Here is a 57,671-nt window from a genome sequence, read left to right as displayed (position 1 = left end):
AGGGAGGTGCCATGACGCGACACGGCGACACCGCCGGCGGCACCACCGGTGGACCCGCGCACGAGGCCGGGCGCTGGCACCTGCGCGGGGTGCGGCCGCTCGGCGGCGATCCGGTGGACCTGCTGCTCGACGGCGGGATCATCGCCGAGGCCGGCCGCGACCTGTCCGTCGTGGGCGCGACCGTCCTGGACGCCGACGGCCTGGTCGCCCTGCCCGGGCTGGTGGACCTGCACACCCACCTGCGCGAACCGGGCCGGGAGGACGCCGAGACCGTCGCCTCGGGCACCCGGGCGGCGGCGCTGGGCGGTTTCACCACCGTGTTCGCGATGGCCAACACCGAGCCCGTCGCGGACACCGCCGGGGTCGTCGAGCAGGTCTGGCGGCTCGGGCGGGACGCCGGGTACTGCGACGTGCGCCCGGTGGGCGCGGTGACCGAGGGGCTGCGCGGCGTCCGGCTCGCCGAGCTCGGCGCGATGGCGTCCTCGGCGGCGGCCGTGCGGGTGTTCTCCGACGACGGCAACTGCGTGTCCGACGCGGTGCTCATGCGCCGGGCGCTGGAGTACGTCAAGGCGTTCGACGGGGTGATCGCCCAGCATGCCCAGGAGCCCCGGCTGACCGAGGACGCGCAGATGAACGAGGGGGTGGTCTCGGCGCGGCTCGGCCTGCCCGGCTGGCCGGCCGCCGCCGAGGAGGCGATCATCGCGCGGGACGTGCTGCTCGCCGGCCACGTGGGCTCCCGGCTGCACGTCTGCCACGTCTCCACCGCCGGCTCGGTGGAGCTGCTGCGGTGGGCGAAGTCCAAGGGCTGGCGGGTCACCGCCGAGGTCACCCCGCACCACCTGCTGCTCACCGACGACCTGGCCACCTCCTTCGACCCGGTCTACAAGGTCAATCCGCCGCTGCGGACCGCCGCGGACGTGGAGGCGCTGCGCGCCGGGCTCGCCGACGGCACGATCGACTGCGTCGCCACCGACCACGCCCCGCACGCCCCGCAGGACAAGGAGACCGAGTGGATGGCCGCCCGCCCGGGCATGGTCGGCCTGGAGACCGCGCTGTCGATCGCCATCATGACCATGCTGGAGACGGGGCTGCTGGACTGGGCCGGCCTCGCCGACCGGATGGCGATCGCCCCGGGGCGGATCGGTGGCCTGCCCGGCGGCTCCGGTGCCCCGGCCGGTGGGCGGCCGTCCCGGGCGCCCGCCCACGACGTGCACCCGGCCGGTGCCGGTGCGCTGTCGCTGTCGGCGGGAGCCGTGGCGAACCTGATCCTCGTCGATCCGGTGGCCCGTTGGACGGTCGACGCCGGCGCGCTGGCCAGCCGCAGCCGCAACACTCCCTACGCCGGCCGCAAGCTGCCTGGACGGGTCCAGGCCACGTTCTTGCGGGGGCGTCCAACCGTGCTCGACGGGAAGATCGCATGACCGACCATCTCACCTTCGCCGCCGCGTTCGTGGCGCTGCCCGGCGGCCTTCCCCTGGCGGAACCCGACCGCGGCCCGGACCGGCTGGGCCTGCACCTGCTGTTCGCCTTCGGGTGCATCCTGCTGTTCATCGCCGCGGTGGACGCCATGCGCCGCAGCTGGCGCCACCGCGCCCGCCGCCAGGAGGAGGACCTGCCCGACCTGCCGGCGGTCCCCGAGACCATCGGTGAGGTGGTGGCCGCGCCGATCAAGGGCCTGTACCTGGGCACGGTGGACGCCGGCCACTGGCTCGACCGGGTCACCGCCCGCGGGCTGGGGGGCCGGGCCGACGCGTACGTCTCCGTCTACGACCGTGGCATCCGGGTGGACCGGGCCGGTAACGAGCCGTTCTGGATCCCGCGGGAGGCCGTGCGCGGCGCCCGTCTCGAACGGGCACACGCCGGCAAGGTCGCCGGCGTCGGACGCATCATCGTAATCGCCTGGTCGCTGGGCGCGCACGAGCTGGAGACGGGCCTGCGCGGGGACGACCGGGCCCGCCAGCCCAAGGTGGTCCGCGCCGTGCACAGCCTGATCGGCCCGGGGCCGGCGCCCACCGACGGCGAGATCACCAGGCCTCATCCGGTCGGCCGGGCGGTCTCCCGGCTGCGCCCGCGGGCGCTGGGCGCCGCGGCCTCGGGGCAGGCGGCGGGGCAACGGCCCACGGGCGCCCAGCCCACGGGCGCGACCGGGCCGGCCGGCGGGAGCGGGCCACCCGGCGGTGGCACGCCACCAGGCCACGGACCGGGCGCACCGGGCACGGCGGGCGACCCGGTGGTGACGGGCGCGGCGACGCTGCCGGGCCTGCCCCGGCCACAGGGCGCTTCGCCCACCCGGCCACAGGACGGGCCGCCCATAACGGTGGTCACCCGCCCGCCGTCATCCACCGCGGCGCACGCCCCGCTGCCGCAGCCGACCCCGCCCGCGCCCGGGCAGGCCGCGCCGGGCTATCCACCGGCCGGCGGGCCCGCTCCGGCGGGTGACACCGGTGGCCCAGGCGGCCCCGGCGGGCAGCGGCGCCCGGCTGGTGAGGCCGGGCACACCGCGCGGGCCGGCGGCCAGGGTGGCGGCCTGCGCGGTTATGTCGATCCACTGACGTCTCCGCTGGGGGAGGTCGTCCGCAAGATGAAGGACACCTGGGTGAGTGCCCCGGCGGGCCCGCGGGGCGGCGGCCCGCCGGAACAGGCCGGGGACGTATCGCAACGGATTGGGGACGCGGTGAGCGTAGGCGGGGACGGGTCCGGCGGTCGAACGTCGACGGCAGGTGGCCTGCCCGGCCACCTGCGCGGGCCGGCGCGCTCCACCGCGTCGCACGCCAGCCGCCCGGACGTCCGGCTGATGCTGGAGGACGGGCGCCACTTCGTCGGCGAGGCGTTCGGTGTGCGGGGGGAGACCTTCGGCGAGGTCGTCTTCGCCACCGGTATGACCGGCTACCAGGAGACCCTCACCGACCCGTCCTACCACCGGCAGATCGTGGTCATGACCGCGCCGCACATCGGCAACACCGGGGTCAACGACGACGACAACGAGTCGGAGCGGATTCACGTCGCCGGCTTCGTGGTGCGCGACCCGAGCCGGATCGCCTCGAGCTGGCGGGCGCGGCGCACCCTCGACGACGAACTGGCGGACGCCGGGGTGGTGGGCGTCAGCGGCATCGACACCCGGGCCCTCACCCGCCACCTGCGGGAGCGCGGGGCGATGCGGTGCGGCATCGGCCCCGCCACCGAGGACCCCGGTGAGCTGCTCCAACGGGTGCGGATGAGCCCGAGCATGGTCGGCGCCGACCTGGCGCCGCAGGTGAGCACCCGCGCGCCCTACGTCGTGCGGGCCGCCACCGACGTCCCCTACTTCCGGGTGGCCGCGCTCGACCTGGGCATGAAGCGGGCGACCCCGAACGCGCTGAGCGCCCTCGGCTGCGAGGTGCACGTCCTGCCGGCGCGCAGCGGGGCCGACGAGCTGCTGGAGCTGACGCCGGACGGGGTGTTCCTGTCCAACGGCCCGGGCGATCCGGCGGCGGCGGACTACGCGGTCCAGGCGGTGCGCCGGGTGCTCGACGCGGGGGTCCCGGTCTTCGGGATCTGCTTCGGCAACCAGGTGCTGGCCAGGGCGCTCGGCTTCGAGACGTACAAGCTGACCTACGGCCACCGCGGGGTCAACCAGCCGGTGGCCGAGACCGCGACCGGCCGGATCATGGTGACCAGCCACAACCACGGCTTCGCGGTCCAGGCGCCGCTCGACGGTGTCACGCAGACCCCGTACGGGCGGGTCGAGGTCAGTCACGTGGCGTTGAACGACAACGTGGTCGAGGGGCTGGCCTGCCTGGACGTGCCCGCGTTCAGCGTCCAGTTCCACCCCGAGGCGGCGCCGGGCCCGCACGACGCGCACGGCCTGTTCGAGCGCTTCCGCGACCTCATGGCCGCCCGCCGGTGACGCCCGACGGTCCTGGCTGTCCGCCGGCAGGCCCTGGCGGACACGGCCACCTACTGGTGGTGCCCAGCGGGCACGGCCGCCCGCCGGTGACGCCCAGCGGACACGGCGCTGTGGGGCACTGCGACGGGCCGGGTATGGGACGCTGCGAGCCGGCCCACAGGCCGGCCACCCGGGGGCGAGCCACCCCGGGGCCGGCGGGCCACCAGCCGGGTGCCCGCGGGGCGGGCCGGGGGGCGAGTAGGCGGGGACGCGGACGGGAGGGCGTGCGCTGATGCCGCGGCGGGAGGATCTGACCAGCGTCCTGGTCATCGGGTCGGGGCCGATCGTCATCGGCCAGGCGTGTGAGTTCGACTATTCCGGGACACAGGCGTGCCGGGTGCTGCGTTCCGAGGGGCTGCGGGTGGTGCTGGTCAACAGCAACCCGGCCACGATCATGACCGATCCGGACCTCGCGGACGCCACCTACGTCGAGCCGATCACCCCGGAGACGGTCGCCAAGATCATTGAACGGGAGCGCCCGGACGCGCTGCTGGCGACCATGGGCGGGCAGACCGCGCTGAACACCGCCATGGACCTGCACGCCGCGGGCGTCCTCGACCGCTACGGCGTCCGCCTGATCGGCGCGAACATCGACGCGATCCGCGCGGGCGAGGACCGGCAGGCGTTCAAGGACATCGTGGCCGCCATCGGCGGCGAGACCGCCCGCAGTTCCATCTGCACGACCCCGCAGGAGTGCCTGGCCGCCGCCGAGGAGTTCTCCTACCCGGTGGTGGTGCGCCCGAGCTTCACCCTCGGCGGCGCCGGCAGCGGTTTCGCCCACGACGCCGACGAACTGCGCCGGATGGCCGCGGACGGCATCGCAGCCAGCCCCTCGTCGGAGGTCCTGGTCGAGGAGTCCGTGCTCGGCTGGAAGGAGTTCGAGCTCGAGCTGATGCGCGACCGGGCCGACAACGTGGTCGTGGTCTGCTCGATCGAGAACGTCGACCCGATGGGGGTGCACACCGGCGACTCTGTGACGGTCGCCCCGGCGATGACGCTGACCGACCGCGAGTACCAGCAGATGCGCAACACGGCCATCGCGGTCATGCGCGCGGTGGGCGTCGACGCGGGTGGGTGCAACATCCAGTTCGCCGTGGACCCGGCGACCGGGCGGCTCGTCGTGATCGAGATGAACCCCCGGGTGTCCCGGTCGTCGGCGCTGGCCTCGAAGGCCACCGGGTTCCCGATCGCGAAGATCTCCGCGAAGCTCGCGCTCGGTTACACCCTGGACGAGATCCCCAACGACATCACCCGCACCACCCCGGCGGCCTTCGAGCCGACGCTGGACTACGTCGTGGTCAAGGTGCCCCGGTTCGCCTTCGAGAAGTTCCCCGGGGCGGACCCGGCGCTGACCACCACGATGAAGTCCGTCGGTGAGGCGATGGGGGTCGGGCGCAGCTTCGCCGAGGCGCTGCAGAAGGCGCTGCGTTCGCTGGAGCAGCCGTCGGCGGTGTTCGGCTTCACCGGCGACCCGGGGGACGCCGAGGAGCTGCTGGAGCRGGCCCGCGTCCCGCACGACGGCCGGCTGCGCACGGTGCAGCGGGCGCTGCGGGCCGGGGCGGGCCGGCTGCGGGTGACCGAGGTGACCGGCATCGACCCCTGGTTCGTGGAGCAGATCGACCACCTCAACCGGGTCGCCGCCACCGTCACCGGTGACCTGGTGGACCTCGCCCCGGCCGACCTGCTGCGGGCCAAGCGCCTGGGCTTCTCCGACGCCCAGCTCGCCGACCTGCTCGCCACCACCGAGGACGCCGTGCGCGCGGCCCGCCACCGCGCCGGCATCCGGCCCGTCTACAAGACCATCGACACCTGCGCGGCCGAGTTCGCCTCGGCCACGCCGTACCACTACTCGTCCTACGACAGCGAGACCGAGGTCGCCCCCAGCGACCGGCCCCGGGTGATCGTGCTGGGCAGCGGGCCCAACCGGATCGGGCAGGGCATCGAGTTCGACTACGCCTGCTGCCACGCGGTGATGGCGCTCTCGGACGCCGGCTACGAGACGATCATGATCAACTGTAATCCGGAGACGGTCTCCACCGACTACGACACCGCCGACCGGCTCTACGTCGAACCGCTCACCGTCGAGGACGTCCTGGAGGTCGTCCACGCCGAGCAGCAGGCCGGGGAACTGGTCGGCGTGATCGTCCAGCTCGGTGGCCAGACCCCGCTGGGCATTGCCGCGCCGCTGGCCGCCGCCGGCGTCCCGATCGTCGGGACGGAGCCGCGCGCGATCCACCTGGCCGAGGACCGCGGCCTGTTCGGGCAGGTGCTCGCCCGGGCCGGGCTGCCCTCGCCGCCGCACGGGGTGGCGACCTTCTTCGACGAGGCCCGATCGGTGGCGGAGCGGATCGGCTACCCGGTGCTGGTACGGCCGTCCTACGTCCTCGGCGGGCGCGGGATGGAGATCGTCTACGACGAGGCGATGCTGCGCGGCTACATCGAACGGGYGACCGAGATCAGCCCGCAGCACCCCGTCCTGGTCGACCGGTTCCTCGACGACGCCGTCGAGATCGACGTGGACGCGCTCTACGACGGCACCGAGCTGTACCTCGGCGGTGTGATGGAGCACATCGAGGAGGCCGGGGTCCACTCCGGTGACTCCGCCTGCGCGCTGCCGCCGATCACCCTGGGACGCGGCGAGCTGGAGCGCATCCGCGAGTCCACCCGGCTGATCGCCGAGGGCGTGGGCGTGCGCGGCCTGCTCAACGTCCAGTACGCGCTGCAGGCCGATGTGCTGTACGTGCTGGAGGCCAACCCGCGGGCGTCACGGACCGTGCCGTTCGTGTCCAAGGCGACCGCGGTGCCGCTGGCGAAGGCCGCCGCCCGGGTGATGGTCGGCACGACCGTGGCGCAGCTGCGCGCGGAGGGGCTGCTGCCCGCCCACGGCGACGCCGCGATCCTGCCGCTGGACTCCCACATCGCGGTGAAGGAGGCGGTACTGCCCTTCGGCCGGTTCCGGGACGTCGGCGGCCGTGGGGTGGACACCGTGCTCGGCCCGGAGATGAAGTCCACCGGCGAGGTGATGGGCATCGACGCCGGTTTCGGCGCCGCCTACGCCAAGTCCCAGGCCGCAGCCTCCCTGTCGCTGCCGGTCTACGGCCGGGTGTTCGTCTCCGTGGCCAACCGGGACAAGCGGGCGATGATATTCCCGGTCAAACGGCTCGCCGACCTCGGTTTCGTCGTCTACGCCACCGAGGGGACCGCGCAGGTGCTGGGCCGCAACGGGGTGAAGGCGGTCGTCCTGGGCAAGCACTCCGTGCCCGACCCGAACCTGGTCGACTGCGTCGAGATGATCATATCTGGCCAGATCAACCTGGTGATCAACACTCCGTGGGGGGTCGGGCCGCGGCTGGACGGATACGAGATCCGGGCGGCGTGCGTGGCCACCGGCGTGCCCTGTGTCACCACGATCCAGGGCGCCGCCGCCTGCGTACAGGCCATCGAGGCGCTGGTGCGCGGCGACATGGGCGTGCGGCCGCTGCAGAGCTTCCACGCCGGGCTGCAGGCCGCCTGGGAGCAGCCGTACGGCCCCGACGCCAACCAGCCCGTTGACGATCAACGTACCGGCGGGCCCGGTACCGGCGGGCCCGCCGGTACCGCGCGGGCCTCGGTCGGCGACACCCACCGGCAGACGGTGATCGGATGATGGTGGCCGGATGACCGCGTTCCCCCGGACCCGGCTGGGCAGCTGGACGTCACGCCCACCCCTGGCGGTCGCGCTGGACGTGCCCGACGGGCCGGCCGCGCTGCGCCTGGCCGCGGCGGTGGCCCCGCACGTGGCCGTCCTGAAGGTGGGCCTGGGGCTGTTCCACCGGGAGGGGCCCGGCGTCGTGACAGCCCTGCGGGACGTGATCACGGACGGGCCGCGCGGGACGGACGGCCTGTCCGGCGCGGCCACGGACGGGCCGCGAGCCGGCGGGCCCGCAGGTGCTGCCTCGACCGCCTCGACCGTCGCCGCCACCCCCGTTGTCGAGGCCTCCGCCACCGACGGGCGGGTCGGGCTGTTCCTCGACCTCAAGCTGCACGACATCCCCAACACGGTGGCCGCGGGGATGCGCTCCGTGGCCCGGCTGGCGCCCCGGTACGTGACGGTGCACGCCGCCGGGGGCGCGGCGATGGTGCGTGCCGCGGTCGACGCCGCGCCCGACGTCGAGGTCGCCGCGGTGACCGTCCTGACCTCCCTGGGCGGCGCGGAGCTGGCCGCTGTGGGGTTCGCCGGGACACCGTTGGACGTCGTGCGCAGGCTCGCGGCACTGGCGGTGGCCGCGGGTGCCCGCGCGGTGGTGTGCAGCCCCTGGGAGGTTGCCGCGGTCCGTTCGGAAATCGGAAGTGATGTGACTCTTATCACACCCGGTATCCGTGCGGCAGGGTCGCGGCCCGATGATCAGGCGCGTGCCGCAACACCCGCCGAAGCTGTCGACGCAGGTTCCGATCTTCTTGTGGTCGGCCGTCCGATCATCGCCGCCGACGATCCGGGGACGGCCGCGGCCCGGTTCGTGGCCGGATGGCGACCCGGCCACGGTGCCGCTGACCTGGTGTGACATCACACAGGCCCCACTCCGGCCATCTCGAGGGGATCTGCCCGGTACGGTGGTCCGCGAGCGACCGAAAGCAAAGGGCGCGTGTGGCGGCAACCCGATTCAGACCAACGTATGGACCCCGTCCTGTGGACAATAGTCCGCAGATGTGCCCGTACCGCCGGCTGGACCGAGACGCCCGTTATTCGCTAACTTGCGCGGCGCCGCGATCACCCCAAAGAAGGAGGCGTACCCGTGCCCCTGCCGCCCCTCACGCCCGAGCAGAGGGCTGCTGCCCTCGAGAAAGCTGCGTTGGCGCGTAAGCAGCGTGCGGAACTCAAGGAACGGCTCAAGAAGGCGGAAGTGTCCCTCGCGTCCGTCCTGGAGAGAGCCGACACCGACGAGGTCATCGGAAAGATGAAGGTGGCCGCTGTTCTGGAATCCCTGCCCGGCGTCGGCCGCGTCCGCGCCACAAGGATCATGGAGAGGCTCGCGATCAGCGACAGCCGTCGCCTGCGCGGCCTGGGCGCCAAACAGCGTGCCGCACTGGTACAGGAGTTCGCGAGTTCCTGAGCAACACCGGTGGCCGGCAGGCAAATGACACATATCTCTGGGCGCAGTGGGGTTGGTACGGCGTCCCGGCAATGGTGACAACCACACCGCGCCGGGCCGCCGTACCGACGTTTCTTTGCCGGCGCGTCTCTGCCGGTGCGCCACCGGGCGTGCGCGCATGCGGGCCCCGCACGGCCAGGCCGGCGGGGGGAGAGGGGGGCGGACGGCCGCGGGCCGCACGCGGGCCTGCTCGCCCAGGTCACCCCCGTTACCCGGTGACCGCCACGGTGGGTCGTAACACCGGGCGGTACACCGTCCGACCACAGTCGGGACCACACTCCGACCCGATCATGTTTTTTTGAGTGTGCGGCCGCAACACACTACGGTGTATGGATGCGGCTCACCGTTCTGTCCGGTCCGTCAGGCGTCGGGAAAGGGACCGTCGTCGCCGAGGTGCGTCGACGCCACCCCGAGGTCTGGGTTTCGGTCAGTTGCACGACACGCGCGCCGCGCCCGGGGGAGACCAACGGGGTGGAGTATCACTTCGTTGATGTCGAGGAGTTCACCCTGATGGTCAAGAAGGGTGAGCTTCTTGAGCATGCGATGTTCGCCGGTCATGCCTATGGAACCCCCCGCGCGCCGCTGGAGGCCCGTCTCGCCGAAGGGGTGCCGTGCCTGCTGGAAATCGAACTTCAGGGCGCCCGGCAGGTACGTGCGGGTATTCCCGACGCCCGGTTCGTCTTCCTCGCCCCGCCGTCCTGGCAGGAGCTGGTCCGTCGGCTCACAGGACGCGGCACGGAGTCGCCGGAGGTGATCGAACGCCGCCTCGACCGGGCCCGCACCGAGCTTGCCGCCGAATCCGAGTTCGACGCGGTGGTGGTCAACGACGACGTGACCCGGGCGGCGGCTCGGCTGGTGGCTCTGATGGACACCGACTAGGGCTAGCGCCTCGGCCGGGCCGGCGGCGGGCCGTCCGGCCGCCTGCCCTCCCCGCGCTGCCTGCTCTACTGTTATGTAGGCCGTACCGTTGCGGTCCGAGGGTGCGGCTGAGGGCGTGGACGCCCACCGGCCCGCGGCCCCGGGTCGCGGGGCCCGGCGGGGCCGCCGCGGTCCCGGGCATCCGCCCCTGACCCTGTTCTCCAGGACCACATCCTGACCATGCTGTCGGTTCGCCAGCGGGCTGACAGCCCCGTGTTTGCGGAAGGACACCGTGTCCGGCACTGTCGCCCAGCCCGAAGGCATCACCAACCCGCCGATCGACGAGCTCCTGGAAGCCACCGACTCCAAGTACAGTCTGGTGATCTACGCGGCCAAGCGGGCCCGGCAGATCAACGCCTACTACTCGCAGCTCGGCGAGGGCCTGCTGGAGTACGTCGGCCCGCTGGTCGACACCGCCAGTGCCCAGGAGAAGCCGCTGTCCATCGCGCTGCGCGAGATCAACGCGGGTCTGCTGACGCACGAGACCGTCGGCGAGCCCCTGCCGCCGGCCTCCTGAACGCCTCCTCGGCAGCCACATGTCGGCCCCGTGTCACACCCGCACCGGTGCCACACGCCACCGGTGCAGGTCCAGGTGTCGCCGGGACGCCCGGTGCCAGCGTCAGCACACCCGGTACACCGGATGTGGGACGCCCGGCGCCCCGGGGCACCCGGTGCCATCGGGGACACCTGTTCCACCGGGACATGACCGTTGATGTCCGCTGACACCGCCGGCAGCGACAACGGCACCGGAAGCGGCACGGTGAGCGGCACCGGTGCCGCCGTCCCCGCAGCCGTGCGGCGTCCCCGTGTCGTGCTGGGCGTCTCCGGTGGGATCGCCGCCTACAAGGCGGTCGAGGTGCTGCGCCAGCTCACCGAGACCGGCCACGACGTCCGGGTCGTGCCCACCGCGGCGGCGTTGCGGTTCGTCGGCGAGCCGACCTGGGCGGCGCTGTCCGGGCATCCGGTGGCCACCGACGTCTGGACCGACGCGGCCGAGGTGGCACACGTCCGGCTCGGCCGGCAGGCCGACCTGGTGCTCGTCATCCCCGCCACGGCGGACCTGCTCGCCCGCGCCGCCACCGGACGCTCCGACGACCTGCTCACCGCCACCCTGCTCACCGCCCGGTGCCCGGTGATGTTCGCCCCGGCCATGCACACCGAGATGTGGGAGCACCCGGCCACCGTGGCCAACGTGGCCACGCTACGCTCCCGTGGCTGCCTGGTCGTCGACCCGGCCGTGGGCCGGCTGACCGGCGCGGACTCCGGTGCCGGCCGGCTGCCGGAACCGGTGGAGCTCGCCGCGCTGGCCCGTTCCGTGCTGGCACGCTCGGCGCTGGCCCGTTCCGCGTCAGCCCGCTCCGTGCCGGCTGGCAGCACGCCGGCCGGCAGCACGTCGGCCGGCCCGGAGCGGGCAGGCACGGTGCCGGACCTCGCCGGCCGGCGGGTCGTCGTCAGCGCCGGCGGCACCCGGGAGCATCTCGACCCCGTCCGCTTCCTGGGCAACTCCTCCAGCGGACGGCAGGGCTACGCCCTGGCCAGGGCCGCGCTCGCCCGGGGCGCGCAGACCGTCGTGGTGGCGGCCAACGTGGCGCTGCCGGACGTCGCCGGAGCGCGCACCATCCCGGTGGTGTCGACCGCGCAGCTGCGCGAGGCCGTGCACGCCCAGGCGATCCAGGCGGATGTTGTGATCATGGCTGCCGCGGTCGCGGACTTCCGGCCCGTGGCGCGGGCGTCCTACAAGATCAAAAAGGGTGACGGTGTCCCCGAGCCGGTGGCGCTGGCACACAACCCCGACGTGCTGGCCGAGCTCGTCGCCGCCCGCCGCCCGGGCCAGCTGCTCGTCGGCTTCGCCGCCGAGACCGGCGGGCCGGGCGTGGACATCGTGACCCTCGGCCGGGAGAAGCTCGCCCGCAAGAAAGCCGACCTGCTGGTCGTCAACCAGGTCGGCGACGGGCTCGGGTTCGAGGTCGACCACAACGCCGCCGTGGTTCTCGGCGCGGACGGCACGCAGACCGCCATCGAACGGACCAGCAAGGACCTGCTCGCGCACCAGGTGCTCGACCTGGTCGTGACACGACTCGCTGTAGCGGATGGCTCCGTTGTCGGCCTGCCCGCCGGTACCCGCCGGTAGACTTCGCCCGAATCAGACTGGATCTCCCAGGGGGTCATGACGTGGCGACGCGCCTGTTCACTTCCGAGTCCGTTACCGAGGGGCATCCGGACAAGATCGCTGATCAGATCAGTGACTCCATCCTCGACGCGATGATCAAGGATGACCCGCGCAGCCGGGTCGCGGTCGAAACGCTGATCACCACCGGCCAGGTCCACGTCGCCGGTGAGGTCACCACGGACACCTATGTGGACATCGCCGCCGTCGTCCGCGAACGCGTGCTGGAGATCGGCTACGACTCGTCCAAGAAGGGCTTCGACGGCGCGTCCTGCGGGGTGAGCGTGTCGATCGGGTCGCAGTCGCCCGACATCGCCCAGGGGGTCGACACCGCCCACGAGGCCCGGGTGGGCGGCGCCGGCGAGGACGAGCTCGACCGCCAGGGCGCCGGCGACCAGGGCCTGATGTTCGGCTACGCCTGCGACGAGACCCCCGAACTGATGCCGCTGCCGATCGCGCTCGCCCACCGGCTCGCCCGCCGCCTGTCCGCCGTCCGCAAGGAGGGCCGCATCGGCTACCTGCGCCCCGACGGCAAGACCCAGGTCACCATCGAGTACGCCGACGGCCGGCCGGTGCGGCTGGACACCGTCGTCGTCTCCACCCAGCACGCGGCCGACATCGACCTCGACACCCTGCTCGCGCCCGACATCGCCGAGTTCGTCGTCACCCCGGAGCTGGCCACCCTCGACATCGCCACCGACGGGCACCGGCTGCTGGTCAACCCGACCGGCCGGTTCGAGGTGGGCGGCCCCATGGGAGACGCCGGCCTCACCGGACGGAAGATCATCGTTGACACCTACGGGGGGATGGCCCGCCACGGCGGCGGTGCCTTCTCCGGCAAGGACCCGTCCAAGGTCGACCGGTCGGCCGCGTACGCGATGCGCTGGGTCGCCAAGAACGTCGTCGCCGCCGGGCTCGCCCGCAGGTGCGAGGTACAGGTCGCCTACGCCATCGGCAAGGCGCACCCCGTCGGCCTGTTCGTCGAGACCTTCGGTACCGGTGTGGTGCCCGACGAGCGGATCCAGGACGCCGTGACCACCGTCTTCGACCTCCGGCCGGCCGCGATCATCCGGGACCTGGACCTGCTGCGGCCGATCTACACCCAGACCGCCGCCTACGGCCACTTCGGACGCCCGGAACTCGACTTCACCTGGGAGTCCACCTCCCGCGCCCAGTCCCTGGCCGCCGCCATCCGCTGACCCCAAATTTCCGCTTGGCGAAAATTTGGGGGCCCCTGCCTCTATGGTTGGGGCTTTCGTGGGGCTGGCGGTCGCCCATGCGACCGCCAGCGGGGCGGATGGTGTGGGTGTGTCCGCTTGGCGAAAATTCGGGGGCCCCTGTCTCTGGGCTTCGTGGGGGGCGGGTCGCCGCGTCTGTAAGCGGGTGTCCCCGTGGGGGATGGACGATCTGTCGTAGGGGACTGGTACCAAACAGGTATGCCCGAACAACTTGGGGTCTTCGTCGGGCTGGACGCCGCAGCCGGCCCGACGGCCGGCACGGCCCCACCGGCGGGCGGGGCGGCCGCCGCGGGGGTGGATGTCGGAGTGCCTGCGCCCGCTCGGGGCGCCCGCTCGCCTCGCCCGGCGTCCTCGAGAGTGGGTACTGGCAGGAAGACCGTCGCCGCTGTGGGGGCGCCGGTCGCCGCGAGCGAGCTGCCGGTCGCCCGGGTTGCGGTGGACGTCGGGCACGCCCATCTGGACCGGCCGTTCGACTACCTGGTACCGCGGCAGTGGGCGCAGGAGGCAGTCCCCGGCGCTCGGGTCCGGGTCCGGTTCGCCGGCCGGCTGCTGGACGGTTTCATCCTCGAGCGCTGTGAGCGTTCCGAGCACACCGGCCGGCTCGCCTTCCTGGCCAGGGTCACCTCCGCGGAGCCGGTCCTCGCCCCCGAGATCGCCGAGCTGGCCCGGGCGGTGGCCGACCGTTACGCGGGCACGGTCGCCGACGTGCTCCGGCTCGCCATCCCACCCCGGCACGCCCGAGTGGAGAAGGAGACCAGGGCACAGAAGGAGCCTCCCGTCAGCTCGACGTCCCCCGCCGGCCCGCCGACGCCGGCTGACCCGCCGGCACGGCCGACGGCGGCCGGGCCGGCGGTGGATGGGGCTACAGCAGCTGGGACGGCGGTGGCTGGGAGCACGGCGGTGGCTGGGAGCACGGCGGTGGCGGCGCGGGCGGGGCTGCCCGGTGCCTGGGCGGACTACCCTGACGGGGAGCGGATGCTGGCGGCCCTGCGGGCCGGCGGCAGCCCCCGGGTCGTGTGGTGGGCGCTTCCCGGGCCGTCATCCTGGCCGGCGATGGTCGCCGCGGCCGTGGCCGCCACGGTGGCGTCCGCCCGCGGGGCGGTGGTCGTCGTGCCCGACCACCGTGACGTCGACCGGGTCGCCGCCGCGCTGATGGACGTGCTCGACCCGGACGATTTCGTCACGCTGCGTGCCGATCTCGGCCCGGCTGAACGCTACCGGCGCTTCCTCGCAGCCCGCCGCGGGCAGGCCCGGGTCGTCGTGGGGACCAGGGCGGCCGTGTTCGCCCCGGTCGTGAACCTCGGGCTGATCGCCGTCTGGGATGACGGGGACGACCTGCACGCCGAGCCGCGCGCCCCCTACCCACACGTGCGGGACGTCGCCGTGCTGCGCGCCCGCCAGCAGCGGGCGGCGCTGATCGTCGGTGGCTGGTCGCCGTCGACCGACGCCGAGGCGATGGTCCGTGTCGGCTGGGCCTCGGCCATGGCCGCGCCGCGCCCGGTGGTCCGGGCCGCCGCGCCCCGGGTCGAGGCGACGGGCTCGCAGGTCGAACAGGACCGGGATCCGGCGGCGCGGGCGGCGCGGCTGCCGTCGTTGGCCTGGCGCGCGGCCCGGGACGCGCTGGCCGCGGGCGCGCCGGTCCTCGTGCAGGTGCCGCGGCGTGGGTACCAGCCGTCGCTGGCCTGCGCGGGCTGCCGACGGCCGGCTCGCTGTCGGCACTGCCGGGGGCCGCTGGGACGCCACGGCGGCTCCGGGCCGCCGTCCTGCGGCTGGTGCGCGCGGGTGGCGGTCGGCGCGCGGCCCGACGTCCACCACCCGCCGTCCGGGGCCGCCTCCGGTGCCGGCGGACGGCCCGCCAGACCTTCCGCGTCCGTCCCGCCCAGATCCTCGGCGGCCGTCCCGCCCAGGCCCCCGGCGCCCGTCCCGGCCGGATCGTCGGCGGCTGTCCTGGGCGGATCTTCGGTGGCTGTCCCGGCCGAGGCCGGGTGGCGGTGCCCGTACTGCCGGGATGTCCGCCTCCGGGCGAGCGTCGTCGGGGACCGTCGCACCGCCGAGGAGCTGGGACGCGCCTTCCCCGGGGCCGTCGTGCGCACCTCCGGCCGGGATGGCGTGCTGGCGACCGTCGCGGCGGCGCCCGCGCTGGTGGTGGCCACCCCGGGGGCCGAGCCGGTGGCCGACGGCGGGTACGGCGCGGTCCTGCTGCTCGACACGTGGGCGTTGCTGGGCCGCCCGGATCTGCGCGCGGCTGAGGAGACGCTGCGCCGGTGGTGCGCGGCGGCGGCGCTTGCCAGGCGCGCGGCGGACGGCGGCCGGGTCGTCGTCGCCGCCGACGCCGGGCTCGCGGTGGTCCAGGCGCTGACCCGCTGGGATCCGGCCTGGTTCGTCCGGCGGGAGGCGGACGAGCGGGCCGCCCTCGGCTTCCCGCCGGCCACCCGCGTCGTCGCTGTCGAGGGCAGCGCCGGCGCGGTTGCCGACCTGGTCGCGGCGGCGCGGCTGCCCGCCGGCGCCGACGTGCTTGGCCCGGTCCCGTTGGAGGAGGCGGACCGCCCGGCCGGCGCCGGGACGGCGGGCCGGCCCGCTCCCGCTGGTGAGACAGGTCGATCCGTCCCCGCCGGGCGGGCGGCCCGGCCTGCTCCCGCCGGGGACGCGGACGCGCCGGAGCTTGCCGGGCAGCGATGGGAACGTGTCCTGGTGCGGGTTCCCAGAGCGCAGGGGCAGCAGCTCGCGGCCGCGCTCAAGGCAGCCCGCGGCGTGCTCGACGCCCGCCGTTCCCCACCGGTGCGGGTCATCCCCGATCCGATCACTTTGCTGTGATGGTGCTGTGATGATTATGTCTCGCGTAAGTTACGTAATGTAATAAATCCGTTCCTGATGGACGTGTATTTTGATGGATACACGTTGCGGGCGCGGGATGATGCGGGCTCGGGGACGACGACGCGGGCGCAGGACGCACGCGGGCGAGGGAAGAGGGGCGGCAGTGACGGTCCGAGAGATCCGACTGTTGGGGGACCCGGTGCTGCGGACGGTGGCCGAACCGGTCACCACCTTCGACAAGGAGCTCCGCCGCCTGGTCGCCGACCTCGTCGAGAGCATGCACGAGGCGGGCGGGGTCGGGCTGGCCGCGCCGCAGCTCGGGGTGTCGCTGCGGGTGTTCACCTACCACGTGGACGGTGAGGTGGGGCACCTGGTCAATCCCGTCCTCGGGCCGTTCAGCGAGGAGCTGATGGACGGTGAGGAGGGCTGCCTCTCCCTGCCCGGCCTCTCCTTCGAGCTGAAGCGGCCGGAGCGGGTGATCGCGGTCGGCCAGAACGTCCACGGCGATCCTGTCACGATCGAGGGCAGCGGCCTGCTGTCACRCTGCGTCCAGCATGAGACCGACCATCTCGACGGGGTGTTGTTCATCGACCGGCTGGACCCGGAGACGAAGAAGGCGGCCATGAAGGCCATCCGCGAGGCGGAGTGGGCCGGGCAGGCTCCGCCGGCGGTGAAGGTGTCCCCGCATCCGCTGTTCGGCCGCGCCCGCTGACCTGCTTTCCCGGACGACGTTCCCGGCACCGGCGCTCCTGTCGGCGCCCCGGTGAGCGGTTGGTCCGGACACCGGGCCCGGCCGGCGACTGTTCCGCGGAACACGACCCGCTGGACCGCGCACGCGCGGGACGCGGCTAGCGTTGGACCGTGCGCACTTTCCTGTCCCTGTCCCCGTCCGTGGATTCCGCGGAATCCACGGGTTCCGTAGGTTCCGTGGGAGCGACCTGGTCGGGTGGCCGCTGATGCGGGTGGTGTTCGCCGGTACCCCGGCGGTGGCGCTGCCGAGCCTGCGGGCGCTGCTCGACTCGTCCCGCCACGACGTCGTCGCGGTCGTGACCCGTCCCGACCGGCCGGCCGGGCGCGGCCGGAAGGTCGCGCACTCGCCGGTGCGGACGCTCGCCGAGGAGCGGGGCGTGGAGGTGCTGACCCCACAGAAGCCCCGTGACCCCGACTTCCTCGCCCGGCTCACCGAGATCGCCCCGGACTGCTGCCCGGTGGTGGCCTACGGCGCGCTGCTGCCCCGGGCCGCCCTGGACATCCCCCGGCACGGCTGGGTCAACCTGCACTTCTCCCTGCTGCCCGCCTGGCGCGGCGCCGCGCCGGTGCAGCGCGCCCTGCTGGCCGGTGACGACGTGACGGGCGCGTCGGTCTTCCAGATCGAGGAGGCCCTCGACAGCGGCCCGGTGTACGGGACGCTGACCGAGCCCGTCGGCCCCCACGACACCGCCGGTGACCTGCTGGCCCGGCTGGCCGATGCCGGCTCCCAGCTGCTCGTCGCGGTCCTGGACGGGATCGCCGACGGATCGCTGCGGGCCCGGCCGCAGCCCGCCGAGGGGGTGTCGATCGCGCCGAAGCTCGACGTCGCCGACGTGCGGATCGACTGGTCCGCGCCGGCCTACCGAGTCGATCGGCTGGTCCGGGCGGCCGCTCCGGCGCCTGGCGCCTGGACGACGTTCCGCGGCCACCGGATCAAGATCGGCCCGGTGCGTCCCGTCACCGTCACGGAGACGACGGCCGTGGCGGCAGCCGTGGCGGCGGGCAAGGGCGATGGCGGGACAGGCGCCGCCGGTGGGGACAGTGCCGCACCCCTCGGCGTCGAAGATCTTGCTTCTGGGCAGATCGCCGTCGGCGGTCACGGCCGGATCGCGGTGGGGACCGGCGGCGGGGTCGTGCTGCTCGACGAGGTCCGTCCCGAGGGCCGTCCCACGATGGCCGCCGACGCGTGGGCGCGGGGAGCCCGCATCGCCGCCGGCGAGAGGTTCACATGAGTCCGGCCCCCGCCGGGGGCACGCGGGCACGGCAGCGGGCCCGGCCGCCGGCGTCCCGGGCCGATCCCGCCCGGCTGCTCGCCTGGGAGGTCCTGCGGGCCGTCGACGAGCGTGGCGCCTACGCGAACCTGCTGCTGCCGGCGCTGCTGGCCGGCCGCCAGCTGTCCGCCCGCGACCGGGGTTTCGCCACCGAGCTGACCTACGGCACCCTGCGCGCCCTGGGTGTCCTGGACGGGCTGCTCGCCACGGTCGCCAACCGCCCGCTGGACGAGGTGGACCCGCCGGTGCGGGACGCGTTGCGGCTGGGCGCCTACCAGCTGCTGCACACCCGGGTGCCGGCGCGGGCCGCGGTCGACTCGACCGTCGACCTGGTCCGCCGGACCAGCGGTGAACGGCCGGTGCGGTTCGCCAACGCGGTGCTGCGCCGCCTCGCCGCCCGGGTGGAGGCCACCGACGGCGATCTCGCGGTGCTGCTGGCCGCACCCGGCTACGACGACGACCCGGTCGGCCATCTGGCGACGGTCACCGCGCATCCCCGCTGGGTGGTCGAGACGTTCGCCGCCGCCCTCGGCGGCGACCTGGCGCGGACCCGCGCCGCGCTGGCGGCCGACGACGAGCGTCCCAGCACCCATCTGGTCGCCCGTCCTGGCCTGATCGACCGGGACGGGCTGCTGCGGGCGGCCCGGGACGCCGGCCTGGCCGCCGAGCCCGGCCCGTGGTCGCCGTACGCGGTCCGGCTGGCCGGCGGGGATCCGGGGCGGCTGCCGGCGGTCCTGGCCGGCCAGGCCGGCGTGCAGGACGAGGGCAGCCAGCTGGTCGTGGCCGCGCTGTCGCGGGTGGCCACGGTCGGGGCGGACACCGGGGTGAGCGTCGATCTGTGCGCCGGGCCGGGTGGCAAGACCGCCCTGCTGGCGGGCCTGCTGCCCCGGACCAGGCTGGTCGCGGTGGAGCCGCGGGCCACCCGGGCCCTGCTGGTGGCCGCCGCGGTGGCACGCCCGGCCCCGGCGCCCGATCCCGCCGACGCCGTGAGCGGCCCGGCGGCGGCCGTGGGAGACGCGGCGGCCGTGGGAGATGCCGCGGGCAGCCCGGGAGCCGATGCGGAAGGCATGGCGGGCGGCCCGGTGGCGGGCCGGTCGAACGTGGTGGTGGTACGTGCGGACGGGCGGGCGGCGCCGCTGCGTCCTGGCAGCGCCGACCGGGTGCTCGCCGACGTGCCCTGCACGGGCCTGGGGGCGCTGCGCCGCCGGCCGGAGGCCCGCTGGCGCCGCACGCCGGCGCAGGTCGCGCCCCTGTCCCACCTGCAACGGCAGCTGCTGGCCGCCGCCGTCGACCTGGTGCGCCCCGGCGGGGTGGTCGGGTATGTGACCTGCTCGCCGCATCCGGCCGAGACCGTCGAGGTCGTGACGGACGTCGTGACGCGGCTGGCTGCGCGCGGCGTCGGCGTGTCCGTCCTGGACGCGCGGGAGTACCTGCCCGGGGTGCCGGATCTCGGCGACGGCCCGTTCGTACAGCTGTGGCCGTACCGGCACGGCACCGACGCGATGTTCCTGGCCCTGCTGCGCCGTTCCTAGCCCTGCCGCGCCGGCTTCACCAGCGCGGCGGCCACCACCCGCCAGACCTGGCCTGGAGCACCGGTCGGATGGTCGCCCATCCTGTCCTGGCCAGGAAAGCGAGGGTGGAAACGGCCGCTGGAGCGACCGCCCGTTCCCTCGCTTTCATGATCCGGCATTCGACAGTATTCGATCATGAATTTTTGCCTGGTTTCGGGACGGGTCCGTGTGCCGGAGATCCGATCGGTTTCGGGGTGGCTGGCTCCGCCCCGCCGGGGCCGGGGCGGGCGGGAGCAGGCTGGCTGGCCCCGTCCCGCCGCGGCCCGGCAGGTGGTCGTGCGACGGTCGTCAGGATCAGGAGACCTGGCCCTTGACGCAGTTCTGGGGGCTGCAGGCGATGGACCGCCAGTAGTGGACGCCGTCCACGTTCCAGCTCAGGGCTCCCCAGATGGAGCCGATGGCGGTGTCGGAGCACCAACCACCGGTGGGCGCGTCGCCGATCGCCGCCGTCTGTCCCAGATCGTTGCCCCGTCTGACGGTGCCGGCCTCCCCGGACACGTTGGTCTTGCCGTTGGCCTGCAGGTTGGCCAGGCGCACCTGGAAGGTGTTCTGGTTCTGCCAGATCTCGACGCGAGCCCCCGGGCCGGCGTTCTGCTCCCGCAGGGTCCAGGGGGCGGACGGCTGCCCGCACAGGTTCTGGACCCGGTCCTGGGGCTGCCCGGGGCTCTCGGTCTGCGTGGGAGTCGACGTCGGGCTMTGGGTGGGGCTCTGCGCGGAGGGCGACGTCGGGGTAAGGGTTGGGATCTGCGGTTGGGTGGGGGTCTGGGCCCGCGCGGGTGTGGCCGCCAGCGACAGCCCGACCGCCAGCGCGGCGGTGGTCACCAGCGTCGTCAGGATCGTGGCCGGCCGGCGTCGTGACGCGACCGGGCCATGTGGGATGACATGCACTATTCGGTATCCTTTCTCCACCCGGAACTGTGGACGCAGAGTAGTCACGTCCACGCTGTGTGCTTCTGTTCCGGTACGAAAGTTCCCTTCAGGCGTCCCTGGCAGACCTGTGACCAGCGCCTTCACCCCTTCCGGGTCTGTCCGCCCCCAACGGGCGCGCCCATCTCCCCGCCATCTCACCGTCTCGCCATCCAGCCGTCTCGCCGTCCCGTCTTCTCCGGCGGTGACGGCCGCTGCGTGGCCCGCGCCGTGATCCCGGCCGTCCCGCGTCGGCTGGAGCCAGCTCGGTACTGGCCGCGTGTGATGGGCTGACGGACAGCACCCCGCGCACACCGGCGACGTGGAGTGATGACCGGGGCCGGTGTCGGCAGTGTGCGATGGAGGCCTTGTCGCCCGTGCCGTGATGGTGTCGTGCGTCAGGATTATCTGGGCGGTATGCCCGCGGACGTTCACCTGACCGAACGTTGGACGGCGAGACGGGCGCCGCGGTCACATCGTGCGTCCGCCGCGGTCTCATCGGCCTGCCGGTCGGCCCGGTCGGCCCGGTCGAGAACGGTGTACGACGCGGCTGCAAGCCACCGCCTGTTCGGCGGCACCGTACCGGTTGGTACTGATTGCGGATCTTGAATGGTCGGGGTCCGGGTCAAGACCCTGATCAAACGCATCCAAGTACCGACTCGACCTCGTCATCGACTTACTCGGCCAGGTCGGCCGGAGCATGGATCCGGAACCGCAGAAGCCGGACAGGCCCCGGCCGTTCAAAGTCTGCGGCAATCCCGACGCGCGTCAACATGCCTTGAAAAACCTCAAAGAAATCAACCGAAGAACAAACTTCGGCGGCCCGGCGTAGTGGCGAGGCCGGGTCACGACCGGGAAACGCGCCGATGCCCTCGGCGATCGCTGCGAGGGATGCGGCGGTCCTCACTCCGCCGACGGGCATCGAGGTAGGAGCCAGGGCAGAAGGTGGGGCTCAGAGGGCGGTCTCGACTCTGCCGGCGAGCCGGCTTCTCTAAGATCTGACGCGTTATGTCACTTCCGCTTCTCTTGGCACCGGGGTGCCGGTTGCGGCGGTGACCCGCCTTGGTCGAGAGGGGGAGCGTTGTCTGACAGCGAGAGCCAGCACGGCACACCAGAGCCGGTATCACTGAACGTACGCGACGGGGTGTTCGTCTCGACCTGGATCGAGGCCAGGGTCGATATCTCGGTGCCGAGCATCGCCCGGGTTTATGACGCGCTGCTCGACGGGAAGGACAATTTCCCGGCTGACCGCGCTGTCCACGACCAGCTCATCCAGGTGATCCCGGACGGCAAGACCGCCGCCCAGTACAACCGGCAGGCGCTCCGGCGGGGCGTCGAGTTCATGGTGGAGCAGGGCGTCCGCCAGTTCATCGACCTCGGCTCGGGTCTRCCGGCCGCCGAGAACACCCACCAGGTCGCCCAGCGAATTGCGCCCGAGTCGAAGGTCGCCTACGTCGACATCGACCCCATCGTGCTGGCGCACGGCCGGGCGCTGCTGGCCGAGAACAGGAACACCACGGTCGTCACCGCGGACTTCAGACGTCCCGACGAGGTGCTGAACAACCCGGACGTGACCGCGCTGATCGACCTGTCGAAGCCGGTCGGGCTCCTGATGCTCGCAGTCGTCCACCACGTCCACGACAACGAGAACCCGGCTGGTCTGGTCCGCGCATACGTCGACCGGACGGTGTCGGGTAGCCACCTGTTCCTCACCCACTTCGTCGACCACGGCGAGGAGACCAAGCCCATCGAGCAGGTGCTTCTCAACGAGCTGACGAGGGGGCGCTTCCGCTCGATCGAGGAGATCACCTCCTACTTCGACGGGCTGGAGCTCATCGAGCCAGGCGTGGTCTACAACCCCTTGTGGCGTCCCACCGAGCCGGTCGCCAAGCCGTACCCGCTCGCGGTCCGGCTGGTCGCGGGCGGCATTGGGCGCAAGTCGTAAGATTTGCTGTCTTTTGCCATAAGAATCGATCCGCCGACGCGCCGAACGGACGGCCGCTCCGACGCGCCGGTGGTGTGCTGACCGGAGGGATGCGGGGCCCCGCCGCGCGCGGCGGGGCGGGCGGGGTCCTGTTCGGCGCGGCGTGTGCGGCGCCCTGGCGCCGGGCCGGCTCCGCACACGGCCGGTCCAGCTGACGATTGGTCCAGCTGACGGTTGGTGAGCCGGCAGGCCGCCCCACTCGGCCTCCGCGACGCCAGCGCCGCCTCCCCGCCGGCACGCCACCGCCCCTGGTAGGCATGGCTCGTGTTCACCCGCAGCCGCCCGGCCAACCTCCACCGGGCCGACACCCGCGGCCGAACAGCCCCGCGGCCTGTACCCGCACCGTCTCCCGGCGGGCACGCGCCGCCGGGATAAGCCACCACCATCCGGCCGGATATCTCACGCCCCCGGCACAGACCCGCCGCCTGGCGGCACGTAGGCACGCCAGGTGCGATCGGACGGACTTCGGATTCCGACCATTCAAGATCTGTAGCACATCCCCGAACAGCCACCGATCCGTGCCCACGCCGATCGTCCGGCAGGTGGAAGAGTCCGCGAACGGAGCGGTGACGTGGTTTTCGTCCCTCCTCACCCCGTGTTTTTGACGTCATGGCTCCGTTCGCGGGTACCRCCGCTCCGGCGTGGAGGAGTGGCGCGTTGTGACGGTGGGTTTGGGTGATCGCCACAGGGGCGGACGGGGCGGTGGTGGGCCGCTGGTGGGTCGATACGCTCGCGGGTGTGGCAACCGCGCAGATCTACCCGAGCCTGCTGGCCGCCGATTTCGGGCGGGTCGCCGACGCCGCGCGTGCGGTCGAGGGCCACGCCGACTGGCTGCACGTCGATGTCATGGACTACCACTTCGTCCCCAACCTGGCGTTCGCGCCGGACACGGTGACCGCCCTGCGCACGGTCACCACCATCCCGCTCGACTGCCATCTGATGATCGACGATCCGGACCGCTGGGCCGCCGGCTACGCAGAGCGGGGCGCGGCGAACGTGACCATCCATGCCGAGGCCGTCCGCGACCTGCCCCGCACGACCGACGCCATCCGGGCTGCCGGCGCACGCACCGGGCTCGCGGTCAAACCGGCCACCCCCGTCGAGCGTTACGTCGACGACCTGCACCGTTTCGACCTGCTGCTGCTGATGACCATCGAGCCCGGGTTCGGCGGCCAGAAGTTCATGGACGAGGTCCTGCCGAAGATCGAGGCGGCCCGGCGGCTGCTGGACGACCGGGGGCTCGACCTGTGGCTGCAGATCGACGGCGGGGTCAACGCCGAGACCATCGAACGGGCGGCACGGGCCGGGGTGGACGTCTTCGTCGCCGGCACCGCCGTCTACGGTGCCGCCGACCCGGCCGCGGCGCTGGAGGCGCTGCGCGGGCAGGCGCTGGCCGCTTCCCCCCGGCTGGTGGCGCCGGTCCCCGAGAAGGGCTGACCGGGCGGTGGCGGCGGACGGCCGAGCGGGCCCGGGACGCCAGGAACCGGCTGGCGACGGTCCGGCGAGCGCGGAGAGCGGTGGTCCGGCGGGCGCGGAGAGGGCCGGTCCCGAAGCGGCGGCCGGTCCCGAGACGGCGGCCGGTGCGGACGAGCGGTGGCTGCGGATGGCGGTCGAGATCTCCCGGCGGTGCCCGCCGTCACCGAGTGCGTTCTCGGTGGGCGCGGTCGTCGTCGACCGGTCCGCGGGCCCGGCGGCGGACGCGTCCGCGCGGGTGCTGACGGCCGGTTACTCGCGCGAGCTCGACCCGCGTGACCACGCTGAGGAGGTCGCGTTGCGCAGACTTGCGCAACGTGCCCAGGACGGCCCGCCGGTCCCGGCCGGCTCGCTGACGCTCTACAGCTCGCTGGAGCCGTGCAGCGCCCGGGCGTCACGCCCCCGGACCTGCACGGAGCTGATCATCGAGGCGGGGATTCGCCGGGTGGTCTTCGCCTGGCGTGAACCCGAGGTGTTCGTCGACTGTGAAGGCGCGGAGATCATGCGGCGCGCCGGCCTCGACGTTGTCGAGGTGCCGTCCCTGGCCGCGGCGGTCCGGGCGGTCAACGCCCATCTGCTCACATGATCATCATTCGCGTGGCGTTTTCCGCATGACGTTTCTCACACGATGCCGTTCATGTGACGTCGCTCATATGGAACACTTATATAAACCGTCCAAGCGTAATCGTCCTGGTGGCAAATACGTATAAAAGCGGATGTACGGGGCTGGTTGTCCGCGGCTGGACGCGCGAAGATGGACGAAGAGTGATGGGTGTGCTGCCGTCCGGTATCACGTGAGCTTTCTTGCACCTGTGCCGTCCGCATGTGCCAGACTTGGTCAGGTAGTTAGCAGCACGCGCGCTCCGGGGTCGGTGAAAATCCGAACCGGCGGTGACAGTCCGCGACCCGTCCGCAGCCAGCGGACGGCTGATCCGGTGGAATTCCGGGACCGACGGTGAAAGTCCGGATGGGAGGACGCGCGCGGGCGTGTGCTGTTCGACGGCCCCAGGCCTGCCGACGGCCCGTCCGGCGTCTGTGCGCCGGATGCGTCCCGCGTGATCGCCTCTGTCTCGGACGTGGCGCCGGGACGAGAGGGCACATCAGGAATGTTCACCGGCATCGTCGAGGAACTCGGCGTGGTCGCGGCCATCGAGCCGCGGCCGGCTGCCGCCCGACTGATCATTGACGCCACAAAGGTGCTCGAGGACGTCAGCGAGGGCGCGTCCATCGCGGTCAACGGGGTCTGTCTGACCGTCACCAGCTGGTTTCCCCACGGCGAGGGGCAGGCGTTCGCCGCCGACGTCATGCAGGAGACGCTCGACCGCTCGTCCCTGGGCGGGCTGCGCGCCGGTGACCGGGTCAACCTGGAGCGCCCCGTGCGCCTGRCCGACCGCCTCGGCGGGCATCTCGTGCAGGGGCACGTGGACGGCGTCGGCGTGGTCCTCGAACGCCGCTCCAGCACCTCCACGACCACCTCAACGGCATCTACCACAACGACGGCCTCCGCAGTGGCCTCCACCGTGGCCTCCACGACGGCCTTCACGACGGCATCCACAGCGGCCTCCGGTGACGCGGCGGCGACGGGAGGCGATCCCGTCACGTTCGGCCCGGACACCCAGTGGGAGATCGTGCGCATCAGCCTGCCGCCGGGCCTGGAGCGCTATCTCGTCGAGAAGGGATCCATCACCGTCGACGGTGTCAGCCTGACGGTCGTCGAGATCACCCCGGCGGACGCGACGACGCCCGCCACGTTCACGGTGAGTCTGATCCCGACGACGTTGCAGGCGACGACCCTCGGTCGGCGAGGGGTGGGGGAGCGGGTCAATCTCGAAGTCGACGTGCTGGCGAAATACGTCGAGAAGCTTGTCGTCGCGGGGGAGGCGGCCGGTGCCGGCTCGTCCAGCACCCCCGTCATCCACAGCGGGAGCGGRCAACTGTCATGATCAAAAATCTGCCAGTCGGTGATACGCGTTTCGCCTCGATCGACGAGGCGGTCGCGCAGATCGCCGCCGGCCGGCCGGTCGTCGTCGTCGACGACGCCGACCGCGAGAACGAAGGCGACCTGATCTTCGCGGCGGAGAAGGCCACCCCGGAGCTGCTGGCCTTCATGATCCGTTATACGTCCGGGGTGGTCTGCGTGCCGATGGACGGCGCCGACCTCGACCGGCTCGAACTCGACCAGATGGTCCCGCACAACACCGAGCGGATGGGCACCGCGTTCACCGTCTCCGTCGACGCCCGGGCCGGGGTGACGACCGGCATATCCGCGGCCGACCGGGCGCTGACCATCAGGCTGCTCGCCGACCCGGCGACCACCATCGCGGACATCACCAAGCCCGGCCACGTCTTCCCGCTGCGCGCGAAGGTCGGTGGGGTGTTACGGCGTCCCGGCCACACCGAGGCCGCGGTGGACCTGGCCAGGCTCGCCGGGCTGCGTCCCGCCGGAGCCATCTGCGAGATCGTCAACGACGACGGCAGCATGGCCCGGCTGCCGGAGCTGACACAGTTCGCCGAGGAGCACGGGCTGCTGCTGATCTCCATCGCCGACCTGGTGGCGTACCGGCGGCGCAGCGAACACCACGTCGAACAGGTCGCCGACACCAGGATCCCCACCGGCTACGGCGAGTTCCGCGCCTTCGGCTACCGCGGCGTCATCGAGGACGTGGAGCACGTCGCGCTGGTCAAGGGGGACATCGGGGACGGCTGTGACGTCCTGGTGCGGGTGCACAGCGAATGCCTCACCGGCGACGTCTTCGGCTCCCGCCGCTGCGACTGCGGGACGCAGCTCGACGCCGCCCTGCGCATGATCGCCCAGGAGGGCCGGGGCGTGGTCCTCTACATGCGGGGGCACGAGGGCCGCGGCGTCGGCCTCATCCACAAGCTGCGGGCCTACCAGATGCAGGACGCCGGGCACGACACCGTGGACGCCAACCTCGCCCTCGGCCTGCCCGCGGACGCGCGCGACTACGGCACCGGCGCCCAGATCCTCGTCGACCTCGGCATCCGGACGATGCGGCTGCTGACGAACAACCCGACCAAGCGGGCCGGGCTGGAGGGCTACGGCCTGGAGGTCGTCGAACGGGTCGGGCTGCCGGTGAACTTCACCCCGGAGAACCTGCGCTACCTCACCACCAAGCGGGACCGGATGGGACACGACCTGCCGGGCCTGCCGAAACTGCCGGCCGTGCCGGCCGTGCCAGCCGTGCAGGCCGTGCAGGCAGGGCCGAAGGTCGCGGGAGTCCGCGCCGACGTCCCGCTGCACTGCGTCGGGGGCACGAGCGTCGGGAGCGCGGGCGCGCACCCGGTCCGTGCGACGGAGGCGGAGTCGGCGGTGACGGACGAGGAACTGCTGATGGCGGACATGTGCCAGGGTGAGACGGCATGAGCGGTCAGGGCGCGCCGGCGCCGTCGATCCCGGACGGCGCCGGCCTGCGGCTGGCCATCGTGGCGACCCGTTGGCACGCCGAGATCACCGACGCCCTCGTCGACGGCGCGCTGCGGGCGGCCAAGGACGCCGGGGTCGCCTCCCCGCTGCTGGTCCGGGTGCCCGGCGCGGTCGAACTGCCGATCGTGGCGGCGGCGCTGGCCGCCCGCCACGACGCGGTGGTGGCGCTGGGTGTGGTGATCCGCGGTGGCACCCCGCACTTCGACTACGTCTGCCAGTCGGTGACGCAGGGGCTGACCGAAGTCGCCCTGGACACCGGGGTCCCGGTGGGTTTCGGCGTGCTGACCTGCGACACGGTCGAGCAGGCGCTCGACCGTGCGGGCCTGCCCACCTCGGCGGAGGACAAGGGCCGCGAGGCCACCTTCGCCGCCCTGGAAACCGCAACCGTCCTACGGGACCTCCGCCACGGTTAGCCTCGGGTCAGGGCGTGCCTGACGGATGTTCGATCGCGCGGGCGGCGTCCAGCCGGCCACATCGACCAACATCCATCAGACACGCCCTGTGGCGCGCTCTTCCAGATCGGTCGCGGCTGGTCTGTCGTTCCGACCGACGGGTCGGTGTCGTCCAGGCTGAAAGTCGTCCAGGCTGAAATCGGCCGGCAGCGCGGTGTGGAACAACGACGTGGAACAACAACTCGGCCCGGAAACGGCGGCCCCGGTGTGCCGATGGCGGCGCGCCGGCCGTTCGCGCGGGTCCTTCTCGGGCGCACGATCTTCCGGATGCGCGAGCCGGGGGATCTTCAGGTGGGGTCCGTCGCCCGGGTGCCGAAGGCGTGCAGGAAGGTGTCGACCGCGGCCCGCGCGACAGCCCACATCTCGTCGTCGGAGATGGCCCGGGTGCCGAACCGGGTCCGTCCCTCCAGCGAGCCGGTCAGCAGGGCGGCGAGCTGTTCCGCCGCCGCCGCCGGGTCCCCCGCCCGCAACCGGCCGGCCAGCGCCAGCCGGGCCAGCCGGTCGGCGAGCGCCTCGGTGACCGGGTTCGTCGCCCGCCCCTGGATGATGTCGAGCAGGTCGGGGAACTGGTTGATCTCGGCGTACAGCAGCCGCCGCAGCGCCCAGCCCCGCTCGTCGCAGAAACACTGGATCAGGTGGTAGCCGACGTCCTCCAGGGCGGTGCGGACGTCGCTGTCGAGGTCGCGTAGCCGGTCGACCGCGGCCAGGTTCTTCGCCAGCGCACTGTCGGCCTCGGCGGCGATGGACGCGCGCAGCAGGGCCTGCTTGTCGCCGAAGTGGTTGTAGATCGTGTGCTTGGCGACCCGGGCCTCGGCCGCGATGACGTCCAGGGTCGCCTGGGCGTATCCCTCCCGGGCGAAGACCGTGAACGCGGTGCCGAGAATGGCCGCCCGCCTGTCGACACGCCTACGTCTGCCGCCGGACGGCCGGTCCGCGGTAGCCGGCAGAGCCGCAGCGGCCCCAGCGGTGGCGGCGGTGGCGGCGGTGGTTGGAACGGACTGAGCGGCCGGAGCGGCCGGAGCGATCGGTGCGGTGGCGTCGGCGGCTGCCGGCCGCGCATGCCCGGTTGCCGGCGCCTCGGTCGCGCCGCCCGACCGTCCGCTGGTTGTTCGCCGGCCGGCCGTCTGCCCGCCGGCCGGCCGGCCGCCGTTCACGGTCCCGCTCATGGCCTCACGGTACCGGTTGCCCTCCTTCCATCCCCGGTACAGTCGCAACGTTGAAAACGTCATGGTGCTGTAAAGTGCACTCACACGTGCACGATGATGCTCACCGGAGGGCACTATGGCGGACGCGTTCCAGGAGCAGGACCGGTTCGACCCCCCACTCCGACGGCTGATCGCCGTGGTTCTGCTCGGCGGGATCATGGGGATCCTGGACGGGTCGGTGGTCGCCGTCGGCGTCGACACCCTCGCCACCGGGTTCCACACGTCGCTGAGCACGATCGGCTGGGTCTCCACCGGCTACCTGCTGGCCCTCACCGTCGCCATCCCGATCACCACGTGGGCCGTGGACCGGTTCGGTGCCCGGCGGCTGTGGCTGGCCGCCCTCGTCGCGTTCCTGGCCGCGTCCCTTGCCTCCGGACTCGCCTGGAACATCGCCAGTCTGATCGTCTTCCGGGTCGCCCAGGGCCTGGCGGCCGGCGTTCTCGACCCGCTGGTGCTGACCCTGCTGGCCCGCGCCGCGGGCCCTCGCCGGGCCGGGCGGGTCATGGGCCTGATGGGCATGGTGCTCTCGACCGGGCCGGTGCTCGGGCTGATCGTCGGCGGGGTCGTCCTGGCCAACTTCTCCTGGCGGTGGATGTTCCTGATCAACCTGCCCATCGGGATCGTGGCGCTGGTCGGCGCCGCCCGGGCGATACCGCCCGACCCGCCGCGAACCGCGCAGCGCCCCGCCCGCCTCGACATCGTCGGCGTCGCCCTGATCGGGCCCGGGTTCGCGGCCGTCGTGCTGGGYCTGACCCAGGCCGCCGAGCGCACCACCGTCGCCGCCTGGCAGGTGCTCATCCCCCTCGCCGCGGCCGTGGCACTGCTCGCCGGGTACGGACTGCACGCGCTGCGGGCGCCGTCGCCGCGCCGTACGCCACCACTGATCGACCTGCGGCTGTTCGCCAACCCCGGGTTCGCCGCGAGCGTCGCCATCATGACGCTGGTCGGCCTGACGATGTTCGCGAACCTCTTCGTCCTGCCGCTCTACTACCAGCAGCAGCACGGGCGGGGCACGCTCGCGTCCGGGCTGCTGGTCGCCCCCTTCGCCGTTGCCGCGGTCATCGCCATGCCGCTGTCCGGACGGCTGTCCGACCGGCTCGGCGCCCGCGCCCTCGTCCGGGGCGGAGCGGTCGTCACGGCCCTCGGCGAGCTGGCGTTCACCCGGGTCGGCGGGCACACCAGCGAGGTGTGGCCCGCGCTCGCCGCCTTCGTCGTCGGCGCCGGGCTGAGCTTCGTCGGCGCGCCGACCATGGGATCGCTCTACCGGACCCTGCCCCCGGCGTCGGTGCCCCAGGGCAGCTCGGTGCTCTACATCCTCAACCAGCTCGGCGCGGCGATCGGCATCGCCGTCGTCACCCTCATCCTGACGACCGTCGGCCCCGGCGACGGGGACGGGACGGCGGGCTTCCACGGCGTCTACTGGTTCGCCCTCGTCACCGTCGCCGTCATCCTGACCGCGAGCGCGTTCCTCCCACGCCGAACCGCGAGCCCGCCCACCGCCGCCACGGCCCCAGCCCCCACTACCGCCACGGCCCCCAGTACCGCCACGGCCCCAGCCCCCACCCAGCCGGCCACCGGACCAACCAGCGAGGAAACCGCCCTTCCCAGCAGGTGACCGCGACCGGAGAAGCGGTACGCGGCAGCCCATTGGCGCAAGGATGTGAATTCAGTGCTGCTGTGACAGCACTGAATTCACATCCTTCGTGCGTTTCGGAATCCTCTGAGGTCCCCGGTGCGCGGCATGTGCGGTGGATGTGGATGCGGTGAGCCGCGGGGATGCCTGGACGCCGCGGTCCGCCGCACCGCATACCGACCGGTGCCGCGCCCGCCGACCTGTCAGGGGTCCGGCCATACCGCGCCAGGGCAGCCGCGACAGGCTCGGTACAGYGCGACAGGCGGTACAGGGAGACGGACACCCCGCCCCGCCGCGGGAATCGCCGGCGGGATTGTCAGAGGATCTTCCGGTAACCGCCGATGACGGGGCCTCCACCTGCGGAAACGGCTCGCTGGTGGTTGGTGTTACACYGTTGCTCGGGCACTCCGGCCACGAGCGGCCGGAACACACGATCAGTAAGTATGGAAATTCGCGCTCGACAAGGGCTCCGACGCCGTCACCGCGGCCGGTGGCCGTTCCGCCCGGGCAGAACGTCGTTCCTGGCCGGACAGCGGCTGACAGGGTGTTTCGCCCACTCCGGGTGAGGTGTGTGTGAACGGGGTGGGAGCGGCATCGGTCCTTGTCGAGCCGGATCCGTGCCCCGATCCGGATCCGTGTCCCGAGCGGGCGGGTGTGAGCGGCGTGGGTGGTTCTGGAGATCGGCCTGATCCAGGGCGAGATGGGACCGGCCGCGGTGATCTGGCAGGCGGTGATCTGGCAGGCGGCGGCCTGGCACAGGGCGATCTCGGATTCCGGCCCGATGTCGACCCGCGTGTTGGGTGTCCATGGGCGGATTGTTTACTGGCGTTGGTGGGGAGATCGGGTGGTTCCGGTGGTTCGGGCCGAGGATGTAACTGTTCCTTGTCGAGGAGACTCGTATCCGTAACGGCCGGCGCATACCGTGGTCGTGGTGGCCCGGATCGGCGGATTTGGGGCTGTCGCGTCTCGTGGGCGATTCCGGCCGGTGCCGGTGCCGGTGCGGCCCACCACGGGAGGGGGAGGCGGTGGTGAGCGGTGACGACCGCGCGAAGGCGTGACGAGGACGGCCACGGGTCGGATGCCGCGCGCCAGCCGGGCGGGTACGGGGATCCTGACGGGCTCCGGGGCGTCCGCGAGGACGCCGACAGCCGGGCCGATATCCAGGACGTCCGGTCCGGGATGCCTCCTGTAGCGGATCTTGGCGACGCCAGGCCGGTTTCCCTGCTCGGCCTGCGCATGCCCGACCTGGAAGGTGAGCGCGACGCGACCGTCAGCCGCCGGGCCAGCCGCCCGCGCCCCGGTGGTCGTGGGGACGGTGCGCCAGCACGTCCTGGCGGGACGCGGGCCGACGCCGGCAGGCGGACGCCGTCGCGCCCCACCCGCGGGGAGACCCGGCCAGCCGCCCGCGGCGGCGAGCGAAGCCACACCGGCCCCGGAGACACCGGATCCGGTATCCCCGGATCCGGTGTCTCCGGGGCCGGCATTCCTGAGCCTGGTGTTGCTGAAGGCGGCCGCACCGGGCCTGACGTCACCGGATCCAGCGTCCGCGGGGCTACCGCCCCGGACACTGGTGCCCCGAACTCCGGCGTTGCCGGAGTTCCCGTCTCCGAAGCCCCTGTCTCCGATGTCCCCGCACGTGGTGCCGCTGTCCCCGGGGGCGGCGGCACCGGGGCTGTCGGCGGCGCCGGGGCTGTCGTCGTCAGATCCGGGATCGCTGGTGCCGGTGTCATCGGAGCCGGCGGCGAGCCCGGCCAGGCCGGATCCGAAGCCGCTGGAGACGGTGTTGCCGGGGCCGGCGGAGCCGGGATCCGGCCAGGTACAGGGGGTACGGACGGCCTGGGAGGGCTCGAGGCGCCGGCCGCCGCCGGCCGTCCACCGGTGCGGGCGCCGGACGGGCCGGGCTGGACTCCGGACGTGGGGGAGTTCCGGGCCGGTGTCGCCCCTGTCTCCGCGGGCCTGCCGCAGGCCCGTGCCACCGCGACGGGTCATCTGACCGCCGGGCACGGTGGCCTCGACGGTGGTCTCGGCAGTGGCCTCGGCAGTGCTCTCGACATGGTCGCGACCCGGTGCCAGTGGGTGCACGTCGGCGGGCTCGAGGGCGGTTGTGGACGTACGACGGTGACGGCCGGCATCGCGATGGCGCTCGTGGCGTCCCGCCGTGACCGGATCATCGCGGTGGATGTGTCGCCCGAACAGCCTGGGGCGCTCGCCGCCCGGCTGGGCCCCCCAGCCGGCCGGGGAACAGGCCGGGGGCCTGGGCGGGGAGAGCTCGCCCGCGCCGCGAGCGGGTTGCCTGCGTCGTTACCCGAGATCCGCCGGTTCGCCCCCGGCGCCGGTGCGACGGGCCCGGCAGGCCCGCTGGTGTCGACGGGGCCGCTGGGCTCGGCGGGGCCGGTGGGGCTGGTGGGTCTGGCGGGCCCGGCATCGACGGGTCCTGACGTCATGATGGGGGCGTCCGGCGCGGACGTCGACGGGCGCCCCGCCGGGGATGCCGGGGGCGTCGAGGATGCCGGGCGGGTCGAGGAGGTCGGCCGTGCGCTCGACGCCGTCGGGGAGTGGTACGAGGTGGCGCTGGTCGACAGCCCGCCGGGCTGGAGCCGCCCGTTGCCGGCGGCGCTGCTGGCCCGGGCCGACGCCCTGGTGCTAACCGTGCGTGCCAGTGCTGTGGCGCTGTCGGCCGTGGACGACGCGCTGGACGGGCTTGCCGGCAGCGGCCGGGGTGAGCTGGCCGGCTCCGTGACGATCGCGGTGGTGGAGACCGGCCCGACGCGGTGGTCCGGCCGCGCGCGCCGCCGTCTCGCGCGGCTGGCGGAGCGCGGCCACACCATCGTCGTCGTCCCGTTCGACCCCGTGCTGGCCGGTGGCCGGGCGGTGGCCTGGTCGGGCCTGCGGCGCCGTACCCGGGCCGCCTTCGGTGAGCTCGCCGCCGCGGTGGACCCCGGCATCTGCTGACCTTCACCCGGAGGGCGGACGGACCGGGCCGCCCGAAGCGGGGCCGCCCGAAGCGGACAGCGGCATCGGGACGCCATGGCACGCGGGACAGGCCGCGACCGCGGGCGCCGGGGGTGTGCGCGGGAGACGCGCGCCGGGAGCGGGCGGCGATGCGTAAGGTCGAGCGGTGAAGCGGGAGCTGCTGACCCCCTCCGGCCAGGGCGACCGGGGCGGTGCCGACGAGATGTTGCGGGCCGCTCTCGCCAGCCGGGACGAGCCGACGGTGGCCGCCGCGCTGGCCGGTGCGCGGGTCTTCGTCGCGATCGAGGCGCGCCTGGTGGAGGCCGACGGCGACACCGGGGCGGAGAAGACCTCCGAGATGGTCCTGGTGACGTTGCGGGTGCCGTCCGGCGCGACCGCGATCCCGGCCTTCAGCAGTGTCGACACCCTGGCCCGGTGGCGGCGGGCGGCTCGGCCGGTGCCCGTCCCGGGGCGTCTGCTCGGCGCGGAGGCGGTCCGGGCGGGCCATCGCGCCATCGTGCTCGACATCGCCGGCCCGGTCATGGCCACCATCGACGGCGACCTGCTGCGGTGGCTCGCAGCCGTGTGAACGGGGCGCCGGCCAGCGGCATCGGCCGACGTCGGTGGGCCCGCGCGCATGTGGCGAGGTTCACGTCCGCGTGACGATCGGCCGACCGGTGGGGGCTGGCCTCCCATGGTCAAGTGATCGTCGCATCCAGCTCGTTCTGCTACGCTGTCGGTCGACCGCTTGTTACCCGGACTCTGCCCCCTAACGGCTCGGTCCCGTAACAAGGCCAAGCGGAGGCTTGCCTCCCACCCGATGTCGTTACTGGCGCAGGATGTTGTTGCCAGTGCAACGGCCGGGTCGCCGGTCGGCCGAGCCGTTGTATGACGGCGTGTCGGTCGGGTGTCCGGGTCAACCGGGCGCAGGGCTCCGCAGCGGCAGGTCGTGTCCGCGCGTCGAGTCACGGAGGGAACCACATCAGCGCAGAGTCCCGCATCAACGACCGGATCAGGGTGCCCGAGGTGCGCCTCGTCGGCCCTGAAGGCGAGCAGATCGGCATTGTCGCCATCGCCGAGGCGATGCGGCTCGCCCAGGAGGCCGATCTTGATCTCGTCGAGGTCGCGCCGACGGCCCGGCCGCCGGTCTGCAAGCTCATGGACTACGGGAAGTTCAAGTACGAGTCCGACCAGAAGCGTCGCGAGGCTCGTAAGAACCAGGTCCAGACGGTCATCAAGGAGATGAAACTCCGACCGAAGATCGATCCGCACGACTACGAGACCAAGAAGGGCCACGTGGTGCGGTTCCTGCGGGCCGGAGACAAGGTCAAAATAACGATCATGTTCCGTGGCCGTGAGCAGTCCCGGCCCGAACTGGGCATCCGGCTGCTGCAGCGGTTGTCCACGGACGTCGCGGATCTCGGCTATGTCGAGGCCCAGCCCAAGCAGGACGGCCGGAACATGACCATGGTGATGGCTCCGCACAAGGGCTCCCGGCCCCAGCGTGCGCCAGAACCGGCCGCCCGGGTCTGACCGGCGACGACCGACAGCCGACGACCCGACCGTTCAGCGCGCTCAGCCACAGATCAGTTAAAGATCAATCACTGCTCGATTACAGGATTTCCCAGATGCCCAAGACGAAGACCCACACCGGCGCGGCCAAGCGGTTCCGGATCACCGGTTCCGGCAAGGTGGTGCGCCGCCGGGCGAACCGCAACCATCTGCTGGAGCACAAGTCCAGCCGGCGCACCAGGCGGCTGGACAACGAGGTGAGGCTCAGCCCGGCGGACGAGGGACGCATCAAGAAGCTGCTGGCACGCTGACCTCGCCGGCCCTCGGCGGCCCCTGATCCCCTCGGGGGAGGCGCGGGCCTCCGGCGGCGCGAAGAATACGCTCATGCTGTCTCCGGCCCGCTGGCCGGCCGCTCCCACCAACTGGGAGCCGCGCCACCCGGTGCCGTGCGACGCGGTGTTGCGCGACCTGGCACTGTGCGACGCGGTGCCGTATGACCAGCGTCATGTCGCACAGCGCTGTGTCGCACAGCGTTGTGTGACCGGTGTCGCGCGACCGGTGTTGTGCAGGCACAGCGCCGTGCGACGCGGTGTTGACAGCCACGACCGAAAGAGAGTTCTCCAGCTCATGGCAAGGGTCAAGCGGGCGGTCAACGCCCAGAAGAAGCGCCGGACGGTTCTGGAGCAGGCCAGYGGGTACCGGGGCCAGCGCTCCCGGTTGTACCGCAAGGCCAAGGAGCAGGTCCTGCACTCGATGACCTACTCCTACCGCGACCGGCGGGCCCGCAAGGGCGATTTCCGCCAGTTGTGGATCACTCGGATCAACGCCGCGGCCCGGCAGAACGGGCTGACCTACAACCGGTTCGTCCAGGGACTGCGCCTGGCCGGCGTGGAGGTGGACCGCAAGATCCTCTCCGATCTCGCGGTGACGGACCCGGCGGCGTTCACCGCGCTGGTCGAAGTGGCGCGAGCCGCCCTGCCGGCGACCGCGCAGCAGCCCCAGGCAGCCTGAGGGGGTTGCCGGACGGCGCTGTCCCGCACACCTCGGTCCCGCGTCCCTCGGTGGCTTCGGACCCGCCCGTTGGCCCGCGTTCGGCGCGGGTGCTCGCCGCGCGGCGCCTGCGCCGTCCGGCGGTTCGGCGTGTCCGGGGGGAGTTTCTGGTCGAAGGGCCGCAGGCCGTCGCCGCCGGGCTCGCGGCCGGGGCGCTGCGGGAGATATTCGTCGGCTCGTCCGCGGCCGGCCGGTACGGGGAACTCGTCGGCACGGCGGGCATACCGGTGCGGGTCGTCTCGGACGAGGCGGTGGCGTCCCTGTCGGAGACCGTGACCCCGCAGGGGGTGGTCGCCCTGGCCGAGCAGCCACGCCACCGTATCGCGGACCTTGACACGCCCCGCCTCGTGGCGATCTGCGTCGACACCCAGGATCCGGGCAACGCGGGGACGATCGTGCGGTCGGCGGACGCCGCCGGCGCGGACGCGGTGATCTTCGCCGGGGCGTCGGTGGACCCGTTCGGCGGGAAGGCGGTCCGCGCGTCCGCGGGCAGCATCTTCCACCTGCCGGTCGTCACCGACATCGGCGTGGCTGACGCCATACGACAGATCCGGGAGCACGGTTGTCGTATCGTGGCGACTACTCCCTCCGCACCGCGGGACATCGACACCGCGCATGACGCGGGGGAGTTGGACACACCCACCGGATGGCTGTTCGGTAACGAGGCACGAGGTTTGCCGCGCGCTACCGTAGTGTCCGCGGACGCGGTACTTCGGGTACCGGTGTACGGTCAGGCCGAGTCGCTGAATCTTGCGGTGGCCACGGCGATCTGCCTGTACGCGTCAGCGCGCGCACGGGCGAGGCTCGGATCCGGCGCGGCAGGCGTCGGGGGAGGTGAACGGCTGTGACGCACACGGTCACGTCGGCTCCCGACCAGGCCCGCAGGCCAGAGGTCGACGGGGATGCGCTGCCCGCCCCCGGTCCGCGGGCGGACGGGGTGGCCCGCCGCGAGGCCGCCACCGCCCAGCCGCCACCCGTGCTGCCGATGAACTGGGACGATCTCCCGGACGGGATCGTGATCGTGGACCGCGAGGGCCGGATCGAGGTGTTCAACGCGGCCGCCGCCAGGATTACCGGTGTGTCCGCCGCCACGACCCCGGGCCAGCACCTCACCGAAGTCCTGCCGTTGCTGGACGAGCGGGGCAACGACTGGTGGGAGTGCTCGCGGGTCACCCGCAGCCTGCCGAGGGTGACCGGTCAGCCCGAACGCCGCCTCACCCTGGCCCGCCAGGGTGACGAGCACGACCTCAATGTCACTGTTCGTTATGTCCGGGTGGACGGGCAGTTGGCGCACGTCTCGTTGTCCCTGCGGGACACCGCCAGCCGGGAGCGCATGGAGCGCAATCGCGCCGACCTGGTCTCGACTGTCGCCCACGAGCTGCGCTCGCCGCTGACGAGCGTCAAGGGCTTCACCGCCACCCTGCTGGCGAAGTGGGACCGTTTCACCGAAGAGCAGAAGAAGCTGATGCTCAACACCGTCAACACCGATGCGGACCGGGTGACCCGGCTGCTCGCGGAGGTGCTCGACGTCTCGCGTATCGACTCCGGCCGGATCCAGATGCGCAAGCAGATCGTGGACCTCGGGCAGACCCTGCGCCGGGTCGTCGACGGCAAGGTCGCGGCGGGTGAGGCCACCCACGACCGGTTCGTGGTCCGCACCGAGGGCGAGCTGCCCGAGATGTGGCTCGACTCCGACAAGATCGAACAGGTGCTGCACAACCTGGTGGACAATGCCCTGCGGCACGGCGCCGGCACCGTCACCATCGTCATGCGCGGCACCCCGAGCGGAGCCGAGGTCACCGTGGCCGACGAGGGCGACGGCGTGCCCGAGGCGAGCGCGTCCCGGGTCTTCACGAAGTTCTGGCGCGGGGCCACCCGCGGGAACGGCACCGGCCTCGGGCTCTACATCGCCCGGGCGCTCATCGAGGCCCACGGCGGGAGCATCACGGTCGGCCGGGCGCCCGGCGGCGGCGCGGAGTTTCGATTCGTGGTGCCCGCCGGGGCGCCGGTCTTCGCCTGACCGTCCCGGCCCGCCGGCCCGTCCGGTCCGCCGCCAGCCCGGTGGCGGGGACGCCCCGGCGGCGGGGCCGGTCCGATCCGGACGGACGGTCGTCCGACCCGGACGCGAGAAGCGGTGACCACCCGGCGGGCGCCCCGACCCGGGCCTGGTCGGTCGTGCCGAGCACACCGGGCCAGGGATCATCCTTCCCCGGGCAGGCTCCACTCGCTTCGGCCGAGCGACATCCACCCCGGCCAAGGAGCACCGGCTCGACGAGCGGCCTGGACCGGCCTGGCGGCCTGCCCGCGGCGGGCGGACTTCCCATACCGTGGCGGGGAACCGGTGCGGGTCCCAACCGGCACCACCGACGGCCCCGGACCCGGACACAACACCCGTAACACAGACACCCGTGACACAGACGCAGAACACACCGCCGGCGGACAACCGCCATCGACGAGCAACACCATCAACGAGGATGACCAGCGTGYCCCCGTCCACACAGAGCGCCGACCCACACCGGTCGGACGTGCCCGACCCCTCGGCAGCGAGCGCCGGAGGCGACTCCAACTCCAGACGCACCGCTCCGGAGCACACCGGCCCGGATCGTCCGGGCGCGGACCGTCCCGGCTCGACTCGTGCCGCCTCGAGCGGCGCGGCCTCGGACGGTGCCGTCTCGGAGGGTGCCGCCTCGGAGGGTGCCGCCTCGAAGGGTGCCGCCTCGAAGCGCACGGAGCCGGGCAGCCCCGGCTCGCAGCGTCCCAGCTCGCAGCGTGGCGACCCGGCGCCGGTGGATCCCGGCGCGCTCGACCCCGACCGGCTCGAGGAGGTGCGCGTCCAGGCGTCCGCCGCGATCGCCACCGCGGGCGACCTCGACGAGCTCGCCGCGCTGCGGACCCTGCACCTCGACGGCCGGGGCGCACCCCTGGCGCTCGCCCGCCGCGCGCTCGGCGCCCTGCCCCAGTCCGAACGGGCCGAGGCCGGACGCCGGCACAACGCCGCCGCCGCCGCCGTCCGCGCGGCCTACGAGGCCCGGCTGGCCGAGCTGACCGCCGAGCGGGACGCCCGCGTGCTCGTCGAGGAGCGCGTCGACGTCACCCTGCCCGGCACCCGCCGGCCGGGCGGGGCCCGCCATCCGCTGTCCACCCTGTCCGACCATCTGGTGGACGTGTTCGTGGCGATGGGCTACGAGGTGGCCGAGGGGCCGGAGGTCGAGCACGACTGGTTCAACTTCGAGGCGCTGAACCTCGGCCCGGACCATCCGGCCCGCAGCTCGCACGACACCCTCTACGTCGACCCGGTGGGCAGCGGGCTGCTGCTGCGCACACACACCTCGCCGGTGCAGATCCGCACCCTGCTGTCCCGTCCGCTGCCGGTGTACGTGGTCTGCCCGGGGCGGACGTACCGTAACGACGCGATCGACGCCACGCACTCGCCGGTGTTCGGCCAGCTCGAGGGCCTGGCGGTGGACGAGGGCATCACCATGGMCGACCTGCGCGGGACGCTGGAGGCCTTCGCCCAGGCGCTGTTCGGCTCGGGGCTGGCCACCCGGCTGCGGCCGTCCTACTTCCCGTTCACCGAGCCGTCGGCCGAGCTCGACGTCACCTGCTTCGCCTGCCGGGGCGAGCCGGCCCGCCAGCCGTGCCGGGTGTGCTCCGACGAGGGCTGGATCGAGGTCGGGGGCTGCGGGATGGTCGACCCGAACGTGCTGGTCGCCTGCGGGGTCGACCCGGCCCGCTACAGCGGCTTCGCGTTCGGGATGGGCCTGGAACGCGCCGCGATGATCCGCCACGATGTCCACGAGATCCGGGACTTCGTCGACGGGGACGTCCGCTTCGGCCTCTCGTTCGGGACGGGGAACTGACCATGAAGATCGTGATGTCGTGGCTGCGGGAGGTCGTCCCGGCCCTGCCGCCGGCGAAGGCGGTCGCCGACGCGCTCATCCGGGCCGGTTTCGAGGTGGAGGCCGTCGAGTCGGTCGGGCATGACCTTGCCGGCGTCGTCGTCGGCGAGGTGGTCTCGATCGAAATCGTCCGGACGAAGAAGAAGGATGTGCGCTGGGTGCAGGTCCGGGTGGCTGAGGCCGCCACCCGAGGGGTGATCTGCGGCGCGTTCAACTTCGCCGTCGGTGACCGGGTGGCTGTCGCCCTGCCCGGCGCGGTGCTGCCCGGTGGTTTCACCATCACCGCCCGCAAGACCTACGGACAGCTCAGCGAGGGGATGATCTGCTCGGCCAGCGAGCTGGGCATCGGCGACGACCACAGCGGGATCCTCGTCCTGCCGCCCGACACCCCGGTGGGGACCGACGTCGCCGAGCTGCTGGACCTCGCCGACGACGTGCTGGACATCGCCGTCACCCCGGACCGCGGCTACGGCCTGTCCGTGCGCGGGATCGCCCGGGAGGCGGCGACCGCGTTCGGGTTGCCCTTCGACGACCCGGCCGGGGCCGCGTCCGAACAGGCCGCCTCCGAACAGGTCGGAGCTGGACAGGGCGCGGCGGGGTACCCGGTCGTGGTGGAGGACACCGCCGCCTGCGGCCGGTATGTCGCCCGGGTCGTCACCGGGGTCCGGCCGGACGCGGCCACGCCGCTGCGGCTGGCCCGGCGGCTCGCCCTGTCGGGTATGCGGCCCATCTCGGTACCGGTCGACGTCACGAACCTGATCATGCTGGGGCTGGGGCAGCCGCTGCACGCCTTCGACCGGGCGAAACTGTCCGGCCCGATCGTGGTGCGCCGTGCCCGCGAGGGGGAGCGGCTGGTCACCCTCGACGGCGTCAAACGCGAACTTGACCCGGAGGACCTCGTCATCGCCGACGACTCCGGGCCGGTGGCGCTCGCCGGGGTCATGGGTGGCGCCTCCACCGAGATCTCCGCTGACACCACCGAGATCCTCATTGAGGCCGCCCACTTCGACCCGGTCGCGGTGGCCCGCACGGCCCGGCGCCACCAGCTCGGTTCCGAGGCGTCCCGCCGGTTCGAGCGCGGCGTCGACCCCGCGCTCGCGCCGGCGGCGGCCCGTGCCGCCCTGCGCCTGCTCACCGAACTCGCCGGCGCCACCGCCGAGGCCGGGGTGACCGATATCGATCACCGTCCGGCGCCGCGGCCCATCACCTTCCCGTTGGGCGAGACGGCCCGGCTGGGCGGGCGTCCCTATCCGGCGGAGGTCGTCCGCCGACGGCTGGTCGAGGTCGGCTGCACGGTCGCCGACGCCATCCCCGGTGCCGGCGCGCCGGCTGGCCCCGGCGTGGCCGGTACCGCCGCGCCGGTCGGCAGCGCGGATACCACCGATGTTGGTCCGGGAGACAGCGTTGACACGGGAAATGGCGTGGGCGTCGGCACCAGCGCCAACGTCGGTGTCCCCGTGACGCCGACCGCTCCCCTCGCCTCGATCGACAGCGCCGCCGGGGCCAGAGCCGCCGGGGCCGGCGGCTTCGGGACCGGCGGTCCCGGGACCGGTGCCGCCAGGAGCGGCGCCACCGGTCCCGGGACCGGTGCCGCCAGGAGCGGCGCCACCGGTCCCGGGACCGGTGCCGCCAGGAGCGGCGCCACCGAAAGCGACCATCTCGGGGACGGCGCACTGCTGGTCACCCCGCCGTCCTGGCGTCCCGACCTGACCCGGCCCGCCGATCTGGTCGAGGAGGTCATGCGCCTGGAGGGGTACGACACGATCCCGGTGACCCTCCCACGGCTGCCCGCGGGCCGCGGCCTCACCCAGGGCCAGCGGATCCGCCGGGCGGTCGGCACCGCCCTTGCCCACCAGGGCTACGTGGAGGTCCTGACCATCCCGTTCGTCGGGGACGACACCCCGGACCGGCTCGGACTCACCAGCGACGACGCGCGGGMGGCGACGGTCCGGATCGCCAACCCGATCGCCGAGGACGCCGCCAACCTGCGTACCACCCTGCTGCCGGGGCTGTTCGCCGCGGCTGTCCGCAACATCGGCCGGGGGCAGGTCGATCTGGCCCTGTTCGAGACCGGGCTGGTCTTCCGAGCCACGGCCACCACACCGGTGGTCACACCGCCGACTCCGGCGGTCGACCACCGGCCCGGCGACGCCGAGATCGCCGCGCTCAACGCCGTCCTGCCCGAGCAGCCCAGGCTGGTGGCCGTCGTCCTGACCGGCCGCCGCGAGCCGGCCGGCTGGTGGGGGCCTGGGCAGCCGACGACCTGGCAGGACGCCGTCGACGCGGCGCACACCGTCGCGGCGGCCACCGGTGTGGACCTGACGGTGACGGCGGACGCGCTGACACCGTGGCATCCGGGCCGGTGCGCGCGCCTGTCAGCGGACGGCCAGGTGGTCGGGTACGCCGGGGAACTGCATCCGCGCGTGATCGCGGCGTATGGGCTGCCGGCCCGAACCTGCGCCATGGAGCTCGACCTCGACACGGTGCTCGAGATCGCGTTGGCGCGCCCGCCGGTCACCGCCCCGGCGGTGTCCACCTACCCGCCGGCCGACCGTGACATCGCGTTGGTGGTCGAGGCCGGCGTGCCGGTGGCGCGTGTCACCGAGGGGTTGCGCCGCGGTGCCGGTGACCTGCTGGAGGCTCTGACCCTCTTCGACGTCTACGAGGGATCCCAGATAGGTGAGGGAAAGCGGTCGCTCGCGTTCGGTCTGCGGCTGCGGGCGGTGGACCGGACGCTGACCGCCCAGGAGGCCAATGCTGCACGGGACGCGGCGATCGCCGAGGCTGCGCGGCTGACCGGCGCTGTTCTGCGCACCTGACCTGTCTCGGCTGACCTGGCTCTGCCAGCCGCTCTCGTCAGGTCGGTCGTTCTCGCGCGGTCAGTCGTTCTCGCGGTCGAGGCCGAGGACGCGGATTCCCAGGAACGGCACTCGTATCGCGACGAGTGGACGCCCGCCGCCGCGCCGGTCTGTGGCAACTGCCAGCCATCTGCGTGCCAGCCGTCTGCGTGCCAGCCGTCTGCGTGCCAGCGCTGCCACCAGCTGTTCGGCCCGCGCCTCGCGGTCGAGATCGCTGTGGGCCGCGTGGGCGAAGGCCACCCCGTCGGCGTACGCCCCGGCGGGTGGGCGACCGTCCGCGAACGCGGCGAACCTGGCGTGAAAGCCGGGCAGGCAGGACAGCGCCGGCCAGGTCCGGGCGACCGCGTCCGCGCGTTTGCGCAGCAGCGCGACCCGGGTCGATTCGACCTGGCCCGGATCGAATCCGACGGGGGCCGGCCCCCCGCCGACCAGCGCACGGATGAGCTCGCCCTGTGCCTGCCGCAGGTTGCCCGCGGTATCGCCGTCATGCCCGGCATCCCTGCCCGGCTCGACACGGTCCGGTCCGCTCAGCCCACCGCGTCTGTCTCGTCTACCTGGTCTACCCGGCTCGCCTGGTTCAGCTGCCCTGGTCGGCCGGTCCTGCCGCGTTGGTTCGGTCCGCTGTCCGGTTCGCGGCGTGGAGACAACCGTGAGAGGCCGTCCGGTTGCGGCAGGAGGGCGTCCAACCGCGGTGGCGATGGTGTTCAGCTCGCCGGTGAGTTCCCGGACGGACGGGTAGCGGCCGTCGCGTTCAAGCATGACTGCTGGCATTCCGCCGGAGTCCGTGACGGCATGATCGGTGCTGGTGGGCTGGTCCGCGCAGCGATCGGCTACCTCGCACAGCAGGTCAAGGACCGCATCGGTGACGGGGTGGGTGTGGGTGTCGTGGTAGAGCCCGTCGCGCACCACCCCACCGGCCACGTGGATGTAGGCGACACGCTCCCACGGCAACGCGTCGAGGAAGCGGTGCGGGTCGACCCCGTGGTTGATCTGGTCGGCGTGCAGGTTGGCGAGGTCCAGCAGGAGCAGCGCACCGGTGCGTTCGGCCAGTTCGGTGAGGAAGTCGGCCTCGCCGAAGTCCGCCTCGGGCCAGCGCAGCAGGGCAGCCGGATGCTCCAGGGCGAGTGGTGCCGCGAGCTCGGCGGACAGCGTCCGCACGTTCGCGACCAGCACATCCATGGCCTCGCGGGTGCGCGGGACCGGCAGCAGGTGGCCGGCTTCGAGGCCGTTGGCCCGTACGAACGCGACATGTTCGCTCACCAGGGGTGCCCGCACCCGTTCGGCGACGGCGGCCAGGTGCGCCACGCGCGCCGGCTGGAGCGGTTCGGTGCCGCCGAGCCCGAGGCTGACGCCGTGCGGCACCACCGGCATGCCACGCTCGATCAGGTCGTCGAGGCCGACTGGCAGCGGGCCGTGGGTGTGCAGGGCCTCGGCTGTCACCTCGACGAAGCCCAGCTCCCGCCGCTCGGCGATGAATGCGGCGAGTTCCGGCCGCCAGCCGATCCCCAGTCCCCGGAGCAACGTACCGCTGTCACGTCCAGGCGCGGTCATCCGCCACCACCACAGCCGCCGCCACCGCAGGAGGAGCCGCCACCGCATCCGCCGCTGCCGCCACCGCATCCGCCGCTGCCGCCACCACAGCCGCCACCACCGCCGCATCCGCTACCGCCGCCGCAGGAGGAGCCACTGTCATACGACGAGTCGCCGCCCGAGGAGGAAGCGTGTGAGCCCCCCGAAGATGTGGCGACGAACGGTAGACCGAGTTGCCGCGCGAGCAGGGGATCGGTCCGCCACAGCACGATCGGGCCGAACAGTGCCACGGCCACCCCACGCTGTCCGGGAATCCCGCCCAGGCCGAGGCTCCGTGCGAGTACCCGCGCGTCCCGCAGGAGCCGGCGTCCGGCGTGTGTGGTCGGCGGGACGATCGTCGCGACGGCGGCGACCACGGACATCATGAACGCCGCTGGTAGGTAGAAGAAGGCGCCGAGGTCACCGGCCGCGGCGGCGAAGGGGAGGCCGGCGACACCCACAGCCACCATGATCAGGAAGGTGCGGCGTAGCCGCCGGAGCCTACGGGCCTGTTCCGCGGGCGGTACCAGGTACGCCGTCTGTAATCCGGCGCGGGTGGCCCGTGTGGCCGGGCTGCCCGCGACGATCCGTGTGACGCGGGCGAGGCGGGTCTCACCTGCCGCGGCGATGGCGTCGTACACCGTACGAGTGATGGTCTGCCCGCCCACCGGCGGGGGGCCGGCCGCGACAAGCGCGGAACGCCGGCTACCCGGGGCGACCCGGCCTTCGTCGTGCAGGGCCACCACTGCCGCTTCGACTGCCCGTTTCGCCCCGCCGGCGAGGAAGCCCAGATCGTCGAGGGGGAAGCTGCGCGGATCCGCGGGCGGTATGTCAGGGGAGCGTGACAGGACGACCCGCGTACCGACGATGATGATCAGCAGGATCAGGAGGAGTGCCAGGTACACGCCGAAGAACGTCATCGTGGCCCCGTCCGATGTGGCGCGCCAGCGGTTACCGTCGCCGCGGTCGGAACCCGGGTTACGCATCCGGCGGGCGAACATCCGGTGAGCACGCATTCGGTGGGCACACATTCGGTGGGCGGCTGCCCAACGGCCGCACGCGGTGCCGCGGTTGTCCGCCGTGTCATGGTGTGCCAACCATTCGGAGCGCTGCTGAGAAGCCCGGCGGGTGCAGCCGCGGCCGTCATCGCGCCTGTCATGTCGCGTTCCCCTCCGCTCTCTCGACATCTTCCTGGCGTCCCGACCGCCCGGACGGGCCCGTCCGCCGGACCTGTCCGCCGGACCTGTCTGCCGGGCTCGTCAGCGGGACATCGACGATTCCGCCGTGGTGTCGTCCGGGGCGGCTGTTGGTCTGTTCCAGCGACATCTGCCAGCGTCGACCGTCCGGCATGGCCGGGATCGGGAGTGTCCGGCTTCTGACCGTCGAGGCCACCGAGACCTTCAGGGTCGCTGAAGGGCAATGGCGGCGTCCGGGCGTTCCGGGCGGTCATGCTTGCATGACCATGATGACATGTGTATAAGTTTTCATTCATGGGGACGCCATGGGGATGACAGCGGCGGTGGCCGGAGCCAGCGGGTACGCGGGCGGGGAACTGCTGCGCCTGCTGCTCGGGCATCCGGAACTCGAGATCGGCCCGCTGGCGGCGGGCTCGTCGGCCGGGCGCGACGTCACCGAGGTCCACCCGCACCTGCCCGACCTCGCGGGCCGGGCCTTCGTCGACACGTCGGCCCTCACCGAGGCCGACGCCGACATCGTCTTTCTCGCGCTCCCGCACGGCGCGTCCGCCGCGGTGGCGGCGACGTTGCCGGCCGGCGTCCGCGTCATCGACCTGGGCGCCGACCACCGGCTCGTCGACGCCGAGGCCTGGCGCCGGGCCTACGGCGGCGAGCACGCGGGCACGTGGACGTACGGGATGCCGGAGCTGCCCGCGGCGCGGGAGGCGATCCGGGCCAGCGACCGGGTGGCGGCCCCCGGCTGCTATCCGACCGCGGTCACCCTCGCCCTCGCCCCGCTGCTGGCCGCGGGGCTGGTCGAGACCGAGGACATCGTCGTCGTGGCGGCCAGCGGCACCTCGGGCGCCGGCCGCTCACCCAAGGTGAACCTGCTCGGCAGCGAGGTCATGAGCGACCTGACCGCCTACAAGGTCGGCAACCACCAGCACCGCCCGGAGATCCTCCAGGCTCTCGGCGGGCTGGTCGACACACCCGTGTCGATGTCGTTCACCACGGTGCTCGCGCCCATGCCGCGCGGCATCCTCGCCACCTGCACCGCCCGCCTCCGCGGAGAAGGCGCTGGAAAAGGCACCGAAAAAGACACCGAGGTGACCACGGACGCCCTGCGCGGCGCGCTGCTCACGGCCTACGTCGACGAGCCGTTCGTGCGGGTCCTGYCGCCGGGCCGCTGGCCCCACACCTCGGCGACTCTCGGCGGCAACGCCGTCCACCTGCAGGTCACGGCGGACGAGCAGGCGGGACGGGCGGTGGTTGTCGCCGCCATCGACAACCTGTGCAAGGGCGCCGCCGGCCAGGCGTTGCAGTGCGCGAACCTCATGCTCGRCCTGCCGGAGAGCACCGGCCTGACCGCGCAGGGAGTGGCCCCGTGACCCGGCCCCGCCACCGGCGCTCGCCCGCGGGCGAGTCTCGGCTGTCCGGCGGCACACCACAGTCATCCAGTCATCCGCGGGCAGGAGGCATGACCGTGAGGATCGGATCATGAGCGTCACGGCGCCGGCCGGCTTCCGGGCCGCGGGCGTGGCGGCCGGGCTCAAGCCCTCCGGACGTCCGGATGTCGCCCTCGTCGTCAACGACGGCCCTCTCGACACGGCCGCGGGGGTGTTCACCCGCAACCGGGTGCAGGCCGCGCCGGTGCGATGGTCCCGGCAGGTGCTCGCCGACGGCCGGCTGCGGGCGGTCGTGCTGAACTCCGGCGGCGCCAACGCCTGCACGGGCCCGGCCGGCTTCGCCGACACGCACCACACCGCCGAGCACGCCGCGGCCCTGCTCGGGCTGGGAGCCGGCGAGGTCGCCGTCTGCTCGACCGGCCTGATCGGGGTGCGCCTGCCCATGGACCTGCTGCTGCCCGGCGTGGCCAAAGCGATCACCGAGGTGTCGGCGACCGGTGGCGCCGCCGCCGCCGAGGCGATCCGCACCACCGACACCGTCAGCAAGCAGGCGGTGCGCGCGGCGGCGGGGGTCACGGTCGGCGGGATGGCCAAGGGCGCCGCCATGCTCGCGCCCGCGCTCGCCACGATGCTGGTGGTGGTGACCACGGACGCGGTCGTCGACCCGCCGACCGCCGACCGGCTGCTGCGGGACGCCTGCCGCACCACCTTCGAGCGGGTGGACTCCGACGGCTGCATGTCCACCAACGACACTGTGCTGCTGCTGGCCAGCGGCGCGTCCGGGGTGCGTGTCGACGCCGGGACGCTCGGCGGGCTGGTGGCCGACACCTGCGCCGACCTGGCCGGGCAGCTGGTCGCCGACGCCGAGGGCTCGACCAAGACGATCGCGGTCACCGTCACCGGCGCGGCCGGCGAGGACGACGCCCTTGAGGTCGGCCGGGCGGTGGCCCGGTGCAACCTGCTCAAGTGCGCGCTCTACGGCAACGACCCGAACTGGGGCCGGGTGCTCGCGGCGGTGGGGACCACCCGCGCCGCGTTCGAGCCCGACGCCGTCGACGTCGCGATCAACGGGGTGTGGGTGTGTCGCGACGGTGCCCCGGGGGAGCAACGCGAGCTTGTTGACCTGACCGGCCGGGAGGTCGCCATCCGCATCGACCTGCGCGCCGGCGGCAGCGAACTGACGGTCTGGACGAACGACCTCACCGACGGTTATGTCTACGAGAACTCGGCATACTCGACGTGAGCGCCGCACCCGCCCCGGGCCGGCCTGCGACGCTCGTGCGGGGCCATGCCGCCCTGGCCAAGACCCAGGTGCTCATCGAGGCACTGCCCTGGCTGTCGCGCTTCCACGGCGCCACCATCGTGATCAAGTATGGCGGGCACGCGATGAAGGACCCGGCGCTGCGCGAGGCCTTCGCCGCCGATGTGGTCTTTCTGCGCTACGCGGGCCTGCGGGTGGTCGTCGTCCACGGCGGCGGGCCGCAGATCACCGCGCATCTCAACCGGCTGGGGGTCGAGTCGGTGTTCGCCGGCGGRCTGCGGGTGACCACCCCGGAGACGATGGAGATCGTCCGGATGGTGCTGGTCGGCCAGGTCAACCGGGACGTCGTCGGGCTGGTCAACAACCACGGCCCGTTCGCCGTCGGCCTCTCCGGTGAGGACGCCAACCTGTTCACCGCCCGGCGGCGCTCGGCGATCGTGGACGGCGAGGAGGTCGACATCGGCCTGGTCGGCGACGTCGTCGAGGTCGCCCCCGAGACGGTGACCGCCCTGCTCGACTCCGGCAAGGTCCCGGTGGTCGCCACGGTGGCCCGCGGGATCGACGGCGGGGTGTACAACGTCAACGCCGACACCGCCGCCGCGGCGCTCGCCGCCGCGCTCGGCGCGGCGAAGCTGGTCATCCTCACCGACGTCGAGGGGCTGTACGCGGACTGGCCGCACAGCGACGAGGTGATCAGTGAGCTGACCGCCGGTGAGCTGGCGGATCTGCTGCCCACGCTGGCCAGCGGCATGATCCCGAAGATGGAGGCGTGCCTGCGGGCGGTGCACGGCGGTGTCCCGCAGGCGCACGTCCTCGACGGCCGGGTGGCGCATGCCGTCCTGCTGGAGGTCTTCACCGACGACGGCATCGGCACCCTGATCACACCGGACGCCGCCCCGGCGGTGGCCGCTCCCGCGCAGCCCGCCCGCCCCGCCACGGCCGCCACCGCCGTGGACGGCACCGCCGCGGCCGGCACCGTCCTGGCTGGATCCGTCCCGGGCGGGCTCGCCGTGCCCAACGGTGTTCCGGACGGTCCCGTCACGGGACCGAGCACGCCAACCTCTGCTGTAGGAGCAGACCCCGCCACGGGAGGAGCCCTGTGAACGACGACCTGCTCAACCGCCGGGACGCTGTGATCATGACGGCCTACGGCCGCCCGCCGATCGCGCTCGAGCGCGGGGCGGGGACCAGGGTGTGGGACGCCGACGGTCGCGCATACCTGGACCTGATCGCCGGGGTGGCCGTGAGCGTCCTCGGGCACTGCCACCCGGCGGTACAGGAGGCCGTCCGCGACCAGATCGGCCGCCTGGGCCACGTGTCCAACCTGTACGTGAACGAACCGCAGATCGTCCTGGCCGAGCGTCTGCTGGGGCTGCTCGGCGGCGCCGACGGCCGGGTGTTCTTCTGCAACTCCGGGGCGGAGGCCAACGAGGCCGCCATCAAGATCTCCCGGCGGACGGGCCGTGAGGAGATCGTCGCGGCCGAGGGCTCGTTCCACGGGCGGACCCTGGGCGCTCTGTCGATCACTGGTCAGCCGTCCAAACGGGCGCCGTTCGAACCGCTGCTGCCCGGCGCGCGTTTCGTCCCCTACGGTGACGCCGCGGCGCTGGCGGACGCGGTCGGCGAGCGCACCGCCGCGGTGTTCCTGGAACCGACGCTGGGCGAGGGCGGTGTGGTCGCGCCGCCGGTGGGCTACCTGAAGGCGGCCCGGGAGATCTGCGACCGCGCCGGCGCGCTGCTCGTCCTGGACGAGGTGCAGAGCGGTATCGGCCGGGCCGGCGCCTGGTTCCTGCACCAGGTCGAGGGCGTCGTCCCGGATGTTGTCACCCTCGCCAAGGGGCTCGGGGGCGGCCTGCCGATCGGGGCCTGCGTCGGCTTCGGCCCGGCGGGGAAGCTGCTGCGTCCCGGTGAGCACGGCAGCACCTTCGGCGGGGGGCCGGTCATCTGCGCGGCCGCGCTCGCCGTGCTGGACACCATCGAACGGGACGGTCTGATCGACAACGCGGTGCGGGTGGGGGGCCTGCTCGCCGACGGGATCCGCGGCGCCGGCGCCGCGGGTGTGACCGGGGTCCGCGGCCGTGGGCTGTGGCTGGCGATCGAGCTCGACGCGCCGTTCGCCGCCGCCTTCGAGACCGCGGCCCGTGAGGCGGGCTTCCTGGTCAACGCGGTGAGCGCGGACGCGGTCCGGCTGGCCCCACCGCTGGTGCTCTCGGCCGCGGACGCCGACGAGTTCGTCGCCGCGCTGCCGGCCATCGCAGACCAGGCGGTGACCGCCGCCAGCGCCGACAGGACCGATGGCGCGGCCGGCACCGACGGCACCGGTGGTGGCGCGGTAGCCGGGTCGGCACGGTCCACCACCGGACGTTCTAAGGTCAGCGCATGACGGTGCACTCCGACAGCGTCCCGCGTGTGGGGACCCGGCGTGTCGCGAAGCGGCATGCCGGGGATACGGCCCCGCGCCCGCCGGCGCCCCCCACCATGTCCACCTTGGACGCCGTCCCATGACGATCCGGCACTTCCTCCTCGACACCGACCTGACCTCGGCCGAACAGGCCGCCATCCTGGACGCGGCGGACCGGCTGAAGGCGGCCCGCCGCACGGGCGACCGTACGGGCAGCGGCGGGCCCGGGCCGCTCGCCGGCCGGTCGGTGGTGCTGCTGTTCGAGAAGCCCTCCACCCGGACCAGGCTGTCCTTCGACGTCGCCGTGGCCGAGCTCGGCGGGCATCCGGTGGTGGTGGACGCGGCGACCACCCAGCTCGGCCGGGGCGAGTCCATCGAGGACACGGCCGCCGTCTTCAGCCGGTACGTCGACATGATCGTCATACGGACGTTCGCGCAGGAGCGGTTGGAACGGCTGGCCGCGGCCGCGTCGGTGCCGGTGGTCAACGCGCTGTCCGACCACGCCCACCCGTGCCAGGCACTCGCCGACCTGCAGACGATCCGGGAGAAGAAAGGTGCCCTGGCCGGGCTGACCCTGGCCTATCTCGGGGACGGGAACAACGTCGCGCACTCGCTGGTCCTTGCCGGCGCGCTGGCCGGGATGCGGGTGCGGGTCGCCTCCCCGCCCGGGTACGAGCCGTTCGAGCAGGTGGTCCGGCAGGCCAACGAGATCGCGACCACCACCGGTGGGGAGATTGTGGTGACCCACGACCCGCTGCTGGCCGCCGCCGGCGCGGACGTGCTCTACACCGATGTCTGGGCGTCGATGGGCCAGGACGATCAGGACGAGAGCCGGTCGCTGGTCTTCCAGCGGTACCAGCTGGACGAGAAGGCGGTCGAGGCGGCCGACGACGATGTGATCGTCATGCACTGCCTACCGGCGCACCGCGATCTGGAGATCGCCGGCTCCGTGATCGACGGCCCCCGTTCGGTCGTCTTCGACCAGGCCGAGAACCGGCTGCACGCGCAGAAGGCGCTCCTGTCGTTCCTGCTGGATCCGTCCCTGCTGGACGAGTGTGACCGGGCCGCCGGCCGGCCGGGTGACACGGCGGCGCACCCGCTCCCCGCCGCGCTGACCGGGCAGGCCACGCCATGACGGGCCGCCGGGGTCACGCCACCGCGACCACCACGCAGGCGGCCGGAGCCACCGCGACCGCTCGGGCGGGCAGAGCCACCGCAACCACCCAGGTGGCCAAAGCCGCCACGGCCGCGCAGGTGGCCGGGACGCAGGGACACGAGAGCGCCGTGGCCGCGCAGCCGCCCGCGACGGTGCGGCACGCGGCCGCGCCGCTGACCAAGCACGCCCGCCAGGTCAGGCTCGCGGCCCTGATCGCCCGGCAGCCGGTGCGCTCGCAGACGGAGCTGGCTCGGCTGCTGGCGGCCGAAGGCGTCCAGGTCACGCAGGCGACGCTGTCACGCGACCTGGAGGATCTCGGCGCGACCAAGGTGCGCAGCCCGCAGGGCGGGCTCGTCTACGCCGTCGACGTCAACCTGGCGCCGGCCGAGTCGGTGCGGCTGCCGCTGGGCCGGCTCTGCGAGGAGTTGCTGGTCTCGGCCGAGGCCAACGGCGACCTGCTGGTCCTGCGGACCCCGCCGGGCGCCGCGCAGCTGTTCGCCTCGGCCCTGGACCGCGCGTCGCTGCCGGAGGTCATGGGCACCATCGCCGGGGACGACACGGTGCTGGTGGTGTGCCGGTCGGCCCGGGTGGCCGCCGGTAGCCCGCCCACCGCCGGTGACGGTCCGACCGGGCCCGAGCTGGCCGCCCGGTTGCTCGGCCTGGCCGAGGGCCGCGCCCGCGACTCCTTCGTCGGCCTGGTCGACCCCGGCTCCGCCCCAGGCGGCTAGCCGACCGGTTGGCCCGACAGGTTCAGCCACGACGGCCAGCCACTCTTCAGCTCAGCCGCCTGACCGGCGGGAGCGTCGGTCAGACGGCTTGGATGCGTTCCACAATCGATCAATGACCCGTGATCGAGCTTCGTCGAAGCATGAAAGTGAGGGACGGACGGTCGTCGCGGTAGCCGTTTCCGTACCCGCTTTCTCGACCGAAGCGCTTTCCCGGCCAGAACAGGACGGGGACCACCCACCGATGCTCCAGGTACGGGCCCGGAAAAAGGTACGGGCCCGGAAAACACGGGCCCTGGCGACAGCCGTTGCCGGGGCCGGGCACAACGCCTGACGGGCGCACCAACGCCTGACAGGCATACCAACGCCTGACGGGCACAACGGCACGACAGCCCAGGGGCACACCCCGGGGCCACAGCCCGGGAACGCGGAAACGCAGAGAGGAAAGGTTGATCAGCGGTGACTGACCGCGTGGTACTGGCATATTCGGGTGGTCTGGACACGTCCGTGGCCATCGGGTGGATCGGCGCGGAGACCGGTGCCGAGGTCGTGGCCCTGGCCGTCGACGTCGGTCAGGGTGGCGAGGATCTCGAGGTGATCCGGCAGCGTGCCCTGACCTGCGGGGCGGTGGAGTCGGTCGTGGTCGACGCGCGGGAGGAGTTCGCCCGCTCGTTCGTCGCCCCCGCCATCCGGGCGAACGCCCTGTACATGGACCGCTATCCGTTGATCTCGTCGCTGTCGCGGCCGGTGATCGTCCGTCACCTGGTGGAGGCGGCGCACACCTTCGGCGCCGGGGCCATCGCCCACGGCTGTACCGGCAAGGGCAACGACCAGGTGCGTTTCGAGGTCGGCGTGATGGCGCTGGCACCGGAGCTGAAGGTGCTGGCGCCGGTACGCGACTCGGGGATGACCCGGGACAAGGCGATCGCCTTCGCCGACGAACGCGGCCTGCCCATCGACGTGACGGCACGTTCCCCCTACTCCATCGACCAGAACCTGTGGGGACGCACCGCCGAGTGCGGCGTGCTCGAGGATCCGTGGGCGCAGCCGCCGGAGGACGTCTTCGTCTACACCGCCGACCCGACGCTCGCGCGGGACCCGGACGAGGTGACGATCGGTTTCGTCGACGGTCTCCCGGTCTCCCTCGACGGCCGCGCCCTGCCGCTGCCGGAGCTGGTCGCGGAGCTGAACACCCGCKCGGGCGCGCAGGGCGTCGGGCGGATCGACCTGATCGAGGACCGGCTGGTGGGGATCAAGAGCCGGGAGATATACGAGTGCCCGGCGGCGATCACCCTGCTGACCGCCCACCGTGACCTGGAGGACCTCACCCTCGAGCGTGACCTCGCCCGGTTCAAGCGCGGGGTGGACCAGCGCTGGGCCGAGCTGGTCTACGACGGTCTGTGGTACTCGCCGTTGCGGGCCGCGCTGGACGCGTTCGTCGACGACGCCAGCGTCCGGGTCAGCGGCGACGTGCGGATCCGGCTCGCCGGCGGGGTCGCCCAGGTGGTGGGACGGCGCAGCGAGGCGAGCCTGTATGACCACGCGCTGGCGACCTACGACGCCGGCGACCAGTTCGACCAGCGCGACGCCCGCGGCTTCATCGACCTGTGGGGTCTGCCGAGCAAGGTGTGGGCCGCCCGGGAACAGCGGCTGGCGCGGTGAGCGTGTCGGCATCCCAGCCACCGACGGCCTCCGAGCCGGCCGTGCCCCAGCCGGCGATGTCTCAGCCGGCCGTGTCCCAGCCGGCGGCAGCCGAGCCGGCCGTGTCCCAGCCAGGGCCCGAGCCGGCGGGGCCCGTCTCGCCGGCGTCCTCGTCACCGACAAGCTCGTCACCGACAAGGTTGTGGGGTGGGCGTTTCGCCGGCGGCCCGGCGCAGGCACTGGCCCGGCTGTCGGTCAGCGTCCAGTTCGACTGGCGGCTGGCCCCCTACGACCTGCGGGCCTCCGGCGCCCACGCCCGGGTGCTGCACCGCGCCGGCCTGCTCGACGACGGCGAGCTCACCGCCGTCCTGGCCGCGCTCGACGACCTGTCGGAGGCGGTGCGTACCGGGAGCTTCCGCCCCACCGTGGACGACGAGGACGTGCACACCGCGCTGGAGCGGGGGCTGCTCGAACGCCTCGGCGCACTGGGGGGCAAGCTGCGGGCCGGGCGCAGCCGCAACGACCAGGTCGCCACCGACCTGCGGATGTACCTGCGGGATCACRCCCGCCAGGTGGCCGCCCGCCTGATCGAGCTCCAGCAGGCCATCGTCGACCAGGCGGCGGCGCACGTGGACACCCCCGCCCCCGGGATGACCCACCTCCAGCACGCCCAGCCGATCTCGTTCGCCCACCAGCTGCTGGCGCACGTCCACGCGTTCGCCCGGGACGTCGACCGGCTGCGGGACTGGGACCGCCGGGCCGCCGTGTCCAGCCTCGGGGCGGGGGCGCTGGCCGGTTCCTCGCTGCCGCTGGATCCGCACGGCGTCGCCGTCGAGCTGGGTTTCGACTCGGCGTTCGAGAACTCCATCGACGCCGTTTCCGACCGTGACTTCGCCGTGGAGTTCCTGTTCGCGGCCGCGCTGATCGGCGTGCACCTGTCCCGGCTCGGCGAGGAGATCGTCCTGTGGACCAGCCGCGAGTTCGGCTGGGTCGAGCTGGACGACGCCTTCGCCACCGGCAGCTCGCTCATGCCGCAGAAGAAGAACCCGGACGTCGCCGAGCTCGCCCGGGGCAAGTCCGGCCGTCTGATCGGAGCGCTCACCGGGCTGCTCACCGCGCTCAAGGGGCTTCCGCTGGCCTACGACCGTGACCTGCAGGAGGACAAGGAGCCGGTGTTCGACGCGGTCGACACCCTCCTGCTGGTGCTGCCGGCGACCGCCGGGACGGTGGCCACGATGCGGGTGCGCCGCCAGCGCCTCGCCGAGGCCGCTCCGGACGGGTTCGCGCTGGCCACGGACGTGGCCGAACACCTCGTCCGCGGCGGGGTGCCCTTCCGGGAGGCACACGAGGCGGTCGGGCAGCTCGTGGCCTGGTGCGTGGCGCACGACGTCGGCCTGGAGGAGGTCGGCGCCGAGCAGCTGGCGGCCATCAACCCCCGGCTGACCCCGGGCGTGCGCTCGGTGCTGTCCGTCCAGGGAGCGTTGGAGGCCCGCTCGGCTCCGGGCGGGACGGCGCCGGCCCGGGTGCGCGAGCAGTTGGCCGCGGTCATCGAACGCCTGCACCGGGACCGCGAGTGGGCGGGGAGCATCTGAGCGTCGCGGACCGGCGGTTCTACGCGCGGCCGCCGCTGGATGTCGCCCGCGACCTGCTGGGTGCCCGGCTGTGCCGAGGCGGGGTCGTCGTCCGGCTGACCGAGGTCGAGGCCTACGGCGGTCGGGACGATCCCGCCTCGCACGCGTTCCGCGGCCCGACCCCGCGGTGCGCGGTGATGTTCGGGCCACCCGGGCATCTGTACGTCTACTTCGTGTACGGGATGCACTGGTGCGTGAACATCGTGTGCGGGCCGGCCGGTGCGGCGGCCGCTGTTCTGCTGCGCGCGGGTGAGGTGGTCGAGGGGGCGGCGGATGCCGTGCGCGGCCGTGCGCACCTGCGCCGGGCGGAACTGGCCCGGGGCCCGGGACGGCTCGCCCGGGCGCTGGCCGTCGACGGTTCCCTCAACGGCGCCGACCTCGTCCTCGGCGTCCCCGGCGCCCCTGATCCCCTCGGCGTTTCCTCTGGTGTCCCCGGACCCACCGGTATCCCCGGTGTTCCTGAGGCCACCGGCCCTGGTGGCGGGGCGGGTGCTGCAGGTGGGCGTGCCACGCCGTTCGGGCTGCCTGGTCCGTCCGTGCCGTCCGTGCCGTCCGTGCCGTCCGTGCCGTCCGTGGGCGGAGGTGTGCTCACGGGAGGTGCGCTCGTGGTCCGCGTCGGCCGCCGGATCGACGAGACCCGGGTCGCCCGCGGGCCCCGGATCGGGATCAGGGCCGCCYGGGACCGRCCATGGCGGTTGTGGATCGCCGGGGATGCGTCGGTCAGCGGCCCGCGGCGCGACCAGCGGAGGCTGCCTGTGTCCGTGTCCTCGCCGCCTCTGCCGGCGCCGTCCTCGCCATCAGCGCTGCCTCCACCGTCAGCATCGCCGTCGGTATCGCTGTCGGTATCGCCGTCACCGTCTGCCGGGACGGCAGCACCGGCGGGAGCGGAACGGGATTCGTCCCTGACGCGGGACCGTTCCTGATGAGAGCCCGCGGCCACGCCCTTGCCCCGAAGTCCCTTGTCTCGAAGCGGTGTCTCCAGGGCACCGTGTCGCGGGGCGTCGCGTCAGGAAGCTCCTGGCCACAGCTCTGCCGGGCGGAGTGGTGGGAGGCCCGCGGCGTCAGCGGCCGAGATCATGGCTGCCACGGCCCGTCGCCGTCGTCCCTCGTGGTTTCCGTCGAGCCGGAGCGGCGGCTACGGATCGTCTCCGGTCTGGGACGGTGGTCGTCCTCGTGGCCGTGTGGCCGACCTGTGCGGTGGCAGCCAGCGATACTCGCATATCAGAAGGGCACGTCAAGGTGACATCCGGATGCTGTGATGTACATCACAGATCAAAAAGCCTCTGGCGTTTGACGATCCCGTTGGCCATCCGTAATGTTCTCTCTTGCCGGCGGAAAGCCGGGAGACATCCGAACCAGATTCACTGCTCGGATGGCCCCCATCCCCGGCCCGACGCTCACTGTGAGTGTTCGGGGGAGTCGTCGAGGCGGCCACCGGATGATCCGGTGCGGTTTGACTCAACGAAATTCCGACAGTAACTTTCGAGAAGTTGTCCCGGACGAACATCGAAAGATGTTCGACGGTGAACGCTTGCTCCTTGAGAACTCAACAGC

At 73.0% G+C, this 57,671-nt stretch carries 44 protein-coding genes and 1 riboswitch (1 of these 45 running past the window's edge); of the genes, 40 read left to right on the top strand and 4 right to left on the bottom strand.

What is annotated here, in order from left to right:
- The 14 genes from BL254_RS15655 to BL254_RS15590 form a co-directional block, all read left to right on the top strand.
- Positions 1–15, top strand: the end of a protein-coding gene (locus BL254_RS15655; RefSeq protein WP_047224519.1) for an aspartate carbamoyltransferase catalytic subunit. The gene continues 909 nt to the left of window position 1, outside the view; 15 of the gene's 924 nt are visible here — the last part of the coding sequence; its start codon lies beyond the left edge, outside the window; the stop codon is at positions 13–15.
- Positions 12–1,421, top strand: a complete 1,410-nt coding sequence (locus tag BL254_RS15650) for a dihydroorotase (protein WP_254858186.1) — start codon at positions 12–14, stop codon at positions 1,419–1,421. The genes BL254_RS15655 and BL254_RS15650 overlap by 4 nt, the downstream gene beginning before the upstream one ends.
- A 1,373-nt stretch (positions 1,422–2,794) precedes the next feature.
- Positions 2,795–3,886 carry a glutamine-hydrolyzing carbamoyl-phosphate synthase small subunit gene (carA, locus tag BL254_RS15645; protein ID WP_047225231.1) on the top strand — a complete coding sequence of 364 codons (1,092 nt, stop codon included), beginning with the start codon at positions 2,795–2,797 and terminating at the stop codon, positions 3,884–3,886.
- 271 nt (positions 3,887–4,157) lie between these two features.
- Positions 4,158–7,571, top strand: coding sequence for a carbamoyl-phosphate synthase large subunit (gene carB, locus BL254_RS15640; protein WP_076843768.1), 3,414 nt, complete (start codon positions 4,158–4,160; stop codon positions 7,569–7,571).
- Between the two features lie 10 nt (positions 7,572–7,581).
- A complete protein-coding gene (pyrF, locus tag BL254_RS15635) occupies positions 7,582–8,466 on the top strand; it encodes an orotidine-5'-phosphate decarboxylase (protein WP_076843766.1) in 885 nt (294 codons plus the stop codon).
- 231 nt (positions 8,467–8,697) lie between these two features.
- Positions 8,698–9,015, top strand: a complete 318-nt coding sequence (gene mihF / locus BL254_RS15630) for an integration host factor, actinobacterial type (RefSeq protein WP_013874509.1) — start codon at positions 8,698–8,700, stop codon at positions 9,013–9,015.
- A gap of 372 nt (positions 9,016–9,387) precedes the next feature.
- Positions 9,388–9,933: a guanylate kinase gene (gmk, locus tag BL254_RS15625; RefSeq protein ID WP_047225229.1), complete on the top strand. Its 546-nt coding sequence runs from the start codon at positions 9,388–9,390 to the stop codon at positions 9,931–9,933.
- A gap of 271 nt (positions 9,934–10,204) precedes the next feature.
- Positions 10,205–10,489 carry a DNA-directed RNA polymerase subunit omega gene (gene rpoZ, locus BL254_RS15620; RefSeq protein WP_013874507.1) on the top strand — a complete coding sequence of 95 codons (285 nt, stop codon included), beginning with the start codon at positions 10,205–10,207 and terminating at the stop codon, positions 10,487–10,489.
- A gap of 195 nt (positions 10,490–10,684) precedes the next feature.
- Positions 10,685–12,103 carry a phosphopantothenate--cysteine ligase family flavoprotein gene (locus BL254_RS15615; RefSeq protein WP_047225228.1) on the top strand — a complete coding sequence of 473 codons (1,419 nt, stop codon included), beginning with the start codon at positions 10,685–10,687 and terminating at the stop codon, positions 12,101–12,103.
- Positions 12,104–12,144: 41 nt separating this feature from the next.
- Positions 12,145–13,338 carry a methionine adenosyltransferase gene (gene metK / locus BL254_RS15610; RefSeq protein ID WP_076843764.1) on the top strand — a complete coding sequence of 398 codons (1,194 nt, stop codon included), beginning with the start codon at positions 12,145–12,147 and terminating at the stop codon, positions 13,336–13,338.
- Between the two features lie 237 nt (positions 13,339–13,575).
- Positions 13,576–16,191, top strand: coding sequence for a hypothetical protein (locus BL254_RS15605; protein ID WP_076843762.1), 2,616 nt, complete (start codon positions 13,576–13,578; stop codon positions 16,189–16,191).
- 163 nt (positions 16,192–16,354) lie between these two features.
- Positions 16,355–16,903 (top strand): peptide deformylase, encoded by a 549-nt coding sequence (gene def / locus BL254_RS15600; protein ID WP_076843760.1) that lies wholly within the window; start codon positions 16,355–16,357, stop codon positions 16,901–16,903.
- Positions 16,904–17,147: 244 nt separating this feature from the next.
- Positions 17,148–18,173 carry a methionyl-tRNA formyltransferase gene (gene fmt / locus BL254_RS15595; RefSeq protein WP_076843758.1) on the top strand — a complete coding sequence of 342 codons (1,026 nt, stop codon included), beginning with the start codon at positions 17,148–17,150 and terminating at the stop codon, positions 18,171–18,173.
- Positions 18,170–19,744: an RsmB/NOP family class I SAM-dependent RNA methyltransferase gene (locus BL254_RS15590; RefSeq protein ID WP_076843756.1), complete on the top strand. Its 1,575-nt coding sequence runs from the start codon at positions 18,170–18,172 to the stop codon at positions 19,742–19,744. Before fmt ends, BL254_RS15590 begins: the two co-directional genes overlap by 4 nt.
- 333 nt (positions 19,745–20,077) lie before the next feature.
- Here BL254_RS15590 and BL254_RS15585 read toward each other — a convergent pair whose 3' ends face one another.
- The gene (locus BL254_RS15585; RefSeq protein WP_076843754.1) at positions 20,078–20,671 is read right to left on the bottom strand and encodes a hypothetical protein; all 594 of its coding nucleotides are present in this window, start codon (positions 20,669–20,671) and stop codon (positions 20,078–20,080) included.
- Positions 20,672–21,770: 1,099 nt separating this feature from the next.
- On the opposite strand from BL254_RS15585, the gene BL254_RS15580 reads away from it, so the two are divergent.
- From BL254_RS15580 to ribH, 6 genes are all read left to right on the top strand, one after another.
- Complete coding sequence (locus BL254_RS15580; RefSeq protein WP_052914843.1) at positions 21,771–22,634, top strand: SAM-dependent methyltransferase; 864 nt, start codon at positions 21,771–21,773, stop codon at positions 22,632–22,634.
- Positions 22,635–23,411: 777 nt separating this feature from the next.
- On the top strand, positions 23,412–24,110 hold the full coding sequence (gene rpe / locus BL254_RS15575) for a ribulose-phosphate 3-epimerase (protein WP_047224479.1): 699 nt from the start codon (positions 23,412–23,414) through the stop codon (positions 24,108–24,110).
- 160 nt (positions 24,111–24,270) lie between these two features.
- Positions 24,271–24,732, top strand: coding sequence for a dCMP deaminase (locus BL254_RS15570; RefSeq protein WP_076843817.1), 462 nt, complete (start codon positions 24,271–24,273; stop codon positions 24,730–24,732).
- Between the two features lie 268 nt (positions 24,733–25,000).
- Positions 25,001–25,129: riboswitch (FMN riboswitch) on the top strand.
- Positions 25,130–25,252: 123 nt separating this feature from the next.
- Positions 25,253–26,089 (top strand): riboflavin synthase, encoded by an 837-nt coding sequence (locus tag BL254_RS15565; protein WP_076843815.1) that lies wholly within the window; start codon positions 25,253–25,255, stop codon positions 26,087–26,089.
- Positions 26,086–27,531: a bifunctional 3,4-dihydroxy-2-butanone-4-phosphate synthase/GTP cyclohydrolase II gene (locus BL254_RS15560; protein ID WP_076843752.1), complete on the top strand. Its 1,446-nt coding sequence runs from the start codon at positions 26,086–26,088 to the stop codon at positions 27,529–27,531. Before BL254_RS15565 ends, BL254_RS15560 begins: the two co-directional genes overlap by 4 nt.
- Positions 27,528–28,004, top strand: a complete 477-nt coding sequence (ribH, locus tag BL254_RS15555; protein WP_076843750.1) for a 6,7-dimethyl-8-ribityllumazine synthase — start codon at positions 27,528–27,530, stop codon at positions 28,002–28,004. Before BL254_RS15560 ends, ribH begins: the two co-directional genes overlap by 4 nt.
- A gap of 326 nt (positions 28,005–28,330) precedes the next feature.
- Here ribH and BL254_RS15550 read toward each other — a convergent pair whose 3' ends face one another.
- On the bottom strand, positions 28,331–28,990 hold the full coding sequence (locus BL254_RS15550; RefSeq protein ID WP_047224481.1) for a TetR/AcrR family transcriptional regulator: 660 nt from the start codon (positions 28,988–28,990) through the stop codon (positions 28,331–28,333).
- A 334-nt stretch (positions 28,991–29,324) separates the two neighbouring features.
- On the opposite strand from BL254_RS15550, the gene BL254_RS15545 reads away from it, so the two are divergent.
- From BL254_RS15545 to BL254_RS15500, 11 genes are all read left to right on the top strand, one after another.
- Positions 29,325–30,863 carry a DHA2 family efflux MFS transporter permease subunit gene (locus tag BL254_RS15545; protein WP_047224467.1) on the top strand — a complete coding sequence of 513 codons (1,539 nt, stop codon included), beginning with the start codon at positions 29,325–29,327 and terminating at the stop codon, positions 30,861–30,863.
- Between the two features lie 685 nt (positions 30,864–31,548).
- A complete protein-coding gene (locus BL254_RS27185) occupies positions 31,549–31,788 on the top strand; it encodes a hypothetical protein (protein WP_157180582.1) in 240 nt (79 codons plus the stop codon).
- 128 nt (positions 31,789–31,916) lie between these two features.
- Complete coding sequence (locus BL254_RS15540; RefSeq protein ID WP_076843748.1) at positions 31,917–33,833, top strand: hypothetical protein; 1,917 nt, start codon at positions 31,917–31,919, stop codon at positions 33,831–33,833.
- 166 nt (positions 33,834–33,999) lie between these two features.
- Complete coding sequence (locus BL254_RS15535; RefSeq protein WP_047224468.1) at positions 34,000–34,422, top strand: SseB family protein; 423 nt, start codon at positions 34,000–34,002, stop codon at positions 34,420–34,422.
- Positions 34,423–34,721: 299 nt separating this feature from the next.
- Positions 34,722–35,366, top strand: a complete 645-nt coding sequence (gene infC, locus BL254_RS15530; protein WP_013874487.1) for a translation initiation factor IF-3 — start codon at positions 34,722–34,724, stop codon at positions 35,364–35,366.
- A 95-nt stretch (positions 35,367–35,461) separates the two neighbouring features.
- The gene (rpmI, locus tag BL254_RS15525; RefSeq protein WP_047224469.1) at positions 35,462–35,656 is read left to right on the top strand and encodes a 50S ribosomal protein L35; all 195 of its coding nucleotides are present in this window, start codon (positions 35,462–35,464) and stop codon (positions 35,654–35,656) included.
- A 316-nt stretch (positions 35,657–35,972) separates the two neighbouring features.
- On the top strand, positions 35,973–36,356 hold the full coding sequence (gene rplT, locus BL254_RS15520; protein ID WP_047224483.1) for a 50S ribosomal protein L20: 384 nt from the start codon (positions 35,973–35,975) through the stop codon (positions 36,354–36,356).
- A gap of 50 nt (positions 36,357–36,406) precedes the next feature.
- A complete protein-coding gene (locus BL254_RS15515) occupies positions 36,407–37,243 on the top strand; it encodes an RNA methyltransferase (protein WP_047224470.1) in 837 nt (278 codons plus the stop codon).
- A complete protein-coding gene (locus BL254_RS15510; protein ID WP_052914845.1) occupies positions 37,240–38,415 on the top strand; it encodes an ATP-binding protein in 1,176 nt (391 codons plus the stop codon). Before BL254_RS15515 ends, BL254_RS15510 begins: the two co-directional genes overlap by 4 nt.
- Positions 38,416–39,181: 766 nt before the next feature.
- A complete protein-coding gene (gene pheS / locus BL254_RS15505; protein WP_076843812.1) occupies positions 39,182–40,255 on the top strand; it encodes a phenylalanine--tRNA ligase subunit alpha in 1,074 nt (357 codons plus the stop codon).
- Between the two features lie 2 nt (positions 40,256–40,257).
- Positions 40,258–43,113 carry a phenylalanine--tRNA ligase subunit beta gene (locus tag BL254_RS15500; RefSeq protein WP_076843746.1) on the top strand — a complete coding sequence of 952 codons (2,856 nt, stop codon included), beginning with the start codon at positions 40,258–40,260 and terminating at the stop codon, positions 43,111–43,113.
- Positions 43,114–43,173: 60 nt separating this feature from the next.
- On the opposite strand, the gene BL254_RS28455 is transcribed toward BL254_RS15500, so the two are convergent.
- Positions 43,174–44,703 (bottom strand): DUF692 domain-containing protein, encoded by a 1,530-nt coding sequence (locus BL254_RS28455; RefSeq protein WP_254858184.1) that lies wholly within the window; start codon positions 44,701–44,703, stop codon positions 43,174–43,176.
- Positions 44,700–45,737, bottom strand: coding sequence for a TIGR04222 domain-containing membrane protein (locus BL254_RS15490; RefSeq protein ID WP_076843745.1), 1,038 nt, complete (start codon positions 45,735–45,737; stop codon positions 44,700–44,702). The genes BL254_RS28455 and BL254_RS15490 overlap by 4 nt, the downstream gene beginning before the upstream one ends.
- A gap of 485 nt (positions 45,738–46,222) precedes the next feature.
- Here BL254_RS15490 and argC point away from each other — a divergent pair, with 485 nt between their 5' ends.
- From argC to BL254_RS25140, 9 genes are all read left to right on the top strand, one after another.
- Positions 46,223–47,284, top strand: coding sequence for an N-acetyl-gamma-glutamyl-phosphate reductase (gene argC / locus BL254_RS15485; protein WP_076843743.1), 1,062 nt, complete (start codon positions 46,223–46,225; stop codon positions 47,282–47,284).
- Positions 47,285–47,393: 109 nt separating this feature from the next.
- Positions 47,394–48,545: a bifunctional glutamate N-acetyltransferase/amino-acid acetyltransferase ArgJ gene (gene argJ / locus BL254_RS15480; RefSeq protein WP_047224474.1), complete on the top strand. Its 1,152-nt coding sequence runs from the start codon at positions 47,394–47,396 to the stop codon at positions 48,543–48,545.
- The gene (gene argB, locus BL254_RS15475) at positions 48,542–49,666 is read left to right on the top strand and encodes an acetylglutamate kinase (protein ID WP_047224475.1); all 1,125 of its coding nucleotides are present in this window, start codon (positions 48,542–48,544) and stop codon (positions 49,664–49,666) included. Before argJ ends, argB begins: the two co-directional genes overlap by 4 nt.
- On the top strand, positions 49,663–50,946 hold the full coding sequence (locus tag BL254_RS15470) for an acetylornithine transaminase (protein WP_047224476.1): 1,284 nt from the start codon (positions 49,663–49,665) through the stop codon (positions 50,944–50,946). The genes argB and BL254_RS15470 overlap by 4 nt, the downstream gene beginning before the upstream one ends.
- Positions 50,947–51,064: 118 nt before the next feature.
- The gene (gene argF / locus BL254_RS15465; protein WP_076843741.1) at positions 51,065–52,099 is read left to right on the top strand and encodes an ornithine carbamoyltransferase; all 1,035 of its coding nucleotides are present in this window, start codon (positions 51,065–51,067) and stop codon (positions 52,097–52,099) included.
- Positions 52,100–52,248: 149 nt separating this feature from the next.
- Positions 52,249–52,848, top strand: a complete 600-nt coding sequence (gene argR / locus BL254_RS15460) for an arginine repressor (RefSeq protein ID WP_076843810.1) — start codon at positions 52,249–52,251, stop codon at positions 52,846–52,848.
- Between the two features lie 456 nt (positions 52,849–53,304).
- Positions 53,305–54,507, top strand: coding sequence for an argininosuccinate synthase (locus BL254_RS15455; RefSeq protein WP_076843739.1), 1,203 nt, complete (start codon positions 53,305–53,307; stop codon positions 54,505–54,507).
- 56 nt (positions 54,508–54,563) lie between these two features.
- Positions 54,564–56,078, top strand: a complete 1,515-nt coding sequence (gene argH / locus BL254_RS15450; RefSeq protein ID WP_254858203.1) for an argininosuccinate lyase — start codon at positions 54,564–54,566, stop codon at positions 56,076–56,078.
- On the top strand, positions 56,060–57,040 hold the full coding sequence (locus tag BL254_RS25140) for a DNA-3-methyladenine glycosylase (RefSeq protein WP_083731125.1): 981 nt from the start codon (positions 56,060–56,062) through the stop codon (positions 57,038–57,040). Before argH ends, BL254_RS25140 begins: the two co-directional genes overlap by 19 nt.
- Positions 57,041–57,671 lie beyond the last annotated feature (631 nt).

The sequence above is a fragment of the Protofrankia sp. BMG5.30 genome (assembly GCF_001983005.1).
Lineage (GTDB): Bacteria > Actinomycetota > Actinomycetes > Frankiales > Frankiaceae > Protofrankia > Protofrankia coriariae.
This window is presented reverse-complemented; position numbering and strand designations above follow the sequence as displayed.

Bases quoted from the DNA above. Each gene is read 5' to 3' on its own strand.
- BL254_RS15650 (WP_254858186.1), top strand. From the start codon at position 12: ATGACGCGACACGGCGACACCGCCGGCGGCACCACCGGTGGACCCGCG.
- carA (WP_047225231.1), top strand. From the start codon at position 2,795: ATGCTGGAGGACGGGCGCCACTTCGTCGGCGAGGCGTTCGGTGTGCGG.
- pyrF (WP_076843766.1), top strand. From the start codon at position 7,582: ATGACCGCGTTCCCCCGGACCCGGCTGGGCAGCTGGACGTCACGCCCA.
- gmk (WP_047225229.1), top strand. From the start codon at position 9,388: ATGCGGCTCACCGTTCTGTCCGGTCCGTCAGGCGTCGGGAAAGGGACC.
- BL254_RS15615 (WP_047225228.1), top strand. From the start codon at position 10,685: ATGTCCGCTGACACCGCCGGCAGCGACAACGGCACCGGAAGCGGCACG.
- BL254_RS15605 (WP_076843762.1), top strand. From the start codon at position 13,576: ATGCCCGAACAACTTGGGGTCTTCGTCGGGCTGGACGCCGCAGCCGGC.
- fmt (WP_076843758.1), top strand. From the start codon at position 17,148: ATGCGGGTGGTGTTCGCCGGTACCCCGGCGGTGGCGCTGCCGAGCCTG.
- BL254_RS15590 (WP_076843756.1), top strand. From the start codon at position 18,170: ATGAGTCCGGCCCCCGCCGGGGGCACGCGGGCACGGCAGCGGGCCCGG.
- BL254_RS15560 (WP_076843752.1), top strand. From the start codon at position 26,086: ATGATCAAAAATCTGCCAGTCGGTGATACGCGTTTCGCCTCGATCGAC.
- ribH (WP_076843750.1), top strand. From the start codon at position 27,528: ATGAGCGGTCAGGGCGCGCCGGCGCCGTCGATCCCGGACGGCGCCGGC.
- infC (WP_013874487.1), top strand. From the start codon at position 34,722: ATGACGGCGTGTCGGTCGGGTGTCCGGGTCAACCGGGCGCAGGGCTCC.
- rpmI (WP_047224469.1), top strand. From the start codon at position 35,462: ATGCCCAAGACGAAGACCCACACCGGCGCGGCCAAGCGGTTCCGGATC.
- BL254_RS28455 (WP_254858184.1), bottom strand. From the start codon at position 44,703: ATGACCGCGCCTGGACGTGACAGCGGTACGTTGCTCCGGGGACTGGGG.
- BL254_RS15490 (WP_076843745.1), bottom strand. From the start codon at position 45,737: ATGCGTGCTCACCGGATGTTCGCCCGCCGGATGCGTAACCCGGGTTCC.
- argJ (WP_047224474.1), top strand. From the start codon at position 47,394: ATGAGCGTCACGGCGCCGGCCGGCTTCCGGGCCGCGGGCGTGGCGGCC.
- argF (WP_076843741.1), top strand. From the start codon at position 51,065: ATGACGATCCGGCACTTCCTCCTCGACACCGACCTGACCTCGGCCGAA.